The organism is Rhodococcus sp. SJ-2, assembly GCF_053750035.1.
On sequence record NZ_CM132340.1, the window covers coordinates 2,804,100 to 2,861,137 of the forward strand.

General features: G+C 66.0%; 53 protein-coding genes (2 of these 53 cut by a window edge). 25 read left to right on the plus strand and 28 right to left on the minus strand.

The window, feature by feature from the left end; translation table 11 throughout:
- The 10 genes from ACSYG9_RS13135 to ACSYG9_RS13180 all read right to left on the minus strand — a co-directional run.
- Positions 1-280: the start of an aldo/keto reductase gene (locus ACSYG9_RS13135; RefSeq protein ID WP_454842771.1), read on the minus strand. It extends 596 nt beyond the left edge of the window; the window shows 280 of its 876 coding nt (coding positions 1-280); it begins with the start codon at positions 278-280; its stop codon lies off the left edge, out of view.
- Positions 281-380: 100 nt separating this feature from the next.
- Entirely contained in the window at positions 381-3,569 is a 3,189-nt protein-coding gene (locus ACSYG9_RS13140; RefSeq protein ID WP_440122952.1) for a helicase HerA domain-containing protein, read from the minus strand.
- The gene (locus tag ACSYG9_RS13145) at positions 3,566-4,207 is read right to left on the minus strand and encodes a hypothetical protein (protein ID WP_440122953.1); all 642 of its coding nucleotides are present in this window, start codon (positions 4,205-4,207) and stop codon (positions 3,566-3,568) included. The genes ACSYG9_RS13140 and ACSYG9_RS13145 overlap by 4 nt, the downstream gene beginning before the upstream one ends.
- A gap of 14 nt (positions 4,208-4,221) precedes the next feature.
- On the minus strand, positions 4,222-5,241 hold the full coding sequence (locus tag ACSYG9_RS13150; protein ID WP_454842774.1) for an endonuclease domain-containing protein: 1,020 nt from the start codon (positions 5,239-5,241) through the stop codon (positions 4,222-4,224).
- A gap of 91 nt (positions 5,242-5,332) precedes the next feature.
- On the minus strand, positions 5,333-5,893 hold the full coding sequence (locus tag ACSYG9_RS13155) for an AAA family ATPase (protein WP_440122955.1): 561 nt from the start codon (positions 5,891-5,893) through the stop codon (positions 5,333-5,335).
- 19 nt (positions 5,894-5,912) lie between these two features.
- The gene (locus ACSYG9_RS13160) at positions 5,913-6,962 is read right to left on the minus strand and encodes an acyl-CoA dehydrogenase family protein (RefSeq protein WP_454842776.1); all 1,050 of its coding nucleotides are present in this window, start codon (positions 6,960-6,962) and stop codon (positions 5,913-5,915) included.
- Positions 6,959-7,933, minus strand: coding sequence for an acyl-CoA dehydrogenase family protein (locus ACSYG9_RS13165; RefSeq protein ID WP_440122957.1), 975 nt, complete (start codon positions 7,931-7,933; stop codon positions 6,959-6,961). Before ACSYG9_RS13165 ends, ACSYG9_RS13160 begins: the two co-directional genes overlap by 4 nt.
- Positions 7,930-9,090, minus strand: coding sequence for an acyl-CoA dehydrogenase family protein (locus tag ACSYG9_RS13170; RefSeq protein ID WP_440122958.1), 1,161 nt, complete (start codon positions 9,088-9,090; stop codon positions 7,930-7,932). The genes ACSYG9_RS13165 and ACSYG9_RS13170 overlap by 4 nt, the downstream gene beginning before the upstream one ends.
- Positions 9,090-9,959 carry an enoyl-CoA hydratase gene (locus ACSYG9_RS13175; RefSeq protein ID WP_440122959.1) on the minus strand — a complete coding sequence of 290 codons (870 nt, stop codon included), beginning with the start codon at positions 9,957-9,959 and terminating at the stop codon, positions 9,090-9,092. Before ACSYG9_RS13175 ends, ACSYG9_RS13170 begins: the two co-directional genes overlap by 1 nt.
- The gene (locus ACSYG9_RS13180; protein ID WP_440122960.1) at positions 9,956-11,503 is read right to left on the minus strand and encodes a FadD3 family acyl-CoA ligase; all 1,548 of its coding nucleotides are present in this window, start codon (positions 11,501-11,503) and stop codon (positions 9,956-9,958) included. Before ACSYG9_RS13180 ends, ACSYG9_RS13175 begins: the two co-directional genes overlap by 4 nt.
- 44 nt (positions 11,504-11,547) lie before the next feature.
- Between ACSYG9_RS13180 and ACSYG9_RS13185 the strand changes: the two genes are divergently transcribed.
- Genes ACSYG9_RS13185 through ACSYG9_RS13200 form a run of 4 tightly spaced genes read left to right on the plus strand, consistent with a single transcriptional unit; the run spans position 11,548 to position 15,364 of the window.
- Positions 11,548-12,756 carry an acyl-CoA dehydrogenase family protein gene (locus ACSYG9_RS13185; protein ID WP_440122961.1) on the plus strand — a complete coding sequence of 403 codons (1,209 nt, stop codon included), beginning with the start codon at positions 11,548-11,550 and terminating at the stop codon, positions 12,754-12,756.
- A complete protein-coding gene (locus ACSYG9_RS13190; protein WP_440122962.1) occupies positions 12,753-13,553 on the plus strand; it encodes an SDR family oxidoreductase in 801 nt (266 codons plus the stop codon). Before ACSYG9_RS13185 ends, ACSYG9_RS13190 begins: the two co-directional genes overlap by 4 nt.
- Positions 13,554-13,591: 38 nt before the next feature.
- On the plus strand, positions 13,592-14,200 hold the full coding sequence (locus ACSYG9_RS13195) for a TetR family transcriptional regulator (RefSeq protein WP_440122963.1): 609 nt from the start codon (positions 13,592-13,594) through the stop codon (positions 14,198-14,200).
- Positions 14,201-14,209: 9 nt separating this feature from the next.
- Positions 14,210-15,364 (plus strand): acetyl-CoA C-acetyltransferase, encoded by a 1,155-nt coding sequence (locus ACSYG9_RS13200; RefSeq protein ID WP_440122964.1) that lies wholly within the window; start codon positions 14,210-14,212, stop codon positions 15,362-15,364.
- 65 nt (positions 15,365-15,429) lie between these two features.
- Here the strand turns inward: ACSYG9_RS13200 and ACSYG9_RS13205 are convergent, their stop codons facing one another.
- Positions 15,430-15,834: a hypothetical protein gene (locus ACSYG9_RS13205; protein WP_454842779.1), complete on the minus strand. Its 405-nt coding sequence runs from the start codon at positions 15,832-15,834 to the stop codon at positions 15,430-15,432.
- 123 nt (positions 15,835-15,957) lie between these two features.
- On the opposite strand from ACSYG9_RS13205, the gene ACSYG9_RS13210 reads away from it, so the two are divergent.
- From ACSYG9_RS13210 to ACSYG9_RS13225, 4 genes are all read left to right on the plus strand, one after another.
- Entirely contained in the window at positions 15,958-16,227 is a 270-nt protein-coding gene (locus ACSYG9_RS13210; RefSeq protein ID WP_440127647.1) for a DUF2277 domain-containing protein, read from the plus strand.
- A 128-nt stretch (positions 16,228-16,355) separates the two neighbouring features.
- Complete coding sequence (locus ACSYG9_RS13215; protein WP_454842780.1) at positions 16,356-18,674, plus strand: carbon starvation CstA family protein; 2,319 nt, start codon at positions 16,356-16,358, stop codon at positions 18,672-18,674.
- Between the two features lie 41 nt (positions 18,675-18,715).
- On the plus strand, positions 18,716-18,853 hold the full coding sequence (locus tag ACSYG9_RS13220; protein ID WP_454842952.1) for a YbdD/YjiX family protein: 138 nt from the start codon (positions 18,716-18,718) through the stop codon (positions 18,851-18,853).
- A 96-nt stretch (positions 18,854-18,949) separates the two neighbouring features.
- Positions 18,950-19,669 carry a GNAT family N-acetyltransferase gene (locus ACSYG9_RS13225; RefSeq protein ID WP_454842782.1) on the plus strand — a complete coding sequence of 240 codons (720 nt, stop codon included), beginning with the start codon at positions 18,950-18,952 and terminating at the stop codon, positions 19,667-19,669.
- 22 nt (positions 19,670-19,691) lie between these two features.
- On the opposite strand, the gene ACSYG9_RS13230 is transcribed toward ACSYG9_RS13225, so the two are convergent.
- Positions 19,692-21,668: a CocE/NonD family hydrolase gene (locus tag ACSYG9_RS13230; protein ID WP_454842953.1), complete on the minus strand. Its 1,977-nt coding sequence runs from the start codon at positions 21,666-21,668 to the stop codon at positions 19,692-19,694.
- A 134-nt stretch (positions 21,669-21,802) separates the two neighbouring features.
- Between ACSYG9_RS13230 and ACSYG9_RS13235 the strand changes: the two genes are divergently transcribed.
- The gene (locus ACSYG9_RS13235; RefSeq protein WP_440122969.1) at positions 21,803-22,549 is read left to right on the plus strand and encodes a methyltransferase domain-containing protein; all 747 of its coding nucleotides are present in this window, start codon (positions 21,803-21,805) and stop codon (positions 22,547-22,549) included.
- Between the two features lie 93 nt (positions 22,550-22,642).
- Here ACSYG9_RS13235 and ACSYG9_RS13240 read toward each other — a convergent pair whose 3' ends face one another.
- The gene (locus tag ACSYG9_RS13240) at positions 22,643-24,223 is read right to left on the minus strand and encodes an ABC transporter substrate-binding protein (RefSeq protein ID WP_454842783.1); all 1,581 of its coding nucleotides are present in this window, start codon (positions 24,221-24,223) and stop codon (positions 22,643-22,645) included.
- Between the two features lie 41 nt (positions 24,224-24,264).
- Entirely contained in the window at positions 24,265-25,827 is a 1,563-nt protein-coding gene (locus tag ACSYG9_RS13245; protein ID WP_440122971.1) for an ABC transporter substrate-binding protein, read from the minus strand.
- Positions 25,828-25,940: 113 nt separating this feature from the next.
- Here ACSYG9_RS13245 and ACSYG9_RS13250 point away from each other — a divergent pair, with 113 nt between their 5' ends.
- Positions 25,941-26,528 carry a TetR/AcrR family transcriptional regulator C-terminal ligand-binding domain-containing protein gene (locus ACSYG9_RS13250; protein WP_440122972.1) on the plus strand — a complete coding sequence of 196 codons (588 nt, stop codon included), beginning with the start codon at positions 25,941-25,943 and terminating at the stop codon, positions 26,526-26,528.
- Between the two features lie 78 nt (positions 26,529-26,606).
- Here the strand turns inward: ACSYG9_RS13250 and ACSYG9_RS13255 are convergent, their stop codons facing one another.
- The 5 genes from ACSYG9_RS13255 to ACSYG9_RS13275 form a co-directional block, all read right to left on the minus strand.
- A complete protein-coding gene (locus tag ACSYG9_RS13255; RefSeq protein ID WP_440127649.1) occupies positions 26,607-27,674 on the minus strand; it encodes a nitronate monooxygenase in 1,068 nt (355 codons plus the stop codon).
- A 20-nt stretch (positions 27,675-27,694) separates the two neighbouring features.
- Positions 27,695-28,456, minus strand: a complete 762-nt coding sequence (locus ACSYG9_RS13260; protein ID WP_440122973.1) for a CoA-transferase subunit beta — start codon at positions 28,454-28,456, stop codon at positions 27,695-27,697.
- Positions 28,453-29,334, minus strand: a complete 882-nt coding sequence (locus ACSYG9_RS13265; protein ID WP_454842784.1) for a CoA transferase subunit A — start codon at positions 29,332-29,334, stop codon at positions 28,453-28,455. Before ACSYG9_RS13265 ends, ACSYG9_RS13260 begins: the two co-directional genes overlap by 4 nt.
- 77 nt (positions 29,335-29,411) lie before the next feature.
- Positions 29,412-30,173, minus strand: coding sequence for a (7aS)-7a-methyl-1,5-dioxo-2,3,5,6,7,7a-hexahydro-1H-indene-carboxyl-CoA hydrolase (gene echA20, locus ACSYG9_RS13270; protein ID WP_440122975.1), 762 nt, complete (start codon positions 30,171-30,173; stop codon positions 29,412-29,414).
- Positions 30,174-30,263: 90 nt separating this feature from the next.
- On the minus strand, positions 30,264-31,946 hold the full coding sequence (locus tag ACSYG9_RS13275; protein ID WP_440122976.1) for an AMP-binding protein: 1,683 nt from the start codon (positions 31,944-31,946) through the stop codon (positions 30,264-30,266).
- A gap of 154 nt (positions 31,947-32,100) precedes the next feature.
- Here ACSYG9_RS13275 and ACSYG9_RS13280 point away from each other — a divergent pair, with 154 nt between their 5' ends.
- The 5 genes from ACSYG9_RS13280 (at position 32,101) to ACSYG9_RS13300 (ending at position 37,095) form a co-directional block, all read left to right on the plus strand.
- Positions 32,101-32,913 carry a MaoC/PaaZ C-terminal domain-containing protein gene (locus ACSYG9_RS13280; protein ID WP_454842786.1) on the plus strand — a complete coding sequence of 271 codons (813 nt, stop codon included), beginning with the start codon at positions 32,101-32,103 and terminating at the stop codon, positions 32,911-32,913.
- Between the two features lie 39 nt (positions 32,914-32,952).
- Positions 32,953-34,626, plus strand: coding sequence for an AMP-binding protein (locus ACSYG9_RS13285; protein WP_440122978.1), 1,674 nt, complete (start codon positions 32,953-32,955; stop codon positions 34,624-34,626).
- Between the two features lie 182 nt (positions 34,627-34,808).
- Positions 34,809-36,005 carry a Rieske 2Fe-2S domain-containing protein gene (locus ACSYG9_RS13290; protein ID WP_440122979.1) on the plus strand — a complete coding sequence of 399 codons (1,197 nt, stop codon included), beginning with the start codon at positions 34,809-34,811 and terminating at the stop codon, positions 36,003-36,005.
- Positions 35,986-36,243 (plus strand): hypothetical protein, encoded by a 258-nt coding sequence (locus ACSYG9_RS13295; protein WP_454842787.1) that lies wholly within the window; start codon positions 35,986-35,988, stop codon positions 36,241-36,243. Before ACSYG9_RS13290 ends, ACSYG9_RS13295 begins: the two co-directional genes overlap by 20 nt.
- A gap of 48 nt (positions 36,244-36,291) precedes the next feature.
- The gene (locus tag ACSYG9_RS13300; RefSeq protein ID WP_440122981.1) at positions 36,292-37,095 is read left to right on the plus strand and encodes an SDR family NAD(P)-dependent oxidoreductase; all 804 of its coding nucleotides are present in this window, start codon (positions 36,292-36,294) and stop codon (positions 37,093-37,095) included.
- Positions 37,096-37,168: 73 nt separating this feature from the next.
- Here the strand turns inward: ACSYG9_RS13300 and ACSYG9_RS13305 are convergent, their stop codons facing one another.
- The 3 genes from ACSYG9_RS13305 to ACSYG9_RS13315 all read right to left on the minus strand — a co-directional run bounded on the left by ACSYG9_RS13305 (position 37,169) and on the right by ACSYG9_RS13315 (position 40,406).
- Positions 37,169-38,218, minus strand: a complete 1,050-nt coding sequence (locus ACSYG9_RS13305) for a 2Fe-2S iron-sulfur cluster-binding protein (protein ID WP_454842788.1) — start codon at positions 38,216-38,218, stop codon at positions 37,169-37,171.
- A 134-nt stretch (positions 38,219-38,352) separates the two neighbouring features.
- Entirely contained in the window at positions 38,353-39,498 is a 1,146-nt protein-coding gene (locus tag ACSYG9_RS13310; protein WP_440122983.1) for an NADH:flavin oxidoreductase, read from the minus strand.
- A complete protein-coding gene (locus tag ACSYG9_RS13315; protein WP_454842789.1) occupies positions 39,495-40,406 on the minus strand; it encodes an LLM class F420-dependent oxidoreductase in 912 nt (303 codons plus the stop codon). Before ACSYG9_RS13315 ends, ACSYG9_RS13310 begins: the two co-directional genes overlap by 4 nt.
- A gap of 310 nt (positions 40,407-40,716) precedes the next feature.
- Here ACSYG9_RS13315 and ACSYG9_RS13320 point away from each other — a divergent pair, with 310 nt between their 5' ends.
- The 6 genes from ACSYG9_RS13320 (at position 40,717) to ACSYG9_RS13345 (ending at position 47,641) form a co-directional block, all read left to right on the plus strand.
- The gene (locus ACSYG9_RS13320) at positions 40,717-41,616 is read left to right on the plus strand and encodes an IclR family transcriptional regulator domain-containing protein (protein WP_440127650.1); all 900 of its coding nucleotides are present in this window, start codon (positions 40,717-40,719) and stop codon (positions 41,614-41,616) included.
- 90 nt (positions 41,617-41,706) lie between these two features.
- Positions 41,707-42,573, plus strand: a complete 867-nt coding sequence (locus ACSYG9_RS13325) for an alpha/beta fold hydrolase (RefSeq protein ID WP_440122985.1) — start codon at positions 41,707-41,709, stop codon at positions 42,571-42,573.
- Positions 42,574-42,740: 167 nt separating this feature from the next.
- The gene (locus ACSYG9_RS13330; RefSeq protein ID WP_454842790.1) at positions 42,741-43,919 is read left to right on the plus strand and encodes an acyl-CoA dehydrogenase family protein; all 1,179 of its coding nucleotides are present in this window, start codon (positions 42,741-42,743) and stop codon (positions 43,917-43,919) included.
- Positions 43,920-43,957: 38 nt separating this feature from the next.
- A complete protein-coding gene (gene bphC, locus ACSYG9_RS13335) occupies positions 43,958-44,884 on the plus strand; it encodes a biphenyl-2,3-diol 1,2-dioxygenase (RefSeq protein ID WP_454842791.1) in 927 nt (308 codons plus the stop codon).
- Positions 44,885-44,969: 85 nt separating this feature from the next.
- Positions 44,970-46,136: a 3-hydroxy-9,10-secoandrosta-1,3,5(10)-triene-9,17-dione monooxygenase oxygenase subunit gene (gene hsaA / locus ACSYG9_RS13340; RefSeq protein WP_440122988.1), complete on the plus strand. Its 1,167-nt coding sequence runs from the start codon at positions 44,970-44,972 to the stop codon at positions 46,134-46,136.
- A gap of 38 nt (positions 46,137-46,174) precedes the next feature.
- On the plus strand, positions 46,175-47,641 hold the full coding sequence (locus tag ACSYG9_RS13345; protein ID WP_440122989.1) for an FAD-dependent oxidoreductase: 1,467 nt from the start codon (positions 46,175-46,177) through the stop codon (positions 47,639-47,641).
- 47 nt (positions 47,642-47,688) lie between these two features.
- Here ACSYG9_RS13345 and ACSYG9_RS13350 read toward each other — a convergent pair whose 3' ends face one another.
- Complete coding sequence (locus ACSYG9_RS13350) at positions 47,689-48,204, minus strand: flavin reductase (RefSeq protein WP_440122990.1); 516 nt, start codon at positions 48,202-48,204, stop codon at positions 47,689-47,691.
- A 238-nt stretch (positions 48,205-48,442) separates the two neighbouring features.
- On the opposite strand from ACSYG9_RS13350, the gene ACSYG9_RS13355 reads away from it, so the two are divergent.
- Complete coding sequence (locus ACSYG9_RS13355; protein WP_454842792.1) at positions 48,443-49,054, plus strand: TetR family transcriptional regulator; 612 nt, start codon at positions 48,443-48,445, stop codon at positions 49,052-49,054.
- A gap of 9 nt (positions 49,055-49,063) precedes the next feature.
- Here ACSYG9_RS13355 and ACSYG9_RS13360 read toward each other — a convergent pair whose 3' ends face one another.
- Positions 49,064-50,671 carry an FAD-binding protein gene (locus ACSYG9_RS13360; RefSeq protein ID WP_454842793.1) on the minus strand — a complete coding sequence of 536 codons (1,608 nt, stop codon included), beginning with the start codon at positions 50,669-50,671 and terminating at the stop codon, positions 49,064-49,066.
- 190 nt (positions 50,672-50,861) lie between these two features.
- On the opposite strand from ACSYG9_RS13360, the gene ACSYG9_RS13365 reads away from it, so the two are divergent.
- Both ACSYG9_RS13365 and ACSYG9_RS13370 read left to right on the plus strand, forming a co-directional pair.
- Positions 50,862-51,638, plus strand: coding sequence for an SDR family oxidoreductase (locus tag ACSYG9_RS13365; RefSeq protein ID WP_454842794.1), 777 nt, complete (start codon positions 50,862-50,864; stop codon positions 51,636-51,638).
- Positions 51,635-52,549 (plus strand): SDR family oxidoreductase, encoded by a 915-nt coding sequence (locus tag ACSYG9_RS13370; RefSeq protein ID WP_454842795.1) that lies wholly within the window; start codon positions 51,635-51,637, stop codon positions 52,547-52,549. Before ACSYG9_RS13365 ends, ACSYG9_RS13370 begins: the two co-directional genes overlap by 4 nt.
- 50 nt (positions 52,550-52,599) lie before the next feature.
- Here ACSYG9_RS13370 and ACSYG9_RS13375 read toward each other — a convergent pair whose 3' ends face one another.
- The 4 genes from ACSYG9_RS13375 to ACSYG9_RS13390 form a co-directional block, all read right to left on the minus strand.
- Complete coding sequence (locus ACSYG9_RS13375) at positions 52,600-53,793, minus strand: low temperature requirement protein A (RefSeq protein ID WP_454842796.1); 1,194 nt, start codon at positions 53,791-53,793, stop codon at positions 52,600-52,602.
- 67 nt (positions 53,794-53,860) lie between these two features.
- The gene (locus ACSYG9_RS13380) at positions 53,861-54,520 is read right to left on the minus strand and encodes a GNAT family N-acetyltransferase (protein WP_247272659.1); all 660 of its coding nucleotides are present in this window, start codon (positions 54,518-54,520) and stop codon (positions 53,861-53,863) included.
- 78 nt (positions 54,521-54,598) lie between these two features.
- Complete coding sequence (locus ACSYG9_RS13385; protein ID WP_454842797.1) at positions 54,599-55,072, minus strand: nitroreductase family deazaflavin-dependent oxidoreductase; 474 nt, start codon at positions 55,070-55,072, stop codon at positions 54,599-54,601.
- A 2-nt stretch (positions 55,073-55,074) separates the two neighbouring features.
- Entirely contained in the window at positions 55,075-56,238 is a 1,164-nt protein-coding gene (locus ACSYG9_RS13390) for a steroid 3-ketoacyl-CoA thiolase (protein WP_454842798.1), read from the minus strand.
- 201 nt (positions 56,239-56,439) lie between these two features.
- Between ACSYG9_RS13390 and ACSYG9_RS13395 the strand changes: the two genes are divergently transcribed.
- Positions 56,440-57,038, plus strand: partial view of a cytochrome P450 gene (locus tag ACSYG9_RS13395; protein ID WP_440123000.1) — the 5' portion only. Its footprint extends 655 nt past the window's final position; only the first 599 of its 1,254 coding nucleotides appear in the window; the start codon lies at positions 56,440-56,442; the stop codon falls past the right edge of the window.

The following is a 57,038-nucleotide window of genomic DNA, read 5'->3' on the forward strand; positions in this document are numbered from 1 at the left end:
TCGTCTCGAACGCCTTCAGAGCCGGCTCGTATCCCTGGTCGGAGTTCCAGAGTTTGGTGGTGACGAAGATGTCCTCGCGCGGCACTGACGTGCCCGCGAGCGCGCGACCCACTCCCTCCTCGTTGCCGTACGCGGCGGCGGTGTCGATGTGTCGGTAGCCGGCGTCGTCGATTGCGAATCGGACGGCGTGCTCGGTCTCGTCGTTCGTGGCCTGCCATACCCCCAGGCCGAGCTGCGGGATGGTGGTTCCGGAATTCAGCGTGATGTCGGGAGTCGTCATGGGATCGAGCCTAACTATTTCCCGCGCCCGCGCCGAGGGAACGGTACACCCGCTCGACCGAAGGGGACGGGTGTACCAGTTCACTAGCTGGCAGGGTGCGTCAGTGCGCTTCCCGGCTTCGCAGCTCGACGGAGGCGAGTGCGAGCACCTCCTCCTCGGTGGGAGGGCTCTTCGGGTGGTGGGTCAGGCACAGCGGCGCTGCGATCTTGCGGAAACTCGCGCCTTCGACCGCCGCGTAGAACTGCCCGGCGGGCAGTTTGCCGATGTCCGGGACCGTGCCGCCCTTGACGCGCGCCATCTCCTGCGCGGCCTGGATCTGGGCCGGGCTGTTGAGCAACCCGTAGAACTGGGTGGCTGCGTTGCCGGGGATCTTGTTGTTCAGACCCTTCGGGGCCTGCGTCGCGAACACCAGACCGAGCCCGTACTTGCGGGCCTGCGACGCGAGTGCGAGCGTGCTCTGCGTGCAGGCCGTGAATCCTCCAGCGGGCGCGAAGTTCTGGGCCTCGTCCATGACGAACAGTGCCCCGAGTGGGCGGTCGCCGGCCGGGTTTTTCTTGACCCACGCGAACAACGCCATCTGCAGCTGGTTGACGAACCCCTGGCGCTGGTCGTCCGACGGCAATCCCGACAGGTTCACCACCGACACGCGGGCGCGGTAACCGGGGGAAGGCGCGAGCAGGGTCCCTGGGTCGGCGGCGGTGCCGCGACCGCCGAAGAGTGGATCGTTGGCGATCGATGCCTTCAGGTTCTCGGCGAGATCCGCGGCGATCTTCGTCGCGTTGCGCAGTGTGCTGATGTCTTCCGGAAGGTCCTCGAGCAACGCGACGAACGTGTCGAGGGTGCCACCGGGGCTTTCACCGAAGTATTCGAGTGCCTGCTTGAGCACCGCGCGGGCCTTGTCGGCGTTCGCGGACTTTCCGGCGGCGTTCGCGCGCGGGGCCAGTGCGGCCACCGCCGATTCGACGGAGGCATCGAACTCGTCGGCATCGTCCCGGACACTGGCGAAATCGGGCAGCGGCTGGAAGGACAGCGGGCGCCCGTTCTGGCGACGCGGTGTCCACACGACGACCTCGGTGTTCTCGAGGTACTCGTCGGCCTTGGCGCGATCGCCCGGCGACCACGGACGGGAATCGGCAGGCCATTCGCTGCCCAGCCGCGCGAGGTCGTTGTTCGGGTCGAGTACGATCGACGAAACACCTTGCAGTGCACATTCTTCGACTATCCGTCGGATGAGCACGGTCTTTCCGGAACCGGATCCGGCGAAGATCGCGGTGTGCTTGCGCAGTGCTTCGAGATCGACGCGTACCTCCGTGTCCATGGCGATAGTGCGTCCGAGGGGAATGGACGCCGCGTTGTTCTGGGTCGGTTCGACGTTCGAGGGAGGCGAGACTCGCTCCTCGACGAGGGGTTCCGGCTCCGGAGTGACGGTGATCGGCTCCGCGGTGGTCGGACGAACGGTGATCACTTCCGGTTCGTCGCCGAGAGCCGTCGTGAGCAGTGCGGTCCCGTGTGCGGGACGACGGGCCTGCAGCCACGCGTCGAGGTGTTCAGGGTTCTGCTCCAGCAGTTCCCGGAGAGCGGCGAAGACGCGTGCGTCGTCGACGGAGAGGGTGCAGACGCGACCCCCGGCCTGCTCGAACTCGGCGACGATCGCCCGGGTCTTCTCCCCGTTCGGCCACGGCTGATTGCGCAGCACGATCAGATTCCGTCCCGGGATACCTGAAGACAACCCGACTGCGGTGCAGGACTTCTGGAGTCTGTTGACTGCCGCGGTGTGGTGTGTCGAGCCGATGGCGCGGAACGCCCAGTGCATGTGCTGTTCGGATTCTTCGTCGAGGGTGCGCAGCAGGCGGGCGTGCAGTGCGGGTTTCGTGCCGGACGGAGTCTCCCGCCCGTACACGTCGTCGTCCGCACCGCTCTCCCGGATCCACGCGTCCAGACCCGCGCTGAGCAGGGGCGGGATCACGAGATCCTCGACGGTGTGGTCGAACGCACTGTCGATCGATGCGGCCGCCTGCAGCTGCGCGAAGCGGGCGTCGAGCACTGCGAAGTCACCGGCGTGATCGACGGCGGTCGTGGGCTTCTCGCGCTTATCGGGCACCGGGGTCGTCAGGTCGGTCATCTCCGTGACCGCCCCGTTCTCGAGGCAGGTCCGGATGTGGCGGTCTACCAGCTGAAGCAACCGGCGCGGCGTGTATCGAGGTGCTTCGTCGAAGACGGAACCGGTGACCGGCCACGTCGGGTACGGCGCGGTGAAACCGACCGAGCAATAGGCGCGTTCGAGCCGGAGCCGGATCAGATCCTGCGCCACCTGGGGCGACGGCAGTAGCGACAGCGTCGGGCACACCCGGAACCGGTCGCGGACCGTGGCCGTCGCGAACCGGTCGATCACGACCCACGCCGTCGGCAGGCACGACAGCACCGGGACCGTGCGGCTGAAGGTCTCGCGCAGGCCCATCAGGCCGTGTGCGAAGTCCTCGTACGAGTTGTCTGTCGGGCGCGTGACCGACCCGGTGTCGTCGGCCCCGACATGCTGCGGGTTGAGCAGGGTATCGAACTGGTCGATCGCGAGCACAGTCGGACCGGTCAGCGCGAGGAGCCGGGAAAGGTCGCGCGCGATCTCCTGGTGGGTCGGCGTGGCCGACCCGACGCCCCAGTCGGCACGCTCGCCGGCGGTCGATTCGTCCTGCCCGAGGAGATACGACTCGCCGATGTCCCGCAGGTCCAGCGCTCCGGCATAGAGAACGAGGGCGCGGGCGGTGCGCCGGCACTGCTGGGAGAGCTGTGGATCGGCCGCGAACAGGCCGGTGATGAACGCATCGAGGGTCGCGCGGTCGAGTTCGGACTCCCCGATGATGGCCCGCCGCTGCACCCGCGACACCCGGGCGACGTTCGCGAGTTCCCACAGCAGGCGACGCAGCTGGGTCTCGTGGTCGGCCATGGGGCGCCCGAGATCCTCGAGCATCGCGAACAGCGTCGACTTCCAGAAGCTCACGGCGTCGAGCATCTTCACCAGGAAGAAGTATCCGCCGTCCTGCTGGATCTGCTCGCGGACGTACCCGAGCAGGTGCGTCTTACCGACGCCGGCCTGGCCTCGCACCACCACCCCGAGCGGGCTCGCCGACGTGGAGCTCTTCGCGTCGCGGAAGGCGTCCAGGATCATGTCCATCGCGGTGCCGTGCATCCCGGGGACGTGGAGTGGTTGCTGCGCCTCCCACACCTCGTCGGGGGTGGGCGCCCAGGTCAGGCGGACGGACGCGAGCGCCCGGAGTTGTTCGTCGGTGCTCATGCGACCTCGATCGACAGCAGGTGGTTGGGGGTGTCGCCGACGACGACGGCGGCGGCACGGTCGGCGTCGCTGAGCGCCTTCTGGTTCATTTCGGGGTTCAGGTGCACGTCCGGCAGGCGGAGCATATGCAGCAGTTCCCGATCCACTTCGTCGACGGACAGATCGGCGAGGACCGATCGCAGGCGGGCCAGACCCACCCACGCGCCCGGCTCGCGCGCGAGTTCCCAGTACGCGGCGCGGATGCGGTCCTCGACGGTCGGCGACGCGTCGTCCACCGCTGCAACCTCCTCCGTGACGGGGGCGAACACCTCGTACAGCTGCAGGTCGGCTCGGTCGAGGTGCCGGCCGAGGGCGCGCAGGAGGGTGTACACGGCGCGGACCGGCGCCGTGACACGTGGCGGGGTGTCGGCGATGAGAAGCGCTCGGCAGCGCGCCCACCCGGCGTCGGTCAGCTCGTGCGTGAACGGGCGGACCGAGGTATCGGTGGCGACGAGACCGAGCCGGTTGAGTTTCCGGCGGCTTTCCGCGCGCAGATCCGGGCCGAGCGTCTTCAGTGCGGTGTTGGAGACGGGCCGTGCTTCGGCGAGCAGGGTCAGCAGGACCAGCGTCTCGGTGGGGGTGAGGGATTCGGCGCTCACTGCGGTCTGCCTTCTCAAGTCGGGACGGGGGTGCGGGTGGCGAGACATCGGGCGATCAGGTCGGCGACAGCGGTGGCATCGCCGAGGACATGGTCGTTGGTGAACCGTAATACTGCGAAACCGGCCAGCTGAAGGTGCACGTCGCGTCGACGGTCGGCGGCGAACTTCTCGGGCCGCCGATGGTCGTCACCGTCGATCTCGACGACGCAGCGTGCTTCGGGAAACATCAGGTCCACCCGGATCGGAGCGTCGAGTGGGCCGGCCGACCACGTCCGGTTCCACTGTCGGTCTCCGGCCCAGTCGCACGTGCTCAAGACGGACTCGAGCAGTTGCTCGGCGTCGCTCGCGGGGTGTGGCCGACCGAGTGGGGCGGGCAGCCGCAGACGCCGTGTCACCGGAGTCGCCGCGGCGGGTGGCCGGGCCGGACCGACCCGGACGACAGGGAACCGGTCGACTGCCGGGATCGGATCGCCGATCAGCCAGATCCCGAACCGGTCGCGACCCGTGAGCCACTCGAGCGCCGCAGCGAGAACGTGCTGCTCCTCGACGGGCAGCGGGTCCGCGGTCACGGCCAGTACCACGTGTTCCCGTCCGTATGCCGAGGCGAGGACCCGTGCGAGCCCAGCGGCACGCACCTCGGCCGAGTACCGGGCAGGATCGAGGCGACCACCGAGCACGGAGGCTTCGGCGAGGTCGGCCAGGAACGACCCGTACTTCGGAGTGACCAGTCCGGATGTCAGTGCGCGCACGGCCGTGATGTCGAGGCCGCTGTGCCCGTCGAGCACCCGGGCGCCGGGCATCCATTGGAGAAACAGGGTGTGAGCTGCGGTTTCGCACTCGTCGAGGATCCTTCCGGCGACATCCGACCCGGTGGATGCGTTCGTGACGTGGTAGCCGGATACCACCGAAGCTGCGGGTGGCAGCGGATCGAGTGCGTCGGCGACGGTGGCGGCGTCGGCACCGTCGAGGTGCACGACCCGATCGACGGGCAAATCGACGAGCGCCGGGAATGAAGAAGATGCGGACGGGATCATCACTCCGTGGAGCCCACAACGCGCTGACGTCGATACATGCTGAGAAACCATACATACCGGACACGACATCGGCAGGGTGAGGTTGCTGCGGCTACGCGCACCCGAGGCGGGCCATCCACCCGTCGATGTCACGTCGGCTCGTCAGACGCACGATCGGCAATTCGGGACGCCGCTGGAGAACTTCGCGGATGCGCTCCGGGAAAAGCCCGTACGTCGACCACGACCAGCGGATGATGTGCGTGCGGTCGGTGAAGATGGTGTGTAGCGGCGGTTCCACGTTGCCGTTCCACAACACCTCACGCCGGACCCGGCGGCGCAGCGTCCGGCGGATCACCTGCCGCATCACGACGGGGCGAGGTAGATCGAGCCAGATCATCAGATCGGCCCGCTCCGCAAGCAATGGACGGACCACGGTGTACTGCCACTCGGTCACCCAATACGGCTGGGAGGTGAAGTCCTCCACGTCGGCGACGAACGACGGCCGCGGCGTCCAGTTCGGACCATGATGTAGCCCGTCGATCTCGATGTGCTCGATCCCGAGTGCGTCGCCGAGACGGGCGGAGAGTGTGGTCTTCCCGGAACCCGACGTCCCCGCCACAACGATGCGGCAGGGACGGTCGGGTGGCGGTGTCGCCGAGTCGAGAAGAGGCACCGCCGGAGGTTATCGCAGCTCAGACAGAGACTGCGACCAGATATTCGCGCGGCTGCCCGAACAACTGCGCGGTGCCGTGCGCGCGCTTGAAGAACAGCTGCGCGTCGTGCTCCCACGTGATCGCGATACCGCCGTGCAGCTGCACCGCCTCGGATGCGACCTGCTGGAATGCTTCCGAACAGTAGATCTTCGCCGCGTAGGCATCCTGCGGATCCTGCGACAGCACCGCCGCGTACGACATGGACCGCGCAGTTTCGACGAGCGCATACATATCGGCCATACGGTGCTTGAGTGCCTGGAACGAACCGATGACACGACCGAACTGTTTGCGGTTCTTCGTGTACTCGACCGTCAGATCCAGAGTCGCCTGGGCAGCGCCCACCTGTTCGGCCGACACCGCGATCACCGCAGCAGTTCGCAACCTCTCCACCAGGTCGTCGGTCGACGACAACCTGCGGGCTGCGACAGCGGAGAACGACACCTCGGCCAGCGGCCGAGTCGGGTCCATCGTCGGAACCCTGCGACGCGCAACGCCGTCGGTCTGCGGATCCACCTCGAACAGCGCTGTCGTGTCACCGTCGGCGGCGATCACGAGCAGTGTGGTGGCGATGTCGCCGCCGAGGACGTAGTGCGCTGTGCCGGTGAGTACATCGCCGTGGGCGGCGACACCCGGCCGGTGCCACCCCGCTTCCGATGCCCAGCACACCGCGACGACCTCGCCGGCGGCGATGCCGGGCAGCAGCCGGGATGCGGCGTCGGTGTCGCCCGAGAGCAGCACGGTCTGTGCGGCGAGAACCGCCGATCCGAGGAACGGGGAGGGGGTCAGAGTGCGGCCGAGTTCTTCGAGAACGACGTGGGTTTCGGCCCACGACGCACCGACGCCGTCGTACTCCTCGGGAATCGCAAGCGCCGCGACACCGACCTGCTCGACGAGCCGCGACCACAGATCCGCATCGTAGCCGTCGGAGGACGCAATCGCCTTGCGGACGGCAGCGGAATCCGAGTGCTTCGCGAGCAGGCTCCGTACCGACTCCCGCAGTGCCGCGCGATCCTCGGTTTCGAAGGTCACGACGCGACCTCGCCCTCGAGTGCCGCGACGACGCGTTCGCGATGGAAATCGGGTGTGCCCCATGCAGTGACAAGTGCGCGGGTCTTCGTGATCCACAGCGACAGGTCATATTCCTGCGTGTATCCGATGGCGCCGTGCACCTGCAGTGCCGTACGTGCCGCGAGGTAGGCGGCATCGCCACACGCGACCTTGGCCGCCGACACGTCGCGCGACGCGGTGGGCAGGCCATCGCGGACCGCGAGCGCCGCACCGTGCAGGAGCGGACGTGCCATCTCCAGTGCGACGGCAACGTCGGCGAGGTGATGCTTGATGGCCTGGAACGAACCGATGACCCGGCCGAACTGCTTGCGCTGCTGCACATACTCGACAGACATGTCGAGCAGGGTGCGGCCGAGGCCCTGCAGTTGCGCGGCGGTTGCAAGTGCACCGAGGTCGAACGCGGCGTCGAACGGGGTCGAGCCGAGCACGTCGGCGGACGAGACCTCGAACAGGTGACGCGCGAGGTCCACCGACGCGTGCTGTTCACCTGCGGTGGCCGTCGACACCGACTCGCCGTCGACGTGCAGGAGCAGCTCGGCCACATCGGCGTCCACCGCATACGGCGTGTCCGGAGCTGCCGCGACGGTCGCGAGCGACCCGGATGCCAGCGCCGCGAGACGACCCGGAGCGACCGCTGCGAGCAGCGCGGGTACGACAGCGACGGTTTCGACGACCGGGCCCGGAACCGCGTGGCGGCCCAGCTGTTCGACGGCCACGACGAGGTCGACCGCGTCGGCACCGAGACCATCGTGCTCCTCGGCGATGAGCAGGCCGTTCACTCCCGTCTCGGCGAGTCGCTGCCACACGGTCAGGCCGGGTGCGGTGTCACCGCTGTTCCATGCGCGGATGACAGCGGGCATATCGGACTTGGTGAGGAGCGCGTCGATGCTCGACGCGAAATCCTCGTGGGATTCATCGAGTGCGAATCTCATCGGTCGCCCTTCGGGAGGCCGAGCAGTCGCTCGGCGATGACGTTCTTCTGGATTTCGTTGGTGCCTGCGTAGATCGGGCCCGACAGTGAGAACAGGTAGCCGTCGGTCCAGTTGTCGACGACCTCGGCGTGCGCGCCCTGCAGGTCGAGGGCGGTTTCGTGGGTGGCGATGTCCCATTCCGACCAGAACACCTTGTTGATCGACGATTCGGCGCCCAGCTGGCCACCGTTCGTGAGCCTGGTGACCGTGCCCCACGTCGACAGTTCGTAGGCGCGTGCACCGATCCACGCGTCGGCGACCTTGTTCCGAAGCGCGGTGTCGCCGTGGAGCGGTGACTGCGAGTACTGCGCCAGCAGCCGGTCGGTGGTGGCGAGGAACCGTCCGGGCGCACGCAGCGACAGGCCACGCTCGTTGGAGGCGGTGCTCATCGCGACCCGCCAGCCCGCGTTGACCTCACCGATCACACCGGATTCACCGGGCTTCGACGGGTCGTCGGGGACGAAGACGTTCTCGAGGAAGATCTCCGCGAATCCGGGTTCGCCGTCGAGCTGATCGATCGGCCGGACGGTGACGCCCTCAGCGCGCAGATCGAACATGAAGTACGTGATGCCCTTGTGGCGCTGGGCTTCCGGATCGGAGCGGAACAGACCGAAGCCCATGTCGGCGAACGAGGCCCGCGAGCTCCACGTCTTCTGCCCGTTGAGCAGCCACCCGCCGTCGACCTTCGTCGCCGTCGAGCGCAGCGACGCGAGGTCGCTGCCTGACTCGGGCTCCGACCAGGCCTGTGCCCAGATGTCGTCGGCACGCGCCATTCGCGGCATGATGCGCTCGAGTTGTTCGGGCTTCGCGTGCTCGAACAGAGTGGGGGCGAGCAGGAAGATGCCGTTCTGGCTCACCCGGCCGGGTGCACCCGAGCGGTAGTACTCCTCCTCGAACACCACCCACTGCTCGAGCGTCGCGTCGCGGCCACCGAGCGATTCGGGCCACGAGACGACGGACAGGCGCGCGTCGGCGAGGAGTGCTTCCCACTGCCGGTGCTCCTCGAAGCCCTCGGCGGTGTCCATCGACTTCAGCGGGGTCTTCGGGACGTTCTCGGCGAGAAACGCCCGTACCTCGTCGCGGAAAGCGAGAGTGGCGGAGTCGAGTTCGAGATCCATCACTTGCTCTCCTCGGCCGGACGAGCGCTGGCAGCCATCGACTTGGCGTCCATGCCGCCGAGGGAGTCGGTGCCGACCTCCGCGTTGTACGAGTGTGCGAAGTGATGCAGGCCGAAGACCGAGTCCATGCCGTTACGCATACCCATCTGGTCCTCGCACTGGTTCACCGCACGCTTGGTCAGTGCCAGGCCGAATCGCGGCATCTCCGCGATACGTCCGGCCAGGGCGAGGGTCTCGGATTCGAGATCGTCGCGTGTCACGACCCGGCTGACCATGCCGACTTCGTATGCGCGCTGTGCGGTGAAGCGGTCGCCGGTGTACAGGATCTCCTTGGCGAACCGGGTGCCGAGGACCCACGGGTGTGCGAAGTACTCGACACCCGGAATGCCCATGCGCACGACGGGATCGGAGAAGAAGGCGTCGTCGGAGGCGACGATGAGGTCGCACACCCACGCGAGCATGAGCCCACCGGCGATACATGCCCCCTGGACCATCGCGATGGTCGGCTTGGGGATCTCCCGCCAGCGGCGGCACATCCCGAGGTAGACCTCCATCTCGCGGGCATAGCGCTGGTCGCCACCCGGCTTGTCGACGTGATCCCACCACATGACGGCTTTGTTGTCGTAGTGCACGTGGTGGTCGCGACCGGGGGTGCCGAGGTCGTGGCCGGCGGAGAAGTGCTTGCCGTTGCCCGCGAGCACGATCACCTTCACCTCGTCGTCCTCGACGGCCTTCTCGAAGGCGGCGTCGAGGGCGTACGTCATCACCGAGTTCTGCGCGTTCCGGTAGTCCGGACGGTTGAGGGTGACGATCGCGATACCGTCACGCACTTCGTAGGTGACGACGTCGGGCTCGAATGGGACTGTCATGACTTCTCCTCACGCAGAACGTTTTTCAGGACCTTGCCGGACGCATTCCGGGGAAGGTGGTCGACGAAGCGCACCGACCGGGGTCGTTTGAAGTTGGCCAGATTCTCTTTGGCGTAGGCGAGAACGTGATCCTCGGTCAGATCCGCTCCGTCCAGTGTGGCGACGAAGGCGCAACCGACCTCTCCGGCCCGTTCGTCGGGTACGCCGATGACGGCGACCTCGTGGACACCGGGGATCCGCAGCAGCGACGCCTCGATTTCGGCGGGGTACACATTGAATCCGTTGCTGATGTACATGTCCTTGAGGCGGTCGGTGATGTCGAGGTACCCGCGCTCGTCGAGGGTGCCGACGTCGCCGGTATGCAACCAGCCATCGGAGTCGATGGTCTTGGCGGTCGCCTCGGGATCGTCGAGGTAGCCGAGCATCACGTTCGGGCCGCGCAGCAGGATCTCGCCCTTGTCGCCGATCCGCACCTCGAAGTCGGCGGTCGCGCGTCCGGACGAAGTCGACACGGTGACGGGGTCGTCGTCGGTGCGGCACATCGTGGCGACCACGGCCTCGGTCTGGCCGTACGCGGTGATCACCGCGTCGAAGTTCAGTTCGGTCTGCATGCGCTCGACGAGCGAGACCGGCACCGGCGCGGCGCCGGTGACCGCGATGCGCAGGTTGCTCAGGTCGTAGTCGCCGCGGCACGGGTGGTCGAGGATGCTCTGGTAGATCGTCGGTGCGCCCGGGAGCACGCTGATGCGTTCGGCCGAGACCATCGCCATGACCTTCTCGACGTCGAAGACGGCAAGCGGGATGACCGTTGCCCCTGTGAGCAGCGCCGCCACGAACCCGGCTTTGTATCCGAAGGTGTGGAAGAAAGGATTGATGATGAGGTAGTTGTCGTCGACGGTCAGTTCGGCGCATTCGGTCCATGCCTGCGCGACGCCGATGCACTGGCGGTGTGCACTGAGCACGCCCTTGCTCTTTCCGGTGGTGCCGGAGGTGAACAGGATGTCGGAGACATCGTCGGGCTCGACGGCTGCGGCGCGAGCGTCGGCATCGGTACGCGAGGCGTCGGTGGCAGCGGCGAGGAAATCGTCCCAGTCGGTGACTCCGTCGACCGGATTGTCGTTCCCGCTGACCGGGACTCGCACGACTGTGGGGACGGTGAGATCGGGTGCGACCTCGCGGAGTTGTGCGTAGCGATCGGAGCCGAGGAAGTCGCCCACGATGACGAGCGCGGACGCGCCGACGCGTTCGATGATCTCGGCTGCTTCGCCCGCGGTGTAACGGGTGTTGATGGGGACGACGACGCCACCGGCCCAATGCGCACCGAGAGCAGCGATTTCCCAGTGATACGTGTTGGGCGACCAGATCGCGACGCGCGCACCGGGTTCGACGCCGCGAGCGACCAGGGCCGCAGCGAAGTCCCGCACGCGTGCGTGCAATTGTGCGAAGGTCAGTCGGGTCTCGCCGTCGACGATCGCGAGCCGGTCGGGCCAGGTCTCGGCAGTGCGGACGAGGGCGGCCGGCGTGGTTCTCGGATGTGTGTTCACTGAGCTCCCTACCTAGCAATTGCTTGGTAGGTTATCGTACAGACGTGCAAGAGAGCGAGAGCCTGGAAAATACCGAGTACGCGGCCACCGTGCGGACGTGGCTCGACGAGAACCTGACCGGCGAATTCGCCGCCCTCAGGGGCAAGGGCGGGCCCGGCAGCGAGCACGAGTTCTTCGAACAACGACTCGCGTGGGACCGCCACCTCGCCGAGGCCGGATGGACCTGCATCGGCTGGCCCACCGAATACGGCGGACGCGGTGCAACCATGGAGGAGCGGGTCACCTTCCACACCGAATACGCAAAGGCCGACGCGCCCGCCCGGGTGAACCACCTCGGCGAGGAACTGCTCGGCCCCACCCTCATCGCGTTCGGCACCCAGGAGCAGAAGAAGCGATTCCTCCCCGGCATCCGCAACGTCACCGAACTGTGGGCCCAGGGGTACTCCGAGCCGGGTGCCGGATCCGACCTCGCCAACGTCTCGACCACCGCGCGCCTCGAAGACGGCAAGTGGATCATCAACGGCCAGAAAGTATGGACATCCCTTGCGCACGTCGCCCAGTGGGCGTTCGTGATCGCGCGCACCGAACCGGGCTCGACCCGTCACCAGGGCCTGAGTTTCCTGCTCGTGCCGCTCGACCAGCCCGGGGTCACCGTTCGGCCGATCCAGCAGCTCACCGGCACCTCCGAGTTCAACGAGGTCTTCTTCGACGATGCGGTGACGGACGCCGACCTCGTCGTCGGCGAACCGGGTGACGGCTGGAAGGTCGCGATGGGCCTGCTGACCTTCGAACGCGGCGTCTCCACCCTCGGCCAGCAGATCGGCTTCGAACGGGAACTCGACGGTGTCGTCGGCCTCGCGCGGGCCAACGGCTCGATCGACGACCCCAATATCCGCGAGAAGATCGCCCGCGCCCGCGTCGGGCTGCGTGTGATGCGCGCCCACGCCCTCCGCACCCTGGGGGACGCCGATCCCGGACAGGCCTCGGTCGCCAAGCTGCTGTGGGCAAACTGGCACCGCGACCTCGGCGTCCTCGCCATGGAGGTCCAGGGCGCCGCATCGCTCATCGGCCCCGACCACGATCACGCGGGCACCCCGTCGAACATCACCGACCCGGAACATCTCGAGCTCGCCGAATGGCAGCGGTTGTTCCTGTTCACCCGCGCCGACACCATCTACGGCGGATCCAACGAGGTCCAGCGCAACGTCATCGCCGAGCGTGTGCTCGGCCTTCCCCGAGAGGCTCGCCCGTGACCACCTCCCCGCTGTCCACCCCGCCCGTCGAAACCCCCGGGCACGGTCTGCTCGCAGGCAAGAAGGTCGTCGTCACCGCGGCGGCCGGAACAGGAATCGGTTTCTCATCGGCGCGGCGCGCCCTGCTCGAGGGCGCCGACGTCCTGATCTCGGACTTCCACGAGCGTCGCCTCGGTGAGGCCGCCGACAAGCTCGCCGCGGAGTTCCCCGAACAGCACGTGCATTCCATCGTGTGCGACGTGTCGTCCACCGAGCAGGTCGACGCGCTCATCACCGGTGCCGCCGACAAGCTCGGCCGCATCGACACGCTGATCAACAATGCCGGGCTCGGCGGAGAGACCCCGGTCGTCGACATGACCGACGAACAGTGGGATCGCGTCCTCGACGTCACTCTCACGAGCACATTCCGGGCGACGCGCGCGGCATTGCGTTACTTCAAGTCGGCCGGCCACGGCGGTGTCCTGGTCAACAACGCGTCGGTGCTCGGCTGGCGTGCCCAGCACTCGCAGGCACACTATGCCGCGGCGAAGGCCGGCGTCATGGCCCTCACCCGTTGCTCGGCGATCGAGGCTGCCGAATACGGTGTCCGCATCAATGCCGTCGCCCCGTCCATCGCGCGCCACGCCTTCCTCGCGAAGGTGACCAGCGAGGAACTGCTCGACCGGCTGGCGTCCGACGAGGCGTACGGTCGTGCGGCGGAGGTGTGGGAGATTGCTGCGACGATCGCGATGCTGGCGAGCGACTACACCACCTACCTGACCGGCGAGATCGTCTCGATCTCCTCGCAGCGGGCCTAGTAGTTCGACAGGCCGGAAGTTCGAAAGGCTTTTGCTCCATGACCCCACCTCGCGACGACTCAGCGAAGACCGGCCGCCGCGCCGAACTGCTCCACATCGCGGCCGACCTCTTCGCGTCACGCGGTGTCCGCGCCACGACGGTCCGCGACATCGCCGATGCCGCGGGGATCCTCTCCGGCAGCCTCTACCACCACTTCGACTCGAAGGAGTCGATGGTCGACGAGATCCTGCGAGGTTTCCTCGACGACCTGTTCGACCGGTACCGCAAGATCGTGGCCGCAGGCCTCGACCCACGCGCGACGCTCGAAGCCCTCGTCACCACGTCCTACGAATCGATCGACCGATCGCACGCCGCGGTCGCGATCTATCAGGACGAGGCCAAGCACCTCGACGGCGACAGGTTCTCCTACATCGCCGAACTCAACACCGAGTTCCGCACACTGTGGTCGGGGGTGCTCGAACGAGGGATCTCGGAGGGAGTGTTCCGGCCCGACGTCGACGTCGACGTCGTCTTCCGTTTTCTCCGCGACACGGTGTGGGTCGCGGTGCGCTGGTATCGGCCTGGCGGAGCGCTCAGCGTCGAACAAGTTGCGCAGCAGTACCTTTCCATCGTTCTCGACGGACTGTCGAACCCGAACCCCGCATAAGGAGCAACAATGACCGAGGCTTACATCGTCGACGCGGTCCGTACCCCGATCGGCAAGAAGAAGGGCGGCCTGGCGGATGTGCACCCGGCCGACCTCGGCGCACACGTCATCAAGGCAGTCGTCGAGCGCACGGGCATCGACCCGGCAGACGTCGACGACGTGGTCTTCGGTTGTGTCGACGCGATCGGCGGCCAGGCGGGCAATATCGCTCGTACCGCGTGGCTCGCGGCCGGCTACCCGCAGCATGTGCCCGGTGTGACCGTCGACCGCCAGTGCGGATCGAGCCAACAGGCCATCCACTTCGGTGCGCAGGCCATCCTGAGCAACACCGCCGACCTCATCATCGCGGGTGGCGTGCAGAACATGACGCAGATCCCGATCTCGTCGGCCATGACCGCCGGCCAGCAATACGGCTTCGACACCCCGTTCGGGGGATCGAAGGGCTGGGTCGAGCGGTACGGCTCCGACGAGGTCTCCCAGTTCAAGGGCGCCGAGATGATCGCCGAGAAGTGGGACATCAGCCGCGAAGAGCTCGAACAGTGGGCGCTGCAGAGTCACGAGCGCGCCAAGGCCGCGATCGCCGCGGGCCGCTTCGACAACGAGATCGTGCCCCTCGGAGACGCCGCCGTCGACGAGGGACCCCGCGAGACCAGCCTCGAGAAGATGGCGGGCCTGCAGACTCTCGTCGAGGGTGGCCGCCTCACCGCGGCCGTCGCGTCGCAGATCTCCGACGGCGCGTCGGCGCTGCTGCTCGCGTCCGACGAGGCCGTGAAGAAGCACGGCCTGAAGCCGCGCGCACGCATCCACCATCTCAGCGCTCGCGGTGACGATCCGATCTTCATGCTCACCGCCCCCATCCCGGCGACGCAGCACGCACTCGAGAAGACCGGTCTGACCATCGACGATATCGACGTCATCGAGATCAACGAGGCGTTCGCTCCCGTCGTGCTCGCATGGATCAAGGAGATCGGCGCCGACCCGGCCAAGGTCAACGTCAACGGTGGCGCGATCGCGCTCGGTCACCCGCTCGGCGCTACCGGCACCAAGCTCATGGCGACCCTGCTCAACGAACTCGAGCGTGTCGGCGGCAAGTACGGCCTGCTCACCATCTGCGAGGGTGGCGGCACCGCTAATGTCACCATCATCGAGCGCATCTCGGAGTAGTCCCCGCACGGAATGCCCACGGTGACGGACACAGTGCCGTCACCGTGGGCATTCCGTTCCCTGGGTCAGCGCAGCGTCGGATCGGTGACGCGGTTGCTGCTGCCCGCTGTGCGGAACACGGTGTCGACGAAATCGGCGACAGGATCGGCGGGCAGGACGTCGACGAACCCGTCGTAGATGATGCCACCATCCGGGCACCACACCTTGACGTGCCGTTTTCCGGGGGCGACCTGGTGCGCGACCATCCGGCTCGACGGTTCCAGCGGCAAACTCTGAGTGTTACCGTCGGCGTCGGGGTCGACGCGGCAACTCTCCGGATGAACCGGCACGCCGTGGACGTTCACCAGGATCCGGGCTCTGCCGGGCACGACCTCGGCGGTCGCGGCGGCTCCCGCTGTACCCGGGGTGGTCAGGACGATCGCTGCGGTGGACAACACAGCCGCGGCGGCACTTGCGTATCGGAATCGCATCCGGCTCCCTCACATAGGTGACAACAGATCGGTCGACAACGGGTCGACCTTACGCAGCGAACGCACTCATCTGTACTCCTCGACAGGATGTCGCGCATGATGTTCGGGACTACTCTCGAAGGCATGTGCCGGAACATCACCGAGCTGCGCGGGCTCGAACCGGTAGCGACCGCCGAGGAGATCGAGGCGGCCGCCCGGCAGTATGTCCGTAAGGTCAGCGGAATCCACAAACTGTCCGATGCCACCCGGGAGCCGTTCGAGCAAGCCGTCGCTGAGGTCGCCGCGACGACCACGAGATTGCTCGATCTCCTTCCCGAGCGGCGGCAACCACCACCGACGGTGCCGCCGCTGCGGCGCCCCGAAGTGCAGGCGAGGATCGCCTCGCGGGGCTGAATCCATCAATTCGGTTCTTGGGCACCCATCCGCGGGTAGCGTGACGCAGGCCATAACTGTGCACGTTGTCGAGGAGCCGTCGGGCGCATTCGGTTGCCGCTCAGCGTCGGCTCCGGTGAGGAGCCGAGATGGCCGTCGACCCGACGCCGCCCAGCGACGCGAACGTCGAATACTTGCGCACGGACCCGGATCTTCCCCCGGTGGGCGTCGTCGATCGAACACCGATGTCCGCCACGGCGCGCATCGTCTTCGTAGTCCTCGCGCTCGTCGGTGGCTTCGCCTGGTCGATGATCGCGGTGGTGCGCGGCGAGAACATCAATGCGGTGTGGTTCGTGATCGCGGCAGTGTGCACATATCTTGTCGCATACCGGTTCTACGCCAAATTCATCGAACGCAAGATCGTGCAACCGCGCGACGATCGCGCGACCCCCGCCGAGGTCCTGGAGAACGGCAAGGACTACATGCCGACGGACCGGCGGGTCCTATTCGGACACCATTTCGCCGCGATCGCAGGGGCCGGCCCCCTCGTCGGCCCGGTCCTCGCCGCTCAGATGGGCTACCTGCCGGGAACGATCTGGATCATCGTCGGTGTCGTCCTGGCCGGTGGAGTCCAGGATTTCCTGGTGCTGTGGATTTCGTCACGGCGGCGCGGGCGCAGTCTCGGACAGATGGGACGCGACGAACTCGGCCCGATCGGCGGAATTGCTGCCCTGATCGCCGTTTTCGTGATCATGATCATTATTATCGCGGTGCTCGCACTCGTGGTCGTCAATGCACTCGCGGAGAGCCCGTGGGGGTTGTTCTCCATCGCGATGACCATTCCGATCGCGTTGTTCATGGGTGTGTATCTGCGTTATCTGCGCCCCGGCAAGGTCTCCGAAGTGTCTGCGATCGGTGTCGTGCTGCTGGTCCTGGCAATCGTTGCAGGAGGGTGGGTCGCCGAAACCGATTGGGGTGTCGAATGGTTCACCCTGTCGAAGGTGACGATCGCGTGGTTGATGATCGCTTACGGGTTCGCCGCGTCCGTCCTGCCGGTGTGGTTGCTGCTCGCCCCGCGCGACTACCTGTCGACCTTCATGAAGGTCGGTACCATCGCGCTGCTCGCCATCGGCATCCTTATTGCCCGCCCCGAGATCCAGATGCCCGACGTCACGTCGTTCGCGATCGACGGTGACGGGCCCGCGTTCGCCGGGTCGCTGTTCCCGTTCCTGTTCATCACCATCGCGTGTGGCGCGCTGTCGGGGTTCCACGCATTGATCTCCTCCGGCACCACTCCGAAGATGCTGGAGAAAGAGAAGCAGACCCGCCTCATCGGGTACGGCGGGATGCTCACCGAATCGTTCGTGGCGATCATGGCCTTGGTCACCGCGTGCATCATCGATCAGCACCTGTACTTCGCGCTCAACGCGCCGGAAGCGCTTACCGGTGGCACACCCGAAACGGCTGCGGCCTATGTGAACAGTCTCGGGCTGTCGTCGCCGGACGTCACGCCCGAGCAGATCGCCGGTGCGGCAGCCGCGGTCGGGGAGGAATCGATCATCTCCAGAACAGGTGGTGCGCCCACCCTGGCCTTCGGTATGTCGAACGTCCTGTCCGACCTGTTCGGCGGCGACAGTCTCAAATCGTTCTGGTACCACTTCGCGATCATGTTCGAGGCGTTGTTCATTCTCACGACCGTCGACGCAGGCACACGTGTCGCGCGGTTCATGCTGTCGGACTCCCTCGGCAACTTCGGCGGTGCCGCAAAGCGTTTCAAGGACCCGTCGTGGCGTCCCGGTGCATGGTTCTGCTCGTTCGTGGTCTGCGCACTGTGGGGCGCGATCCTGCTCATGGGCGTCACCGATCCGCTCGGCGGCATCAACACCCTGTTCCCGCTGTTCGGTATCGCCAACCAGCTGCTCGCCGCGATCGCACTGACGATCGTCCTCACCATCGTGGTCAAGAAGGGGCTGCTGAAGTGGGCGTGGATCCCCGGCGTCCCGTTGGTGTGGGATCTCATCGTGACGATGACGGCGTCGTGGCAGAAGATCTTCTCCAGCGACCGCGCGGTCGGATACTGGGCGCAGCACAATGCGTTCGTCGATGCGAAGAACGCAGGCGAGACCCGGTTCGGTTCGGCCGCCTCACCTGCCGCGATCGACGCCGTCATCCGCAACACGTTCATCCAGGGCACGCTGTCGATCGTGTTCGCGGTACTCGTTCTCATCGTGGCTATTGCCGGCGTGGTGGTGTGCATCCGGTCGGTGCGGCTCGGCGGCATGCCGACGACCGAGTCGCCGGATGTGCCGTCGAAGATCTTCGCGCCTGCCGGATTCGTACCCACACCGGCCGAGCGTGAACTGCAGAAGCAATGGGATGAACTCATCGCGTCGGGCAAGGTGCGTGCACCCGGCGCCGCCCACACACACGCCGATCACGCGCATCAGCACGAGAGCGGGACGCCGTGATCACCGCGGTGCGTCGGGTGTGGTGGTGGGTCGGTGCGCTGATGGGCGATCACGACTACGCGCGGTACGTCGAATCGCAGCGGCGGCTGAACTCCGGCGACCCGGTCATGACCGAGCGTGAGTATTGGCGTCAGAGGCACGCCGCAAGCGACGCAGACCCCGGGGCACGCTGCTGTTGATGCGGGCGTGGGCGCAACCGGCCGGGCTCTTCTACGATTCGGAGTGTGGATCGCGCCGCAGGCGCGTCGAATCGGACGAAGGGGAGAGTGCGGACAGTGGGTTCCGAAGGCCGTGTCGTCGACACGAATGTCCTCGACAATCCTGTACACACCTCGCTGACCGGTGATCACGCCCATCTCGCCCGCCGGGCGGGCCGTGCGGTCACGTACCGTGCCGACGCCGCCACCTTCTGCGCAGTGCCCCCCGATCCTGAGCAGCAGGACTGGTCCGATCTTGCTCGACTGCTGGGGTCCGGTGCTCTCGCGGACCTCTTCGATTGCCCGCACGCTCCGCCGAACGAGTGGAAGCCCGTCTTCTCCGTCGACGGACTCCAGATGCTCGCACCGGCCCCCGGTGATCACGCGGACGCACCGGACCTCGCCGAGGGAGCCGAACTGCACGAACTCGGTCCCGGCGACCGGCAGGCGATGCTCGATCTCGTGGACCGGACACGGCCGGGACCGTTCTATCCTCGAACCCCCGAACTCGGCACCTACCTCGGTATCCGCCACGGCAGTACTCTCGTCGCGATGGCGGGTGAACGGCTGCACCCACCCGGCTGGACCGAGATCAGTGCAGTGTGTACGGCACCGGATGCGCGCGGTCACGGCTACGCAGGGCACCTCGTCCAGGCATTGTCTGCACGAATCGCGGCACGCGGCGAGAGGGCCTTTCTTCATGTGCTGCACAGCAATACACGCGCGTTGGACCTCTACTCCCGGCTGGGTTTCCAGCCCCGGAAAGACGTGCGATTCCGCGGCTTCGAAGTCCCCTGAGATCTGCTGCCGCGGACGGTGATCAGCCCACGACGGGCAACGTGACGAAACTCGGTACGGCGGAATCGAGTTCGAGATGCTGCGGTGCGAGCCCACTGTTGTGGAGCATCGGGCCGAGCGGCAATGACCGGGGAATGCTGGATGCGTAGACGTCGATCCGGATGCGGTGTCCCGGCTGCAGGATCGCGTCGGTGGGCAGCATGCTGATATCGAGTTGCGTGGGCCGGCCGGGCACGACCGGTTGGTGTGTGTCGAGAGTCAGGTACGGATGGGCGCGCGTGTAGTCGCCCGACGAGGTGAACGTACTCTTCGAATCATCGATCGCGCGCAGTGACGCAACCAGGGATCCGCTGGACAGCACCGTGGAGCGGCCATCGGGTGCAACATCATTGATCGACACCGACCAGAAACCGTCGGGGGTGTCGAGCACCGTGTTCAGATGCAGGTTGATCGGCCCGGAGATGACGGTCGGCTCTGCCATCGGCCGCGAGGTGAACGTCAGGCCCTCTGCCTCGTTGAAGCGTGCGTCCTTCGTGCAGTTCGATCCGAGGAGGACGGCGATCCCCGCAGTGCCCTGCGCAGCTTCCCTCGAACATACCCCGCGCAGGCCGGGTGCGACGGTGAGCCGCGCCGGAGAATCCTGCGGGGTGGGCTGCAGGCTTCCATCGTGGACCGAGTGCGCCGCAGTGCCGCTCGGTGTCGTCGACAGGTACATCCGCTGGTATTCGACACCCGCACGCGGGAATTGGTCGGTGGTGGTCCAGCCACCGCCCTGCTGCAGCAGCGTAACCGGACCGTACTCGGTGATGCCGTTGTCGATGTCCTTGAGCCAGTGGTCGAACCAGGCACGCTGCAATGCGACCATCGTCGGCGGGTGTCCGGGAGTGCCGAAGCCCTCGCCGAGGACGGCGTGGTACCCGTCGCCCATCACGAGTTGTTTGTTGCCGGGCGACACCGGAATCGAGTTGTAGATGTCGGGCTCGCTGTTGGCGAAGATGTCGTGCCAATTGCCGAACACGAAGGTGGGTACGTCGATCGCGTCGAGATCTGCTTGTCGTTCCTGATAGAACGGGCCATCCTGCGCGACTTCGAGTGCCTCGGGTGAGACACCCTCGATGGTCGGTGCGGTGAGTGCTTCGACGAGTTCGGGGATCTTCGTGAACGGATCGGCCATACGATCGCGGAGCCATTGCGCATCGAATCTGCCCTGCAGCAGGGCTTCGACGTCGGGGGCCCACTTGAGGCCGTTGACGAGGCCGAGCCATGCCGGCATGAAGCCGACGCCGATCGCACCGCCGGTGCCGACGATGTCGCGGAGCAGATCGTTGCCGGGTTCGACGGCGAACACGGCGTCGAGTTCGGCCGGTCGGTGTCCGGCAGCCTGGATCTGATTGATCGCCGAATACGACACACCCGTGGTGCCGACGCGACCGTTGGACCACGGCTGCGACGCCGCCCAGTCGATGACCTCGACGGTGTCCTGTTGTTCGCGAGGTCCGAGCACGTCCCACTGTCCATGGGAAAATCCGGTGCCGCGGACGTCGACGATGACCTGCGTATAGCCGTTCTGCACGAGGTCGCGGTTGAGCCCGAAGGCGCGTCCCAGCTGCGCCGCGGGGGCGGCAAGCTCCGTGATGCCGTCGAAGGGAACGCCGAGATCGAGGATCGTCCCGAGATCTTCGACGAGCGGCTGAAGAGTCGGATCCTCCATCGCGACGGACGCGAGCGTCGACAGAAGTTTGGTGTACGGCGTGAGGTTGAGAACCACGGGCGTCTGCTCGTCGATCGGTGTCCCGTCGGCATTCGCAGGGCGGAACACATTGGCGCGGAGTACAGTTCCGTCGCTGAGGGTGATCGGCACATCCCACTCGACTGCGGTGCCGGGGTACGCATCGGGCGCATCCACGGCCTCCTGCCATCCGATTGCATCGGCGCCGCCCGCAGGATCAGCCGCAGCCGTGGGTGCGAGAGCAATCGTCATAGCGGCGGTCGCCGCCATGACGACAGCACTGATGAGACGTCTTTTCACCTTTGGTTCCCCCTGTACCGGCAGTAACAGCTTGCTGGCACGTTAGCCGTCGGTAATCCCCAGGTCAACGATGTGCACACACAGGTGTGCTGTATTTTCGGATCATGGCGGCGGGAAAGAACTGGTTCGATCGCGGCGGTCGGGCCTACGCACAGTTTCGTCCAGAGTACCCGGCGGAGCTCGCGGAGTTCGTCGCTTCTCTTGCTCCGGCGACCGATCTGGCGGTCGATGTCGGATGTGGAAACGGCCAATTGACGGTGCAGCTCGCAACCCGTTTCGATGTCGTGATCGGAGTCGATCCCAGTGCAGATCAGATCGCGAACGCCAGGCTCCATGATCGGGTCCGCTACCTTCAGGCACCCGCCGAGACGCTTCCCGTGCCGGATCGGAGCGCTGCCCTGATCACCGCCGCGCAGGCGGCGCACTGGTTCGACCGCCCGGCGTTCTACAGCGAGGTCCGGCGGATCGCCGTCGACGATGCTGTGCTCGCGCTGGTCAGCTACGGGGTCATAGAACTCGACGCAGACCTCGACGAGCGGTTTCAGCACTTCTATCGGACCGAGATCGGCCCGTATTGGCCCGAGGAACGCACGCACGTCGACAACGGTTATGCCGACATCGACTTTCCTTTCGACGAGCGTCCTGCTCCACCGATGCAGATCCACAAGGAGTGGGACCTGAACGGCATGCTGGGCTATCTCTCGACATGGTCGGCGACCCGAAAGGCCGCGGAGGCGGGCAAATCCGAGGTTCTCGAGTCCTTCGCAGCGGATCTGGCAGACCTGTGGGGTGACCCCGCGACAACGCGGGAGTTCACGTCGCCCGTCAACATGCGCGTGGGAACGATCTGAAGCACCCGTGAGCATGCAGTTTTCGTCGCTATTATTCGTAGATTGCGTATCCGTAGATTGCGACGAGAACTGCACGCCGGACACCGACCGAAGCTATGGAGTGAGCCACAATTCGTCCGGTAGTGCCGATCCGAGTGCATACATCTGCACTCCGTGCAGATCCTGGCTACTGATCACCGACGGTGCCGACCGGATGTACCAGATTCCGGGTTCGAGCTCGGCGAGTCGTTCCTGCACCGTTCGGTATGCGGCCACACGTTCCTCGCCCGTGGTGCCCGTACGTCCGGCGTCGAGCGCGGCGTCCAGCGCGGGGTCCGAAATTCCGGTGTGATTCCCCGACGAGGTGGAATGGAAAGCGTTCCACAAGGTGGTGTCGGGTTCGGGGCTGTCGGCGGCCCAGATGATCATGTCGAAATCACGGGCTGCAGTGCGCGGCATGTATCCCGCGATGTCGAGCACCTCGACCTCGACCTCGACGTTGTCGTAGGCGGCGAGCTGCGCCTGCAGACTCTCGGCCACGGATCTGATCTCCACGAGGGAAGTTGCGGTGAAAGTGAATTCGACAGGTTTCCCCTCCGAGGCCAATTCGTCGAAGAGTTGTTGTGCTCGCTGCGGATCCTCCCGGCGGAGGGGAATGTCCGCGTGGAACGGTGAGGACTCCGGGAACAGCGTGTCGGGAACCTGGCCGTGCCCCTCGAACACCGCGCTGTTGATGTCGTCGAGATTCACCGCCGCGCTCACCGCCTCCCGGGCTCGGGGGTCGTCGAACGGGGCACGTCGAGTGTTCATGACCAGGTACTGCCCGCCGCCGACGGGTACGGCGTCGGTGGCCAACCCTGCCTGCTCGGCCTTCGCCAGCGCTGCCCAGCTGGATTCGGACGCCAGATCGGCGCCACCGCTGACCATCATGTTGACACGCTGGTTCGCGTCACTGACGGCGCGGAGTTCGATGGCGTCGAGGTACGGACGGGGCGCATCCCAGTAGCCGGGGTTGCGTTCGAGTTTCATGCGGTCCTGGCGTGTCCACTCCGTCAGTGTGAATGGGCCCGCGCCGACGGGATCTGCGTTGAAGGCGTCGGTTCCCTCGGCCAGCGCGGACGGGGAGGCTATCCAGTTGAGCCCGCTCGATGTGATCGAGTTCCCGAACTTCGGGTTGGGTGCAACGAGAGTGATCTTCAATGTTGCATTGTCGATGACCTCGGTCCCTGCGATCTGTGACGCCAGTGTCAGCGAACCGGATCCGAGCGACGGATCGAGAATGCGATCCCAGTTGAACTTCACTGCTTCGGCGTCGAGCGGTGTTCCGTCGGTGAAGGCGAGATCCGGCCGCAGGGTGAGGAGGAAGGTGGCGCCGCCGTCGGACGTGACGAAATCTTCGGCCATCCGATGTTCGAGTTCGAGCGTGTGCGGGTCGTCGATCATCAGCGTCCCGTAGAGCGCATTGCCCAGCAGGCCTTGGCCGACCCAGTTGTTGGCGAGGGTCGCCGGGTCGAGCGACACTGGTTCGCGCACCTGGATGATACGGGCGACGCCGCCAGGAACCGGTTCACCGTCGGACCCCGCAGACGCGCTGGAGCCGCCGTCTGCTCCGCACGCCGTCAGGAGCAGCGCTGCCGCGCAGATGGAGACGAGCGCGGTGACCGGGTTTCTATGCCGAACAACCCATTCGAGCATGAATGTACCTATCCTTCAGGTAGCGGTGATGTGGTGCGTCGTTATCCCGTGACCCACATTTCCGCAGGAAGCGGGGAGCCGAGTGAGTACATGCGGATGCCGTGGATATTGTCGGTGGTCATGACGGCCGGCGCCGCGCGTGTGTACCAGACGCCGGGAGCAACCTCGTGGAGTCGTTTCTGCACGATCTCGTAGGCTGCGTCGCGTTCCTCGGGTGTGGTGCCCACGCGGCCCGCATCGAGAGCAGCGTCGAGTTCGGGATCGGAGATACCGGTGACGTTGCCCATCGACCGTGAATGGAAGGCATTCCACAAGGTGGAGTCCGGCTCTTGGACATTCGCCGACGAGATCATCATGTCGTAGTCGCGGGCGATGTTGCGCGGAATGAATGCGGCGAAATCGACGATCTCGACGTCCATGTTCACATTGTCGTACGCGGCAAGTTGCGCCTGACTGACTTCCGCGGTCGCCTTGGTCTCCGGCAACGTTGTTGCAAGGAAAGAGAACTCGACGGGCTTTCCTTCCGCGGCGAGCTCGTCGAACAGGCGCTGGGCCTCCTCGGAGTTGTACTCGGCCAACGCTATGTCCTTGTAGAACGGTGAAGACTCGGGGAACAGGGTCTCCGGGATGTCGCCGGTGCCTTCGAAAGCGGCCGCGTTGATGTCGTCGAGATTCAATGCCATCGAGACGGCGCGACGCGCGCGGGGGTCGTCGAACGGGGCGCGGCGGGTGTTCATCGCGAAGTACTGCCCGCCGCCGACGGGTGCGAGTTCGGTGCCCAGCCCGGCATCCTCAGCTCTGGCCAATGCTGTCCAGCTGGTTTCCGAGGCGAGATCGGCCCCGCCTGATGCGAGCATGTTGACCCGTTGGGTGCCGTCGGCGACGCTCAGGAGGGTGATGTTGTCGAGATAGGGCCGAGGTGCGTCCCAGTAGCCGGGGTTGCGTGTGAGCTCCATGCGATCCTGGCGACGCCAGTCCGTGAGGCTGAACGGCCCCGCTCCGACCGGAGAGTTGTTGAAGGCGTCCTTGCCCATCTCCAGGGCAGTGGGGGAGGCGATCCAGTTCAGCGTGCTGTTGGTGATCGAGTAGGCGAACATCGGGTTCGGATTGGCCATGACGACCTTCAGGGTGGTGTCGTCGACTACCTCCGTCGCGGAGATCTGGGAGGCCTGGGGGAGAGAGCTCGACCCCGTGTCGGGGTCGGCGATACGCGACCAATTGAGGTGTACTGCTTGAGCATCGAGGGGTGTTCCGTCGGTGAAAGTCAGGCCGGGTCGCAGCTCGAGCGTGAACGTATTGCCGCCGTCGGTGGTCGAGAAGCCGGTCGCCATCCGGTATTCGATCTCGAGGGTTTCGGGATTGTCGATCATCAGCGTTCCGTAGAGCGCGTTTCCGAGGAGGCTCTGGCCGACCCAGTTGTTGCTCAATGCAGCCGGGTCGAGCGATACCGGTTCGCGAACCTGGATCATGGTGGCCGAACCACCGGAGACGGGATCACCGACCGGTTCGTCCGAGTCGCCGCCGGAGTTGGGCGCGCCGCATGCCCCCACGAGAAGTAACACCGAACATGCCGCAACGACGGTGGTCAGAGTGCGCCGGATCATCGATCTCCCTCATTGTGGGGTGTGTCACAAGTCCTGAGGAGAGAAGTTAGCAAGATCGAGCGAGATATAGAAGACCATCTCCTGAAATAGGCAGACTGGGTACGATCGCCCACATGGCGGACGCGTCCCGTCGTCCGGGCAGACCGCGCGACACCAGCATCGACGAACGGGCACTCGTCGCCGCGCGCGAACTGCTCGCCGAGCAAGGATTCGAAGCGACGACAATCCAGGCCGTGGCGGTGCGGTCGGGTGTGCACGCGTCGGCGATCTATCGAAGGTGGTCATCCCGGATCGAGCTGATCGAGGACGCCGCCTTCCCCATGGAAAGTCCGTTGAAGGTAAGCCCCACCGGAGACCTCCGAGAGGATCTGCGCCGCTTCATCCGCGCGTACACAGACACGTTCAGCGATCCGGCGACCCGTGCGGCGGCGGGGCCTCTGCTGGCGCATCGCCGGTCCGACGCCGGCCACGGCGCCGCCTACCAGCGGGTGTCGGTGCGGCCACAGTTCTTCGCAATCCTGGAATCGGCACCACCGGGCACCGTCGATCCGACGCTCGACCCCAACGATGTGTTCGACATGCTCCTCGGAGCCGTATGGACGCGCATCGTCGTGCCGATCACGGACTCCCGACCCGACCCGGTCGAGCGGACGGTGGAGATGATCGTGCGAATGCTGCGACCCGTGAACGACGAGAAGTAAGCAGGGTGAATGTAAAGCTCGCAGCCCCAGTGGATGATCACCGGGGCTGCGAGCACTACATCAGGGCTGCGAGGTTCGTCAGACGCGTCCGGATTCCCGCAGGGCTCCGAGCGCATCGATACGAGCAACCGCATCGGTCATGATCCGGTCGATCAACTCTGCACAGCTCGGCAGGTCGTCGACCATGCCCACGACCTGACCCGAGGCGAGCACACCGGCTTCGGTATTGCCTTCGACGAGACCGGCTTTGAGCAGCATGGGGGTATTGGCGGCCATGATGATCTGCTGCCAGGTACGGTCGCTCGCCTTCTTCATGGCGAGTCCGTCCTTGACCAGCGTGGACCACTTCATGCCGGTCATCGACTTGAACTTCGTCGCGTTCCGTGCCGCTGCGACGAGCCCCTTGGCGTAGCTGGACTTCTCGAGGCTGTTCACCAGTTCGGTGTTGAGGACGCGGTGTGGCATTCCGTCGACCTTGAGGGACACGGTGGTGTCCTGCAGACCGCGAGCGAGATACTGCTGCTTGACCGAATCCGGCACGGCGCTGTCGCTGGTGAGTAAGAACCTCGTGCCCATCGCGACACCGGCCGCACCGTACGTCAGTGCTGCGGCGAGACCGCGACCGTCGAAGAAACCGCCCGCAGCGATGACCGGGATGTCGACGGCGTCGAGCACGCTGGGCAGCAGCAACGTGGTGGCGACGGGCCCGGTGTGACCACCGCCCTCACCGCCCTGCACGATCACCGCATCCGCACCCCACGACGCGACCTTCACCGCATGCTTGGCTGCGCCGATCGACGGGACCACGACGATGCCGTGATCCTTGAGCTTTGCGATGAGTTCCTTCTTGGGAGCCAGCGCGAACGACGCAACCTTGACGTTCTCGCGGATCAACAGGTCGATACGTTCTCCCGCGTCCGACGCATCGGCACGCATGTTCACACCGAACGGCTTGTCGGTGAGCGACTTCGTCTTCGCCACTGCCGCTTCGAGTTCGGGGTAGGTCATCGTCGCCGAGGCGAGGATTCCCAGACCGCCCGCATTCGACGTCGCTGCGGTCAGACGCGGACCCGACACCCACCCCATGCCCGTCTGGACGATGGGGTGCTCGATGCCGACGAGTTCGGTCAGCGGAGTACGCAGCAGGGCTTTTCCGCCACCGGAAGTCACAGCGAGACCTCGCGATCGCGCAGGCTCTTCGGGTCGATGACCTCGCGGATCAGTCGCAGTTCTTCGGCGGTCGGCTCGCGGGTGACGCCTGCCTCGGCGAGGCCGGCGACCTCGAACGACGTGTTCGCGGCGACGGTCTCCGCGTCGACGCCCGGATGCAGTGTGACGGCGCGGAACGAGTGGTCCGGCCCACCGAAGTCGAACACACCGAGGTTGGTGACCACGCGGGGGATCTCGAGGAAACGGAACGCGGGGTTCTCGGGGTCGATCTTGTCGTAGCCCACGCCACACACGATGTCGACCTTGTGGGTGAAGACGCGGGTCGAGTGCTTGCCCACCCAGTAGCTGGTGGCGTGGTTGATGGTGTTACCCGGGGCGCCGCGCACACCGAACATCTGTCGCGTCGGTTTTTGCAGGTCGTCGCCGAAGGCGGAGAGGTTCTGGTTGCCGTGCCGGTCGATCTGGTTGGCGCCCATCACCACGTGCCTGCGTCCGGATGCGACGACGTCGAACACCTTGCGGAACGGCATCCACCCCTCGACCGGGGCCTTCGCGCCGAGCGCGGGCACCTCGGCAAGAATCAGTGCCTCGCCGTCGGTGATCACCAGGTCGGGTTCGGTGGTGAGCTTGGCCAGACGCGCACCGATCTGCGGGAGCGTCGCCATCGGGCTGGCGACGATTTCGCCTGCACCGGAAAAGATCTCGGCGCATGCGATTGCGCAGTACTCGGCGCGGGTCACAGTGTCGGTGGTGGTCATGCCTGCTCCTCTGCGAACTTCTTGACGGCGGCCTGGTAGTCCTCTTCGGATCCGGAGAGGAACCGGTCGACGAAGGCCTGCCACGACTCGGGGGTCTTGGCGGCCTCGGCGTAGTGACGCTGGAACTTCTCGTCGCGACCGTACGAGTCGCCTGCGAGCGTGAAGTGGGCACCGTTCGGTGCTTCGACGACACCGTCGACCATCAGACGGCTCAGCAACAGCTGCTGCAGCGGAACTTCCTTGACCAGTTGCTCGGTTTCGACGATCTTCTCCACGGAGACGTATCGTTTCTCGGCGGCCATGCAGTAGAGATCGTCGAAGTACGGGTCGACGCCCTGGTAGCCGGCGTTGCCGTGCTTGTCGCCGATGTTGAGGTGCACGAAAGAAGCGTCGAGGTTCAGCGCGGGCATTGCGATCAGGGTCTCGCGCTTCCCGGATTCGTCGGCGTAGGGGGAGGTGACGGTCTGCAGTTCGTCGCCCCAGAAGCTCTGCACGTCGGAGCCGAGGCCTGCGCGGATCGGTAGGAACGGCAGGCGCGCGGCGGCCGCTTCGAGGCCGCACTTGACCATGCCCTCATCCATTTCGCGGGCGACGAGATCACCGGAGGTGCGGGCCTTGGCGAACCACGGGTCGTACAACGGCGCCGAGTCGAGCGACACGAAGCCGTAGTACGCCTTCTTGACCTTGCCCGCAGAGCACAGCAGCCCCAGGTCGGGACCACCGTAGGTCACGACGGTCAGGTCTTTGAGGTCCGAACGCGCAATTGCGCGGACGAATGCCATGGGCTTGCGGCGTGATCCCCAGCCGCCCAGGCCGATGGTCATTCCGCTGCGCAGTTCGCCGACAGCCTCGTCGAGCGACATCCTCTTGTCACGCATGAGTGTTCAAGCTCCTTCTCGTACTGCTCAGTTCCTGGACCGCCCAGTTCTCTGTACGGCTCAGTTCTCTGTACGGCTCAGTGGTTGCTTCGGGGCTTGCCCGTGGCGACGAACTCGTCGCGGTGCTCGTCGGCGACACCGGCGAGGTTCAGTTCGAAGGTGAAGCCCTGTTCGATGCGGTAGGCGGTCTTCACGTCGACCGGGTCGATCCGGTTGATGGCTTCCTTGGCGCGGCGAATGACGCGCGTGTCCTTGGCGGCGATCATCCCGGCGACTTCGCGTGCGGCGGCGTCGAGTTCGTCGCGCGGCACCACCTTGTAGACAGACCCGAAATGCTCGAGTTGCTGGGCAGTGACGTTCTGCGCGGTGTAATACAGGGTGCGCATCAGGTGCTGGGGGACGAGGCGTGCGAGGTGGGTTGCAGCTCCGAGCGCGCCGCGGTCGACCTCGGGAAGGCCGAATACGGCGTCGTCGGAAGCGACGATCACATCGGCGTTGCCTACAAGCCCGATGCCCCCTCCGACGCAGAAGCCGTTGACCGCGACGACGACGGGGACCTCGCAGTCGTAGACCGCGGCGAATGCGGCGGCGCAGCCATGATTGGCGGCGATGAGAGCATCGAAGCCTTCGGTGGCCTGCATTTCCTTGATGTCGACGCCGGCGTTGAAGCCGCGACCCTCGGCGCGCAGGACGACGACGTGCGTGCTCATGTCCTTGCCTGCGGCCACGATGGCGTCGGCCAGCTCGAACCATGCGGCGGAGGGGAGAGCGTTCACGGGCGGGAAGTCGACGGTGACCGTGGTGATCCCTGCGCCGTCGGAGGTGGAGGTGATGCCCATGGCATTTTCCTAACGTCGGTACCGAACCAAGCGATTGCTTGGTAAGTTAGCACATGCCTGTTCCAGGGCACAGTGACTCGGGGTCGCGCCTCAGTACCCGGGCAGGTCGTCGCCGGGAAAGCGGCGTCGAACGATCTTGCCGGTGGTGTTGCGAGGCAGCAGATTCCGGGTGAGGCGCCAGCGGGTCGGCACTTTGAAGTAGGCAAGATGATCGGCAATGTAGGCCGTCAGTTCTTCCTTGGTCGCGTCCGAACCAGGGTTCAGAACGACAACCGCGCACACTTCCTGACCCCACTCGGGATGGGACAGGCCACTGACCAGGCATTCACGGACCGCAGGATGGTCGCCGAGGACTCGCTCGACCTCCGACGGGTAGATCGATTCGCCGTTCTGTTCGATGAGATCGGCCCGCCGGCCCAGGAGCCGTAGCCGACCACCCTCGACGACGCCGTAGTCACCCGTCCGCAGCCAGCGGTCGGCGGTGATCGTCTGCGCGGTGGCCTCGGCGTCGTCCCAGTACCCGAGCATCACGAACGGGCTGCGCACGCACACCTCGCCGGGTTGACCGTCGGGAAGCCATCCTCCGTGCTGGTCACGGATCTCGAGGCTCACCGTGATCACCGGCTCGCCGACAGTGCCCGGATACTTGTCGAGTGATGCGGCGGTTGCGGCCGTGATCGAGGTACTGCATTCGGTGATCGTGTAACTGTCGACGAGGGCATGACTGCCGAAGGGCAATCGCTCGCGGATTCGTTGCTTGAACTCGGGGGTCGTCGGTTCCGAGGACAACGTGAACCCGATCAGTGAGGTGAGGTCGTACTGGTCGAGATCTTCTGTTTCGAGCATCCGCGCCGCCATCGACGGAACGGCATTCCAGTGGGTGACCTCTTCGCTTTCGATCAGTTCCAGCACGGGTCGGATTCCGAGCCAACCCTGGTTCATGACGACGGTGCTGCCGGTCGCGAGGCGGGGCACAACGGTGTTGTGCAGGCTGGTGATGTGGCACAGCGAGGAAGTGAGCAGGTGGCGGGTATCCGACGGGACGCCGTGCGCATACTGCCCACCGGTCCAGGCGGCGGTAATGGCATCGGAATAACGGTGATAATCGGCCACCGCCAGCAGATTCCGCTGCGAGTGCAACGCCCCCTTCGGTTCGCCACTCGTGCCGGAGGTGTACAGGAGTACAGCGGGGTCGTCCTCGTCCACTCTCGGCGGGGGTGGTTGCGCGCCGGCGAACTCTGCGATCAAGCGCGGCAGATCCTCCTCGATCGTGAGCACGATCGTGTCGGTCACGCCCATGGCGGCCGTGGTTTCGGCTCGCTGCTCATCCACGATCACCACCCGGGGGCGCGAGCACCTGATCCCGAATTCGATCTCGGGCCGCACCCACCACGCGTTGAGTCCCACGGTGATCGCCCCCAGCGCCTGCGTCGCCCAGAAAGCAGTGACCCATTCGGGCCGATTCGCCGACAGGATCGCGACTCGGTCGCCGACCGAAACTCCGTAACGTTCGCGCAGCGCCGCGGCGAGCGCGTAGGCCTCGCGCGCATGCTCGGCAAATGTGATTCGGCGCTCCGACGTCACGAGATACTCTCGGTCCCCCCACACGAGCGACTGCGACAGCAGGTCGGCGACGGCCCGGCCACGGTTCTTCATCACCGGCATCTCGGTGCCCAGTACCTCGTCCATGACGATTTCGAAGGCGCCACCTCGACCGGTGAGACGAGAAATGAGCTGGTCCAGGAACGGCCGCGGATCCGACGGGACGGTCACAAGAGCTCTCCCCTCCTCGACGGCGCTTGTGTGTCGCGAAAGGCTCTCATGCTCCCGACCACGACCTTCGAATGTACCGGTGAGTGAGATCCCGGGCAGGAGCGGTCGGGGACCCACTTAGCCTGCTCACAGTGGAGAAAGGACCGACCACAATATGACCGTCACCGAAGAATCGTCGACCGCTCGTTGGCGCGGCGTAGAACTGGGTACACGCACCGTCCGCTACGACGAGAGCGACGCGATCCTGTATGCACTCGCGGTGGGCGCGCCCGCCACGGATCTCGACCTCGTGTTCGAGGATCGGCTCAGGGTACTCCCGACGTTCGCCCTCACACTCGCACAGTGGGCACCCGACGAACTCGGTGCTCGCGGCGGGTTCGATACCCGCACCGCCGTGCACGGCGCGCAGTACCTCGAGGTTCGCGCGCCGCTTCCACGCTCGGGTGAGCTCACGTTGTCGGCCAAGGTCGGCGAAGTGTGGGACAAGGGCCGCGCGGCGGTATTCGAGGTACTTGTCGAATCGGAGTTCTTCGTCGCAACGTGGTCGCTGTTCGCGCCGGGCGCGGGCGGCTTCGGTGGCGAACGCGGACCGTCGGCAGCGCCGGCGCCCGAAGGTGCACCGGACCGGACGGCCACTCTGACCACCCGTGAGGACCAGGCTGCGCTGTACCGGTTGACCGGCGACCGGCACCACATCCATATCGATCCCGAGGCGGCTGCACACATCGGGCAGCCTCGCCCGATCATGCACGGGCTGTGCACGCTCGCCGCATCGACGATCCCGTTGGCACGCGCGGTCGGCGCGCATCCGGCGGACCTGACGTCGTTGTCCGGACGCTTTGCTGCACCCGCGTTCCCCGGCAACGATCACGAGCTCCGCATCTGGGGCGAGAGCACCGACCTGCAATTCGACGTCCGTGCAGGCGACAACGCCGTGGTATCGGGTGGGCGTGCGACGTTCGCCTGACCGCATTCGCACACGGCCGGAATCTTCTGGAGGAAAAAGTTGGACACGTTCGCCGAAGTAGTGCGTTCCCGCAAGGGTGACGACAAGATCGGTCTCCGGTTCGAGGACCGGCAATGGACCTGGGATCAGGTGATTCAGGAGAGCGCCGAGCGTGCGGCCGCGCTCGCCGCCGCTGTCGGTGAACCCGCGGGTCGTGGTCGGCATGTCGGCGTGTTGCTCGAGAACGTGCCGGACTTCGTGTTCTGGATCGGCGCCGGTGCGCTCGCCGGAGCCGTGGTCGTGGGTCTCAACGCGAGCCGTAGCGGACCGGAGATCGCCGACGACATCCGTCAGGCCGACGTGGACTTCGTCGTCACCGAAGCGCGCCTTGCGCACCTGGTGAACGGTACCGACCACGGCCTGTCCGCAGACCGGATTCTCGACATCGACTCGCCCGACTACCTGCGTTTTCTCGAACCGCATCGTGGTGCCGACCTGCCCGACACCGTCCCCGCACCCGACGACATCGCCCTCCTGTTGTTCAGCTCCGGGTCGACGGGCAGGCCGAAGGCTGTCATCGTCACGCAGGGCAGGCTCGGGCGCCTCCTCGACGCCCTGGTCGAGCGCACCCGGATGCGCCGGGATTCGGTGGCGTATCTGTGTATGCCGCTGTTCCACGGCAATGCGGTGATGCTGAACCTCGGCACTGCGATGCGCGTCGGAGCGACCGTCGGTCTCATCCGGAAGTTCTCTGCCAGCAAGTTCTCCGACGATATCCACCGTTACGGTGCGACCTTCGTCAACTATGTCGGACGCGCGCTGTCGTACGTGCTGAACAAAGCGGAAGACCCGCGTGACCGCAACGGGACACTCGAGGTGGCCTTCGGTACCGAAGCGTCCGAGGTGGACATTGCCCGGTTCACCGAGCGATTCGGGTGCACTGTGATCGAGGGCTACGGCTCTAGCGAGGGCGTCCTCAGGATCAACCGCACCCCCGGCTCCCCGGCCGGGTCGATCGGTACTGCGGCGAATGGAGCCGATGCACGGGTCATCAACGAGGAGACAGGCGAGGAATGTCCCCCCGCGCAGTTCGATGAGGCCGGCCGGCTGCTCAACTCCGAAGCGGTCGGACAGATCGTCGCGATCGGCGGCGCGGCCGCGTTCGAGGGCTATTACAAGAATCCGGGTGCCACTTCCGAGCGGGTGAAGGGCGACGACTTCTGGACCGGTGACCTCGCATATCGCGACGCCGACGGGTTCTTCTATTTCGCCGGTCGCGCATCGGATTGGCTGCGCGTGGACAGCGAGAACTTCTCGGCCGCACCGGTCGAGCGCATCCTGGTCCGGATCCCCGGGATCCTGTCGGCTCCGGTGTTCGCGGTACCGGACCCGGCGACGGGCGACCAGGTGATGTGTGCAGTCGAGCTCGACGCAGGCGCGGCGTTCGATCCTCAGGTTTTCGGGCAGACGCTCGCCGAGCAGCCCGACATGGGCGACAAGTGGTGGCCGCGCTTCGTGCGCGTGACAGATCACCTCCCGCTCACCGGCAGTAACAAGATCGACAAGGCACCGCTGCGGGCCGCCGCATGGAACACCGCCGACCCGGTGTATGTCCGGGTGGGGCGCACTCGCGAATACGTGCTGCTCGACGACGCGGGGCGCACACAGATCGAACGCGACTTCACCGAGCAGGGCAGGGCGGCTCTGCTTCCGGCACCGTTCGTCTCCGCCTAGCCGTGGCAGGGAGAGACGGTCTCACCGAGCGGGACCTGCAGCTCGGCGGTGACCTCGCTCACCTACCGTGACGTTCATACAGCCCCACCAGGACTTGTCTCACAGCCTGTGACGAGTCCGCGCCGCGAACGGAACACTCTGTTCCGCTCACTCGATCACTACTTCCGAAAGGACGGACGACCGTGAGCCTGGATACTTCCGGTAACACCGAAATCCGCGAAATCGTCGTCGGTTCCGCTCCCACCCGCTTCGCCCGCGGGTGGCACTGCCTCGGACTGGCGGAATCCTTCAAGGACGGCAAGCCACATTCCATCGAGGCGTTCGGCACGAAACTCGTTGCTTGGGCCGATTCCAACGGAGAGCTGAAGGTCCTCGACGGATACTGCCGTCACATGGGCGGCGACCTGTCGCAGGGCACCGTCAAGGGCGACAACATCGCCTGCCCCTTCCACGACTGGCGGTGGGGTGGAAACGGTCGTTGCAAGGACATTCCGTATGCCCGTCGTGTTCCTCCGATCGCCAAGACCCGCGCGTGGACCACACTCGAACAGGACGGTCTGTTCTTCGTCTGGCACGACCCCGAGGGCAACCCGCCGCCTGCGGACGTCACGATTCCCCGGATCGAAGGCGCGACCAGCGACGAGTGGACCGACTGGATCTGGTACACCACCGAGGTCGATACCAACTGCCGCGAGATCATCGACAACATCGTCGACATGGCGCATTTCTTCTACGTGCACTACTCGTTCCCGACGTTCTTCAAGAACATCTTCGAAGGCCACGTCGCGACGCAGGTCATGAGGGGTCAGGCCCGGCCGGACATGCGTCCGAATACCGAGGGACAGCCGAAGATGCTCGGCAGCCACTCGGAGGCGTCGTACTTCGGTCCGTCGTTCATGATCGACGATCTGAAGTACGAGTACGAGGGCTACGACATCGAATCGGTGCTCCTCAACTGCCACTACCCGGTCTCCGCCGACAAGTTCGTGCTCATGTACGGGATGATCGTCAAGAAGTCGGATCGTCTCGAAGGTGATGCCGCCCTCAAGACGGCGCAGCAGTTCGGCACCTTCATCGCGCGTGGGTTCGAGCAGGATGTCGAGATCTGGAAGAACAAGACCCGGATCGAGAATCCGCTGCTGTGCGAGGAAGACGGCCCGGTTTACCAGCTGCGACGCTGGTACGAGCAGTTCTACGTCGACGCCGCCGAGGTGAAGCCGGAGATGACCGACCGTTTCGAATTCGAGATGGACACCACCCGCCCGGTCGCAGCCTGGATGAAGGAAGTCGAAGCCAACATGGCAGCGAGGACGGCGGGTGCTGACGGCCGGACCGAACCCGCAGGCGCAGAGAAGACCGATGCAGCCCCTTCGGTGTAACGACTGCATGGCGCAGGTGCTGGTGAAGAAGAACAGCTGGGAACACACCGAGATCCAGTGGGACCAGCGGGCGCGTGAGCAGTGCCGCGAGTCCGGGGCCGGGGCGGATACGTCCCGGCGCCCTGGCGCGCCACGACCGACGTGCCCGTCGATGCTTGCCGCCATTACCCGCGCTGCCGCGGAGGGGCTGATCGATGTGGTCGACGACGCGCCGGTTCCGGCCCCGATTCTCCACTAGTCATTGCCGCCGGATGACCGGTACCACAACACTTCTCGAAGGATTCTGATGACCGAAACCCAATCGATCGACCGCGCTCGGTACGGACAGTGGGCGGTGATCGCCGGTGGCTCCGAGGGTGTCGGCGCGGCTTTCGCCGACGAACTCGCCCGTGCCGGGTTCGACCTGCTGCTCATTGCACGCAAGCCGGAACCACTCGAAGAGACCGCCGCGAAGGTGCGTGCGCACGGCGTGGAGGTGCGCACGCTGTCCCTCGATCTGCTCGCGGCCGACGCCGTCGACACGATCCGGTCGGCGACTGCCGACCTCGAGGTGGGCCTGTTCATCTTCAATGCCGGCGCCAACAGCTACGGCCACGAGTTCGTCACCGGCGACCTCGACGGCTTCCGCGGCGTGATCGAGCTGAACGTGCATCGGCAGATCGAGCTGTCGCAGTTGTTCGGTGCGCGCATGAAGGAGATGGGCCGCGGTGGAATCATGCTGCTCGGCTCCCTGGCCGGCTACATGGGCTCGGAACACCAGAGCATCTACGCGGCGTCGAAGGCATTCAGCCGGGTCTTCGCGGAAAGCCTGTGGCTCGAACTCGAACCGTACAACGTGCACGTGCTCGAGCTCATCCTCGGTGTCACCCGTACGCCCGCCATGGAGCGCGCGGGCCTGAACTTCGATATCCCGGGCATGTTGGTGGCGGAGCCGGAGGACGTGGCCCGCGAGGGTCTCGAGCATCTGGCAGACGGTCCGGTGTGGGTTGCGGGCGGCAACTACGATGCGGCGGTCAAGCGCAGCGGGTTCCCGCGCGACAAGATGGTCCTCGGTGCCGCGAAGGCGATGCGGGCACTGCTGAACCGCTGATACACGACGAACGGAAAGGCCGGCGAGGTGAACACCTCGCCGGCCTTTCCCGTTGGTTCTGCGATTGGTTCGATCAGAACTCGATTTCGATGCGATCGCTGATCGGACGGGCCTGGCACGCGAGTACGTACCCGCTGGCGACGTCCTCGTCGTCGAGGATCGCGGATTCGGGCATGTCGACCTTGCCGGACACGACAGTGCATGCGCACGAACCGCATTCGCCCTCGCGGCACGAGTAGGGCACGTCGAGGCCCTTGGAGAGCATGACGTCGACGAGGGTTGCGGACCGCGGCCAGGACAGTTCGTGATCGTCGCCGTCGAGACTCACCTGCACAGATGAAGTCTCCTCGTCGTCCGCTACGTCGATCGGGGCGATCTCGGCGAAGGGATCCCCGGTGAGGGATGTGAACACCTCGGCGTGGATCCGATCCGACGGCAGCCCGGCAGCTCCGAGACCTTCGCGTACCGCGTCCATGAAGGGCTGCGGACCGCACATGTACGCGTGATGCTCGGCGTACGGCGAGAACAGAGTGCTGAGCTGACCCGCGACCGGTCTGCCCTGCACGGTTTCGAGCCAGTGCAGCACGGTGAAGGCACCCGGGTAGCGGATCGCCAGGTCGCGCAGTTCCTGCGCGAAGATGACGGAGTTCTCGTCGCGGTTGGCATAGAACACGACGATGTCGCGGTTGCCTGCCGCGAGCGCCGACTTGAGAATCGACATCACCGGCGTGATTCCGCTGCCCGCTGCGCACAGCAGCAGCTTGTCGTCGAGACTGCTCGGGGTGAACACACCCGCCGGCGGCAGCACCACGAGCTCGTCACCCGAAGAAACGTTGTCGCACAGCCAGTTCGACCCGTAACCGTCGACGGTGCGCTTGACCGTCACCTTGAGCTGTTCGTCGCTGTGCGGTGAGCTCGCGAGTGAGTAGCACCGTGCCACCGAGCCCGTCCGATCGCTCGGGATGCGGAGAGTCAGGAACTGGCCGGGCTTGTAGGTGAAGCGGTCGCTCTGATCTGCGGGGATGTCGAAGACCAGAGAAACCGCGTCGGCGGTCTCCTGTACGACAGCGGCCACGGTGACCGCCACCGCGCGCGTGCTCACCGGCGTCTGAACGGATGTCATCGTGGCTTCCTTAAAATGCGGGAAAAGGTGTATGGATCACGGTAATGGGAACACCGACAACGACGAACGGCCCTCCCGATGGTTGGGACACCAAGCAGGAGAGCCGAAGTCGAGTGAAGGTGATCCGGGTGCGCTCAGGTGAGGGTGCCCTCGTGCACCGATCGGTCGAACTCCGGTAGTGCAGATCCGTCGCGGAGCTTGGTTGCCAGCGCGGGATCGGCGAGATGGAGGCGGCCGATGGCGATGAGGTCGAATTCCTCGCCGGAGAGCCTACGTTCGAGCTCGGGGATGTTGTCGGCGGTGGGAGCAGTCCCCGAGGTTCGGCTTTCGCGCAGACTCGCCCCGAGACCGACACTGCCCACGGCCATCGACAGTGCGCCGGTCAGCTTCTTGGCCCACCCGGCAAGGGACAGATCGCTACCCTCGAAGACGGTCGCGTCGAAGCGACGGATGCTCGCGTCGAAGACGTCGACGCCTGCTTCGGCCAGCGCCGAGAGGATGATCTGGAGCTCCTCGGGCGTCTGCGCGATCCGTGCGTGGTAGTCCTGCTGCTTGTGCTGGGAGAAGCGGAAGAAGATCGGTGTGTCGTCGCCGACCGCGTCTCGGACGGACGCCACCACGGCGGCGGGGAATCGGGTGCGCCGTTCGAGGTCGCCGCCCCAGTGGTCGTCGCGCCGGTTGGTGGAGTCCCACAGGAACGAGTCGAGCAGATAACCGTGGCCGCCGTGCAGGGCAATGCCGTCGAACCCGACCTCCCGGGCGTTACGGGCGGCCTCAGTGTAGGCGGCGATGACGTCGGCGATGTCCTCCTCGGTCATGGCGCGGCACGGTTCACCAGCCCGCGCGACATATTCATCGGAGTAGGAGGTCAGACCGACCTCGCCCCACACGCCGGACGGTCGCATGGGGGTGAGGGCGGGGTCGACTGCGGAGGTCATCGCACCCCAGAGCGGTCCGACATGCCACAGCTGCGGGATGATCCGGCCGCCTTCTGCGTGTACCGCATCGACGACGCGCTGCCAGCCCTCGAGTGCGTCGTCGCCGTGCATGCGGGGCACGCGCGGGTTGTCCACCGCCGTGGGATGCCCGATGGCGGTGCCCTCGGTGATGATCAGCCCGGTACCGCCCGCTGCCCGTCGCCGGTAGTACTCGGCGACGTCGGCCCCGGGTACTCCGCCGGGCGAGTACGAGCGTGTCATCGGTGACATCACGATGCGGTTGGGCAGTTCGAGGGTCCGGATCGACAGGGGGCGGAACAGGGGAGACAGCGTTCGGGTCATCGGTGCGGTGCTCTTTCGTCGGTATCGGGCAGAGATGGCGTGTCGAACGCAGCGCCGATCTCGGGTGCGAGATCGCGCAGCGCATACAACTGGTCGCAGTAGTGCTCGACGCCGGTCGCGGAGATGGCCGCGCCCACGATCGTCGCTCCTGCTCGCCTACGGCGGTCGAGTGCGCGCAGAGTCTGCTCGCGTGAACCGAGCGGATCGAGGGGCCTGCCGGTAGCGAGTACGACCTCGAACCGGGGCGGGAGGTTCGCTTTCGCCAGCATCGTCTCGGTCTGTTCCATGGTGAGTCCGAACGGTAGCCAGCCGTCGCCGAGGGTTGTCGCACGTCGTAGGGATCGGGCTGTGCGCCCGCCGATCCAGAACGGAACGTGCGGCTGGATCGCATGCGGCCGGACCTGGATATCGGCGAAATCGTAGTAGGTGCCGTGGAACTCGGGGGTCGGCGTCGACATGCAGGAGCGCAGGGCGGCGAGTGCTTCGTCGGCGCGTGCGCCGCGGTCGGCGAAGGGCGCTCCGAGGAGGTCGAATTCTGCCTCGAGGCTTCCGACTCCCAGCCCGAGGATGAGCCTGCCGCCGCTGACGGTGTCGAGAGTTCCGTAGCGCTTCGCGATCTCGAGCGGGTGGTGATAGCCGAGGACGAGGACCCTGGTGTTGAGCCGGATCCGTGAGGTGCGCGCGGCGAGGTAGCCGAAGGTTGCGAGGGGGTCCCAGTAGGTGCCGCCGCGTTCGGCTGCGACGTCGGTCGGTACGGCAACATGTTCGCTGCAGGTGAGGTGATGGAATCCGAGGCTGTCCGCTGTTTCCGCGATACGTGCGAGTTCGGCGATGCCGGCATCGCGTTCCCACTCGGCGAGTGTTGCCGGGTGGCCTATCACCACGGGTGATGTGATCCCTATATGCATCCGATCGATCACCTCGAACCGATTCTGGCGCGGCAGCGCGGGGTGGGCAGGTGCTCGTCCTGTTCGACTTTTCTACCGGTCGAACCGGGGTGGTTCGCGTGATCTCCTGCTCAGTGGGATGTATCGGAGTTGCCTTCGGTGAGGCGGATTCGGTGAGTGGACGACGAAGTGCGCAGAACTCTTACTTGTGTTATCGGCACCTGCTGGGTGATACTAGTCACGTCGGCACAAGAATGAATTTCAGTTTTTCTTGTTTGCCCAGGTAGAAGCAAGGTTCGGAGAGGGAGAGACGATGGTCCAGTCCACAGAGATGCAGGCCGTTACAGTGCAGAGCACGACCGTGCAGGACACGTCGGAGTCCAAGCGTGAACTCCCGGCATCGATGGTCGAGCGCATGACTCTGATCCTCGACGCATTCGACGGCGCCGGTTCGCGCCTGACCCTCGAAGAGGTGGCGTGCCGCACCGGACTGCCCCGCTCGACCGTCCACCGCATCCTCGACCAGATGGTCCGCCTCGAATGGGTCGACCACGCCTCGTTCGGCTACTGCCTCGGGCGCCGCGCGAAATCCCTCGGCGCAAGCGACAACGGACACAGCCGCATCCGTGAGGCCGCGGCGCCGCTTCTCCACGAACTCCACCTGCAGACCGGCATGGTCGCGCACCTCGCCGTCCTCGACCGCGGCGACTGCATCTATCTCGACAAGGTCGGCGGCCAGCTCGCCGTCACGCTCACCTCCCGTGTCGGCGGCCGCGTCCCCGCCTACATCACCGCGTGCGGCAAGGCGATCCTCGCCGGCCTCGAGCCCGAGCAGGTCGACGCGTTCTACGGCACCCATCTCGTGCGTCGCACCGAACGCACGATCCCCGACCTCGGCACCCTCCATCAGGAACTCGGCCGTATCCGGCAGCGTCACGGACTGGCCTTCGAAACCGGCGAAGCCCAGAACGGCATGGCATGCGTGGGGGCAGCAGTGCGGAGCCCGGCAGGCCCGGTCGCGGGAATCTCCCTGTGCGGACCCGCGCGCCCCGGCCATCTCGAGCGTGTGGCGCCGTTGGTGGCCGACGCTGCCCGCGACATCTCCCGCATCCTCCATCCTGAACTCGGTACCCCGCGCCGCGCCCGTCGCACCGCCGCCGAGCCCGCGCCGTCGTGGTCGCCGCAGGCGATGGAACGCTTGGTCGCCACCCAGGCCGGGCAGTGGATGTAGGCCCGCCCCCGGCTCGGATGCAAGCGAAATCGTCTCGTTGACTGGGAGCCCCGGCGCAATGTGAAGGGAATCACTGGAAATGTCGAGGATATGACGACAGAACTGACGCAAGAAGGCACCGCACGCGAACTCACGACCGATCGCGGAGTGCTTCGCTACCACGAAGCCGGAGACGGCCCGCCGCTCCTGCTGCTGCACGGTTCGGGCCCGGGCGTGACGGGATGGCGGAACTACCGCGGTGTCCTCGCCGACTTCGCGGAGCACTACCGTTGCCTCGTCCTCGAATTCCCCGGCTTCGGCGTCAGCGATCCGTGTGAGGGCCACCCGATGGCGATGGCCAAGTTCGCCGTCAAGGACTTCCTCGACGGTCTCGGCCTGTCCGACGTCGCGATCATCGGCAATTCGATGGGTGGCATCGTCGCAACCCAGTTCGCCCTCGCCGAACCCGAGCGAGTGAACAAGCTCGTCACGATCGGCGGCGCCGGACGCTCGGTGTTCGCACCCTCGCCGGGCGAGGGCATCCGGTTGCTCATGGAGTTCACCGACGATCCGACCCGCGAGAAGCTGGTTCGCTGGCTGCGCTCGATGGTCTTCGACCCCGCGATCCTCACCGAGGAACTCATCGAGGAGCGGTGGTCACTGGCCACCGAGCCGAAGACCCTCGAGATCGCCCGTCGCATGTACGGCACCGCGGCATTCACGGCAGGCGCACGCGCCGCTGCCTCCTCGAACGAGACGCCGTACTGGGCTCAGCTCGGCAAGATCAAGGTCCCCACCCTGCTCACCTGGGGTCGCGACGACCGCGTCAGCCCGGTCGACATGGCGATGCTGCCGATGCGCGAACTCGCACACGGTGAACTGCACGTATTCCCGAACTGCGGGCACTGGACCATGATCGAAGCCCGCGAGGCGTGGCTGGCAACTGTCCTCGCCTTCCTGAAGAGGCACGACGCCTGATCCGCCGAACGCCGCGCGGCTCACTGAACTCCCGCTGAGCGGAAAATTCACGCAAGGCGGTCGCGGATCCTCCACGGTAGAGAGCATCGCCAGGTCGAGACGGTAAGCGGCCTGACAACATCCCGCCCGGCAGCCTCCGGGCGTCACATCAGAAAGCTGGAGAGAAAATGGGACAGGTTCTCGACTCCATCTCGCCGTTCGCCGACGAGATCCGTGCCGACGGTGCAGAAGGCGACCAGCTCATGCGCCTGACCGACCGCAGTGCCAAGCGGCTCAGGGACGCAGGCGTCATCCGCATGCTGCAGCCCAAGGAGTTCGGCGGCCTCGAAGCGCACCCGCGCGAGTTCGCCGAGACCGCCATGGCGCTCGGCGCGATGGACGGGGCGACCGGTTGGGTCAGCGGCATCGTCGGTGTGCATCCGTGGGAGATGGCGTTCTTCGATCCCAAGGCTCAGCAGGAGGTCTGGGGCGAGGATCCCGACACCTGGATCGCGTCGCCGTATGCCCCGATGGGTGTGGCCACCCCCGTCGACGGTGGGTACATCCTCAATGGCCGCTGGTCGTTCTCATCGGGTACCGACCACTGCCAGTGGGTGATGATCGGTGCGGCCATCGGCGACAAGGACGGCAACCGCCTCAATCCGCCGCAGGCCCTGCACGTGCTGCTTCCGCGGTCGGATTACGAGATCGACCAGGACAGCTGGAACGTGGTCGGGCTGCGTGGCACGGGCTCGAAGGACCTGATCGTCAAGGATGCGTTCCTCCCCGAGTACCGCACCCTGTCGGCTGCACGTGTCATGGGTGGCGTTGCATGGAAGGATGCTGGGCGGGACGAGACGCTCTACAAGTTCCCGTTCTCGTGCATCTTCCCCCTCGGCATCACGTCGTCGCTCGTGGGCATCGCGCAGGGCGCGCTCGATTGCTACATCGAGACGCAGCGCGAGCGCGTCACCGTGTCCGGAACCGCGATCAAGCAAGACCCCTACGTGCTCTCCGCACTCGGCGACGCGGCCGCCGAGATTGCGGCGTCGCGCGCGGCTCTGCTCGAGACGGTGGACCGTTTCTGGGATATGACCGAGAAGGGGCAGGAAGTCACGTTCGAACAGCGGGCGATCGGCCGCCGCACCCAGACCGCTGCCGCGTGGCGCGCGGTGCGCGCCGTCGACGAGATCTTCTCCCGCGCGGGTGGTGGAGCCCTCCAGCTGAGCAATCCGCTGCAGCGCTTCTGGCGCGACGCACACGCGGGTCTCAGCCACGCCATCCACGTACCCGGATCCATTTTCCACGCGGCAACCCTCACGCAGCTCGGTGGCGAGCCTGAGGGCGCGATGCGCGGAATGATCTAGAACCTCTTGAATCCCCTACTGCGAAGGAATATTCGGACATGACGGATATCCGGGCCCTGGGCTATCTCAGGATCCAGACCACGGACATCGCTCGGTGGCGCGAGCTCGTCGTCGACGGGCTCGGTATGGCGGTCGGCAACGGACCCGAGGAAGACGGTCTCTATCTGCGGATCGACGAACGTCGGTCGCGGCTGATCGTGCTGCCCGGCGACACCGACAAGGCACTCGCCGTGGGCTGGGAGGTGCGCGACCAGTTCGCCCTGCAGCGTGTGCGTGAGGCTGTCGAGAAGGCCGGCATCGAGGTGCAACTGCTCTCGGAAGACGAGGCGCTCTACCGCGACGCCGAGCAGGTCATCGCGTTCGACGATCCGGGGGGAACCCGCGTCGAGGTCTTCTTCGGGCCGGTCCTCGACCACAGCCCGGTCGTGACCCCGCACGGCGGCCGTTTCCACACAGGCGAAGAAGGCCTCGGACACGTTGTCCTGCCGGTCGCGAACTTCGACGCGGAGTACTCCTTCTACACCGAGGTGCTCGGCTTCCTGCCGCGCGGCGCCATCCGCGTCGGCGGACCGGCCGCGAAGCCGCCGTACCGTCGGGTGCGGTTCCTCGGTGTCAACCGTCGTCACCACAGCCTCGCGATGTGCCCGGCACCTCCGAGTGAAGTGCCGGGACTCGTGCACATGATGCTCGAGGTCGACACCCTCGATGCCGTCGGGCAGGCCCTCGACCGCGTTAGGAAGCTCGGCTTCTCGATCTCGTCGACCCTGGGCAGGCACACGAACGACAAGATGGTCTCGTTCTACGTGCGCGCTCCGGGAGGCTGGGACATCGAGTTCGGCACGGAGGGCATGCTCGTCGACGAAACCTTCTACACCGCAGAAGAAATCACCGCCGACAGCTACTGGGGCCACGACTGGTCCGAATCGGAACCGCTCGCGGCGTTCGCGCCGCCCGAGAAGAACTGATCCGGCAAGAGCCGACGCTGTACCCGACGATGCCACGACCGCTGCGCGGCGTGGCATCGTCCACATTCACCGACAGGAGTTCGACATGGGCAGCGACGTACTGACGGCCGTGCGCGCGTTGCTTCCGGACATCGCCGAGCGGGCCGCCACAATCGACGAGACCAGGCGAGTCCCGGACGACGTGGTCGACGCACTCTCGTCGACCGGCGTGTTCCGGATGCTGCAGCCGCGCCGCTACGGCGGCACCGAGACCGACCCGGTCCGGTTCTACGAAGTGGTGCGGGAAGTATCTGCGGCGTGCGGCTCCAGCGGATGGATCACCTCGGTGCTCGGCGTTCATCCGTGGCACCTGGCGTTGTTCGACGACCGCGCCCAGTACGACGTGTGGGGTGACGGCCCCGGGACACTCGTAAGTTCGGCATACGCGCCGGTCGGACAGCTGAGCCCGGTGGACGGAGGCTACGAGCTTTCCGGCACGTGGATGTTCTCCTCCGGCTGCGAATACGCCTCGTGGGCACTGCTCGGCGCTGTCGTCACCGGGCCGGAGGGACGGCCTGTCAGCTTCATGACCGCCCTCGTGCCGCGCATCGACTACGGGATTCGCGACGTGTGGAATGTGGTCGGGATGCGCGGCACTTGCAGTAACGAGATCACCGTCGACCGGGTATTCGTGCCCGAGTACCGGGTCAAGAGCAACTTCGAGACCGCGAACCTGCGTGGTCCGGGTCAGAAGGTCAACACCGGCCCCCTGTACCGGCTTCCGTTCGGCGCATTGTTCGGAACGACGGTGAGTATGCCCATCGTCGGAGTGGTCGACGGCTGTTACGAGCACTATCTCGCCGCGATGCGCGAACGTGTCCGATTGAGCTTGGGCGGCGGACGATTCGTCGACGACCCGTTCGCACAGACCGCGGTGGGTCGTGCCGCCTCCGAGATCGACGCCGCGATCCTGCAGACCACCCGCAATCTATCTGAACTGTGGGAACACGCGGTCGATGGCAGGGAGATCCCGATGATGTTGCGCGCGCGTGCCCGCCGCGATCAGGTGCGGGCGACCGAACGTGCCGTCGAGGCGATCGATCTGTTGTTCAAGACGGCCGGGGGCTCATCGCTGTTCCTGGGAAACCTGGTCGAACGGGCCTGGCGTGACGCACACGCCGGAAGCATGCACGTTGCGAACGAACCGGAACGTGCACTGGCGCACTATGGCCGGGCCGCGTTCGGATTGCCGGTCGAAGACAACCTGCTGTGACATCACCGAACTACAGACGAACGAAAGAGAGTGTCCCCTTGAGTAACCCGGATGTCCGGCCGGTCCCGGCCGACAGCATCGAAACATGGGACCATGTTGCCGACGTGGTCATTGCGGGATTCGGTATCGCCGGTGTTGCCGCGGCGATCGGAGCGGCAGAGAGCGGAGCCGACGTGCTTGTGCTCGAACGCACCGGTGGTGGTGGAGGTGCCGCAGCACTGTCCGGCGGGATCGTCTATCTCGGTGGCGGCACCCGGCTGCAGAAGGCGTGCGGCATCGACGACACACCCGCGAACATGAAGGCGTTCCTCGCCTCGGCTCTCGGCCCGGGGGTCGACGAGCAGAAACTCGACGCGTACTGCGACGGAAGTGTCGCGCATTTCGAATGGCTCGAAGCGTGTGGAGTGCCCTACAAGGAAGGGTTCTGGAATCAACCGGGCTGGGAGATTCCGAACGACGATTCGCTGATGTACAGCGGTGGAGAGAACGCCGCGCCGTTCTCCGCACGCGTCGCTCCGGCGCCCCGCGGTCATCTCGCGCAGGTGCCCATGCCTCGCAACGGTGAGCAGGGCGCAGGCCATGTCCTGATGACCGCACTCATCGCGAAGGCAGGCGAACTCGGCGTCCGCGTCGAAACCGATGTGCGGATGCAGCGCCTCGTCACCGATGCCGACGGCAGGGTCGTGGGACTTGTGACGACCCGGTTCGGCAAGCAGGTCACTGCGCGCGCCCGCAAAGGCGTCGTCCTCGCGACCGGATCGTTCGCCTACAACGACGAGATGATGCAGGCGTACGCCCCTCGCCTCTACAAGCGCCCTGCTGCGACGGTCGAGGAGCACGACGGACGCGGAATTCTCGTCGCACAGGCCCTCGGCGCAGGGCTCGCCCACATGGATGCGTGCGAGGTCGCGTTCTTCTGCGACCCTCAGTTGATGGCGCGCGGAATCCTGGTCAACGGTCGTGGCCAGCGGTACGTGCAGGAGGACACCTATCCGGGTCGGATCGGGCAGCTCACGTTGTTCGAGAACGACAATCAGGCGTTCCTCATCATCGATCAGGAGTCGTACGAGGACGGGATGGCGGCGCCCAGCTCCAGCCCTCAACTCAAACGCCAGCCGACGTGGGTGTGTGAGACGATCGACGAGCTCGAATCCGAAATGGGGCTTCCTGCAGGATCTCTCACGTCGACCGTGGAGATGTACAACCGGCACGCTGCCGAGGGCTCGGATCCGGTGCTGGGCAAGAAGCCCGAGTGGGTCGCGCCGATCGGTTCACCGGTGGCGGCGATCGACCTCCGCGGAAACACGGGAGGCTTCACGCTCGGCGGGCTGCGGACGTCGGTCGATTCCGAGGTCCAACACGTCGACGGCACTCCCATCCCGGGCCTGTACGCGGCGGGACGATGCACGTCGGGGCTCTCCGCATTCGGCTACTGCAGCGGGATTTCGCTCGGGGACGGCAGCTTCTTCGGACGTCGCGCCGGTATCCACGCCGCTGCCTCGTAGAACCTGGTCGCAGCAGGTGCGGGCCGTCGGCGCGGCCCGCACCGTTGTCAGTCGCCGAGCCCGAACGCGCCGCGATAGAACACCATGGGGCGTTCGTCCTCGAAGCATTCGAGTTCCAGTACCCGGCCGATGACGACGTCGTGGTCGCCAGCGGTGTGCACGTCGTGGACCTCGCAGTGTGCGCGCATGAGAACGCCCGGGAGCGAGGGGGTGCCCCAGCGCGACAACTCCCAGTCGAGGCCGTCGAACTTCGTGCCACGCGAGGACCCGAAACGCCCGCACAGGTCGGACTGCTCTTCTCCGAGCACGTTGATGGCGAAGCGTCCCGTCGGGCGGATCCGCGGCCAGGCGCGACCACGATGGTCTGCGCAGAACAGGATCAGCGGCGGTTCGAGCGACACCGACGCGAACGACTGGCAGGCGAAGCCGATCGGCCCGTCCTCGTCGAGGCCGGTGACGACGGTGACTCCGGTCGCGAAGCGGCCCATCGCATTGCGCATGTCGAGCGGACCGGGGAGCTCGGGTTCTGCTCCGAGGACCTGCGTCAGGGTCTGGGTGTACATGCGCCTCAACTCCGATTCATCTCGGGTCGCCTCGTTCCGGCGACGTTCGCGTGCCATGAATGTATGGACGACCCGTAATCCACCCACGATGCATTCTCGCTGAGCGGACTTCCGTGCCGTTGTCGTCGCGTCGAGGGCTCATCTGCGGGCTCGTCTCGGTGGGCGGGAGTGCGGGCGCGGGTGAGCTGGGGACCGCTCGATGGGACAATCGTCGATGTCACGGAAAGGAGGGTTGTCGATGCCCAGAATCGGGGTGGCGCGAGACGGTGCCGAGCCCACATCGGCCGAGCAGCGCGACCGGCACGAACGGATTCTCGACGCGGCGGCTCACCTCGCGACCGAGTTCGACCTGCCTCGGGTGCAGATGACCGAGGTCGCCAAACGTGCGGGTGTCGCGATCGGCACGTTGTATCGCTACTTTCCGTCGAAAACACACCTGTTCGTGGGGGTGATGCTCGATCGGTTGGAGCGATTCAGCGGCTACACACCGGTCAGCGACCCCGATGTGCCGGTGCAGGACGCGATCTGTGATGTGTTGATCGGGATGACCCGTGAGATGGTCGCGTATCCGACGCTTGCATTGGCGATGCTGCAGTCCAACAGCACAGCCGTGGCGGCTGCGGTACCCGACACGGTGAAGATCGAAGCGACCTTCCAGGGGATTCTGTTGACGACCGCTGGTATCGCCGATCCGACCGAGGGCGACAAGGACCTGCTGCGGTTGCTGTCGATGCTCTGGTTCGGGGTGATCACCGCGTTCCTCAACGGCAGATCGACCATCGCTGAGACCGAGGCGGACATCCGGCGTAGCTGCGATCTGCTGCTCGTCGAACTGAGCCCTCGGACGTAGTGGGTGGTGTCAGTGAGTGGCGGCCCGATGGCCCGCGTGCGCGCCCGCGCGGCGCCCCGAGTAAACACAGTCGGCCAGGGACAGACCGCTCACATACGAGTTCGAGCAGATGCCGACGGCTGCCCGGCCCGCGGCGTAGAGGCCGGTGATCGTCGTGCCGGATTCGTTCCGGACGGCGCCGGTGTCCTCGTCCACCAGTAGGCCGCCGAGGGTGAGCATCGGCATCGGATAGGTCAGGCGGGCACTGAAGGAGATGTCCAACAGTGCGAAGGGGCCGGTGCGCAGCGGCCGGCGCAGGTCGTCTGGTTTGCCCATCGGGTCGGGGATGTTGCGTTCGATGGCGCGATTGTGTGCGTCGACGGTTGCGCGCAGCGCCGCCGGTTCGATCCCGGCGCGGGTTGCGGCGTCCTCGACCGTTGCGCCGGTCGCGCTGCCCACGCGCAGCAACCGCTCGGTCTGCATGCGCTGGAACCACACCGACTGTGTGCCGATCTGGCGACGGGCCTCTTCGGCCAGTCCGGCGTCGACCAGCAGCCAGGCGCGATGACCGGGCGCTGCCGCGATGGCCTGACCCAGTGCCGCGCCGTAGCGGGACTCGTCGATCATGCGCTGCCCGTTGGCATCTACGGCGATCGAACCGAAGTAGGCGCTGGGAGGTGCAATGAACCGCCACGTCGAGAGCACATCCATGCGGTCGGTAGCCGCGCCCAGGGCCTGGGCCATGGCGATCCCGCTGCCGTCGTCACCGGCGGTGCCGAGCGGTAGGCCCTCGGCCCACGGATAGTCCGGGGCGTACTGCTGCACCATCTCGCCGTTGGCGATGAAGCCACCGGTAGTGAGGATGACACCCGAGCGTGCCTGAATCCGTACTGGAACGCTGTAGCGTCGTTCGATGCGGGCCAGCAGTGCTTGCATGGCCTTACGCAGACCTGGGTGGTACACGCCCGGTTTCGCGGAGAGTCGGGCCAGTGCGGCGAACCGTCGCTGTACGGCTATGGGTGCACCGCTGATCGTGGTGGCCTCCACGCCGGTCACCCGACCGTACTCGGTGACGAGTCGCGTCACCCTGGTACCGGTTCGGACGTGGACGCCGTGCGCGGCGGCCGACTCGGCGAGCGGTCCGAACAACTTCTTGCCCGACACTCCGCGACCGTGTGCGCGGTGGCCGCGCTGACGGGGCGTCGCCGCTTCGCGGAACATTCCTGAGTTCTCGCTGCCCGAGTAGTACAGGTAGTAATCATCGGTGGGATAAGACGTCTTGAAGGGGCACAGCGAGGGCTGGAACGGAACTCCGTGCCGGGTCAGCCAATCGATCATGTCCGCGGACTCCTCGCAGAACCGACGCAGCGTCGGCTCGCTCACTGTGTCGCCGACCTCGGCTCGCAGATACGCCAGCATGTTCTCGACGTTGTCGTCGACACCGGCAGCGCGCTGCACCCAGGTGCCCCCACCTGCGTAGATGATGCCGCCGGACAATGCTGTGGCGCCGCCACCGAGGTATCGGTCGAGCGCGACCACCTCGGCTCCGGATTCCCGTGCGGCCAGGGCCGCCGTGACACCTGCGCCGCCGTATCCGACGACCACCACATCGGCCGAAGAGTCCCAGGTCTGCGCCATCGTGACCGCCTTTCCGGACGAAACGTCAAGGCCGCGAACTATAACGTGTTCTAAAACATCTGGCGATGTGCCGGGCGGCCGGCGTGTGTGCGGGCGGTTTTCTTCGGCCCGCGTTCCCAAACCAAGCGATTGCTTGGTAAGTTCGGGTAGGGCTCACGACCGGAGCCGCGGGAATCGATGCGGAGGCAGGATGGATCTCGGACTCGAGGGCGCAGTCGTACTCGTCACCGGCGGTGTGCGAGGGGTCGGCGCGGGAATCACCAGGGTGTTCCTCCGCGCGGGCGCAACAGTCGTGACGTGCGCGCGTAACGAACCGGACAGCCCGATCGAGGTGGACGGCCGCACCGCGGAGTTCCTCGCATGTGACGTCCGGGACGCTGATCAGGTCCACGCCATGGTGGCGTCCATCGTCGAGCGGCACGGGCGCCTCGACGCGCTCGTCAACAATGCCGGCGGTTCCCCGTTCGCACTCGCAGCCGATGCGAGCCCGAAGTTCCACGCGAAGATCGTCGAACTCAATCTGCTCGCGCCGCTGCTCGTCGCACAGGCCGCGAATGCGGTGATGCAGACACAGGACTCCGGCGGATCGATCGTCAACATCTCGAGTGTGAGCGGGTCGCGGCCCTCGCCCGGCACTGCCGCGTATGGTGCGGCGAAGGCCGGGATCGACAGCCTCGGAACATCTCTCGCGGTCGAGTGGGCACCGAAGGTGCGCGTCAATTCCGTGGTGGTCGGCATGGTGAACACCGAGCAGTCGCATCTGTTCTACGGCGACGACGCAGGTATCGCCGCAGTCGGCGCGACCGTGCCCCTCGGGCGACTGGCTGCCCCCGACGACATCGGGAACTGCGCGGCATTTCTCGCCTCACCGCTGTCGGCATACGTCAGCGGATCGACATTGACCGTCCACGGCGGCGGCGAACGCCCTGCCTACATGGCAGCGGCACGAACGAAGGAGACAAAGTGAGTGGACTGCTGGACGGACGCGTCGTCATCGTGACGGGTGCCGGGCGTGGCCTCGGACGAGCCCACGCGTTGGCTTTCGCAGCAGAGGGCGCCAAGGTCGTCGTCAATGACATCGGTGCGGGCGCCGACGGCTCGGCGACAGGGGAGACCCCCGCCGAGCAGGTCGTCGAGGAGATCCGGGCGACCGGCGGTGAAGCCGTCGTCAACGGCGACGACGTCGCGGACTGGGCCGGGGCCGAGAACCTCATCAAGACCGCGCTCGACAACTTCGGACGCCTCGACGTATTGGTCAACAACGCGGGATTCCTGCGCGACCGCATGCTGGCGAACATGAGCGAGCAGGAGTGGGACGCGGTGACCCGCGTGCACCTCAAGGGCCACTTCGCTCCGATGCGGCACGCGATGACGTACTGGCGCGCGGAGTCGAAGGCCGGTAACCCGGTCGATGCCCGCATCATCAACACGAGCTCCGGTGCAGGCCTGATGGGCAGCATCGGTCAGGGCAACTACGCCGCGGCCAAGGCGGGTATCGCGACCCTGACCATCCAGGCCGCCGCCGAGTTCGGCCGGTACGGCGTCACGGTCAATGCGATCGCGCCTTCCGCGCGGACCCGCATGACCGTCGGTGCCGGTGGTGCGATGGCCGAGATGATGGCTGCTCCGGAGGAAGGATTCGACGCGATGGCACCCGAGAACGTCTCGCCTCTGGTCGTGTGGCTGGGCAGCAGCGAGTCGAAGGACGTCACCGGCCGGGTGTTCGAGGCCGAAGGCGGAAAGGTGTCGCTGGCAGACGGTTGGCGTCACGGCGAGGCCGTCGACAAGGGCGACCGCTGGGATCCGAAGGAGCTCGGACCGGTCGTCGAGAAGCTGATCGCTTCGTCAGAGCCTCCGACCCCGGTCTACGGCGCCTGAAAAACTCCCGCTCCCGGCCCGTGCCGGAGAACACCGGGCCGGGAGTGGGTTCACCCTTCGGAAGCGGGGGTGCCCGTGTGCGCGTCGGCGGGTAGCGCACCTGAAGACGTGACCACCAGCACCGCGACGAGCACCACCATGAGCACCGCCGCCACTAACAGGGACGCCGGTGCCAGCGCACTCGCGCCGATGAGCAACGACAGTCCGACCACAGCGACGTCGGCACCCCGCGACAGGCATCCCCGCATCGTCAGAAACCAAGCGCTGAGCAGGAAGATCGCCACCGGCACCGTCAGCGTCGCGGCCGCTGCCGTCGCTTCGAGCCCGGTCGCGTGGGTGTCGTGGTCGATTGCGACCTCGATACCCGCCGAGAACGCGCCCGCCGCAGCGAACACCACGTAGTGCCCGTATCCGAACACGAGCGCCGACGACATGCCGGTCAGCATTCGACTGTGTTCGGTGTGGAAGTACACCCACCACATGCCGCCGGCGAGCGCCAGTCCGCACACGGCGATCAAGACGAGCGAACCGACATTTTCGGTGTGGTCGATGGCGTCGACGATCGCGTTCGCCGACGCAAGGATCGATTCGCCGAGGACGATGAGGGTGAAGAGGCTGTAGCGCTCGGCGATGTGCTCGGGATGCCACGGGGTGATCCGTGCATGCTCCGCTATGACCGGAACCGAAAGTTCTGCCACGACGAGCACGAGGAACGAGACGGCGCCCCACCCCTCCGGCAGGCCCAGCCGGAGCACCCACAGGATCTGCACGAGCGTTATGCCGATCGCGTACCGCATCGCGGTCTGCCGGAGCGCGGGATCGGAACGGGCGGCGCGCAGCCACTGAGGCACCAGTGCCAGCCGCATCATCACATAACCGAGGGTGACGAGAGCGAAGTCGCCGTCGGTCATCGCAGGTACGGTGCCTGCCGCGAGCACGAGCACGCCGCCCATCTGAAGCAGCGTGAGGACCCGGTAGAGCCAGTCGTCGGTGTCGAATGCGCTCGCGAACCACGTGAAATTCACCCACGCCCACCAGATCGCGAAGAACACCATCAGGTAGGCGCCGACCCCCGAGACGATGTGCTGGGAGGCCTCACTCTGATGCAGTTGTGCCGACGCGAACGACACCGCGACGACGAACACGAGGTCGAAGAACAATTCGAGAGGCGTTGCGACGCGATGTTCCTCGTCGCGGCGTCGCGGCACCATCCGCCGCAAACCCAGAAATGATCCCTCGGGCATTCGAGCCCCTTCCGCCGTGCGCGCTGTCCTCGTCACCGCACAACGCGCACGGGCTGCGCAGCCTCGCTTACGCCGGGGTGCGGATGATCAACGTCGAACCGGGGAAGTAGGCAGCGAGTTCGGTGCGGGCCGCCTTGAGTGTGGCGGTGCCGTAGCCCTGCTTCCGGGCCTCGGGGCGAACCCAGATCCGCACTTCCACCTCGTTGCCGGTAAGTTCACCGAATGCGAAACCGATCTTCTTCGGCTCGTCACCGGAGAGATCTTCCGCGACGAGCCACATGCCCGACTCGTCGTCCATGAGCGCAGCACCCTTCTGACGCTCGGTCTCCACCGCTGCGTCGCTGCCGTCGCCGAGCTGTTCGGCGCAGCGTGCCTTGAGCAGCTCGATGTCGGCCCGGTCGTCGCTGATCTGGCGCAGCCGGAAGTGCTCACCGGTCGCGTAAGGGCGCGAATCCGTAGTCCACTTCACGACCGCGTCGAGATCGTCCAGCTCGGTGCGGATCTTCTTGCGTTCCGCCTTCGTGAGGCGTCCCAGTGGAAGGGCGAGGACGGCCTCTGCGCAGAAATCGGTGGTGCCGAGCAGTGACCCGATGGCGGCAATGGCGCTGTCCCGGTCATCGCTCTCGACGATGGCGTCGAGCACCTCATGGCGCTGCTCGAGCGCACGCAGCAGGGCTGCCGCGATCTCGCGGCGGTCGAGTACCTGGTCGTGATTCGTGGTTGCCATCGGGTGACATCCCCTCTCGAGAGCATGAACAATGCGTCTACCAGTATTGCCGGTCGAGGCGCGGTGCGTCAGCCGACCTCACTCGCAGACGACGACGGGAATGACACGATCGGTCCACGACTGGTAGTTGTCGAAATCCGGATACATCGCCGTGAGTTTCGGCCAGTACTGTGCGCGCTCCGCATCCGTGGCGACACGAGCCTTCATCTGACGGATGTCCGACCGGATCTGGACGGTCACCTCGGGATTCGCCTGGATGTTGCGGAACCACAGCGGATGCTTCGGCAGCCCGCCCTGGGACGCGACGAGCAACACCTTGCCGTCGGCCTCGAGGAACAACAGGGGAGCGGTCCGTGGCTGCCCCGTCTTCCGGCCGGTGGTGGTGAGCAGGCACACCGGGATTCCCCACGGAAATGCGCTGCCCACCCGCCACTTTCCACCGAGGCGGCCACCGGTGGCCCGGTACAGGGCCACGTTCACACGCGACATCCACTTGATGATCGAGGTCGTCGCCTTCGAATCGAGCCCCTTGGGGGCCGCCTCGGTGCCCATGATCAGATGCGTTCGATGATGGTGCCCGTGGCCAGCGCGCCACCCGCACACATGGTGATCAACGCCGTCGATGCGTCGCGCCGCTCGAGTTCGTGCAGCGCCGTCGTGATCAGCCGCGACCCCGTCGACCCGACCGGGTGCCCCAGCGCGATCGCGCCGCCGTTGACATTGACCTTGTCCATGTCGGGCCCGTGGACCTGGGCCCACGACAGCAGCACCGATGCGAAAGCCTCGTTGACCTCGAACAGATCGAGGTCGCCGATGCTCATGCCGGACTTCTCGAGCACTTTCGCAGTTGCCTGGACAGGGCCGTCGAGGTGGAATTCGGGCTCGGCGCCGACCAGCGCCTGCGAGACGATCCGTGCGCGTGGCTTCAGACCCAGTGCTTTCGCTTTGTCCTCATCCATCAGAAGCACCGCGGCCGCACCGTCGGAGATCTGCGACGAGGTGCCTGCGGTATGGATGCCGCCGTCGAGGACGGGCTTCAACTTGGCCAACGACTCGGCGGAAGTGTCGCGCAGCCCCTGATCGCGGGCGACGGTCTGCTTCTCGCCGGTGTGCATGCCTTCCTTGTCGACGACGGGGGCGACGACCTGCAGGACCTCGCGTTCGAAGCGGCCTTCGTCCCATGCCTGCTTCGCGAGCTGCTGGGAGCGCACACCGAGGGCGTCGACGTCATCGCGGGTGATGCCGCGGCGCCGAGCAATTCGTTCGGCGGCCTCGAACTGGTTCGGCATGTCGATGTTCCACGACTCGGGCCGGCGGGGTCCGGCCTGGTCGCCGACGTTGGCGCCGAGCGGAACCTGCGTCATCGCTTCGATACCGCACGCGATCCCGGCCTCGATGGCACCGGTTGCGATGAGACCTGCGATGAGGTGGTTCGCCTGCTGCGCCGAGCCGCACTGGCAGTCGATCGTGGTGGCACCGACCTGCCACGGCAGTCCGGCATTCAGCCAGGCCGTGCGGGTGATGTTGTTGGACTGGGCACCGGCCTGGGTGACGCAGCCGCCGATGACCTGTTCGACGAGTGCCGGGTCGATCCCGGACCGTTCGATAAGCCCGCTCTGCGCTGCACCGAGGATTTCGGCGGCGTGCAGGCCGGAGAGCCAGCCACCTCGCTTGCCGATCGGGGTGCGTGCGGCCTCGACGATGACGGGTGTGCCCACAGCGGGCTCCTTTCTGTGTGCCCCTCGGGGCAGCGTTCCTACCTCGGAAAATAGAACAGGTTATCGAGTGGTGCAAGAGGTGGTCTCGCTGTTTGGAAGCACGGTTTCCTTGGCGAGCCGCGTGTGCTGTGCTTCAATGATTCTAGAACGTGTTCCACATTACAGCGCGGGTATCCGTGCAAGGGCAGGAGAGGTTCAGTGGTGGCACAGCCCAGCATCCCCGAAGGCATCGACTTCACAGATCCCGATCTTTTTGCGGAGCGTATGCCGTTCGAAGAATTCGCCGAACTGCGCAGGACGGCACCGGTCTGGTGGAACAAGAAGTCGCCGGATGTCAGCGGCTTCCACGACGAAGGCTTCTGGGTCGTGTCCCGCCACGAAGAGGTCCGCGAAGTCTCCCGCCGGAGCGATGTGTTCTCCAATTGGGAGAACACCGCCATCCCGCGGTTCAACGACGACATGCCGCGAGAGGCCATCGAGCTTCAGCGTCACGTCCTGCTCAACAAGGACGCGCCCGAGCACACCAAGCTGCGTAAGCTGGTCGCGCGTGGATTCACACCCCGCGCGATCAACGGTCTGCGCGACGAATTGAACTCGCGGGCAAAGAAAATCGTTGCCGAGGCATGCCAGGAGGGCGGCGGCGACTTCGTCACCCAGATCGCTGCCGAGCTGCCACTGCAGGCCATCGCCGACCTCATCGGTGTGCCCCAGGATGATCGCGCGAAGATCTTCGAGTGGTCCAATCAGATGACCGGGTACGACGATCCGGACAACACCGCCGATCCGGCAGCGGCCTCGAT

Excerpts from the sequence above, each read along its gene's own strand:
- ACSYG9_RS13140 (WP_440122952.1), bottom strand. The coding sequence starts at position 3,569 with ATGAGCACCGACGAACAACTCCGGGCGCTCGCGTCCGTCCGCCTGACC.
- ACSYG9_RS13150 (WP_454842774.1), bottom strand. The coding sequence starts at position 5,241 with ATGATCCCGTCCGCATCTTCTTCATTCCCGGCGCTCGTCGATTTGCCC.
- ACSYG9_RS13165 (WP_440122957.1), bottom strand. The coding sequence starts at position 7,933 with ATGAGATTCGCACTCGATGAATCCCACGAGGATTTCGCGTCGAGCATC.
- ACSYG9_RS13170 (WP_440122958.1), bottom strand. The coding sequence starts at position 9,090 with ATGGATCTCGAACTCGACTCCGCCACTCTCGCTTTCCGCGACGAGGTA.
- ACSYG9_RS13175 (WP_440122959.1), bottom strand. The coding sequence starts at position 9,959 with ATGACAGTCCCATTCGAGCCCGACGTCGTCACCTACGAAGTGCGTGAC.
- ACSYG9_RS13195 (WP_440122963.1), top strand. The coding sequence starts at position 13,592 with ATGACCCCACCTCGCGACGACTCAGCGAAGACCGGCCGCCGCGCCGAA.
- ACSYG9_RS13200 (WP_440122964.1), top strand. The coding sequence starts at position 14,210 with ATGACCGAGGCTTACATCGTCGACGCGGTCCGTACCCCGATCGGCAAG.
- ACSYG9_RS13205 (WP_454842779.1), bottom strand. The coding sequence starts at position 15,834 with ATGCGATTCCGATACGCAAGTGCCGCCGCGGCTGTGTTGTCCACCGCA.
- ACSYG9_RS13210 (WP_440127647.1), top strand. The coding sequence starts at position 15,958 with ATGTGCCGGAACATCACCGAGCTGCGCGGGCTCGAACCGGTAGCGACC.
- ACSYG9_RS13215 (WP_454842780.1), top strand. The coding sequence starts at position 16,356 with ATGGCCGTCGACCCGACGCCGCCCAGCGACGCGAACGTCGAATACTTG.
- ACSYG9_RS13220 (WP_454842952.1), top strand. The coding sequence starts at position 18,716 with ATGGGCGATCACGACTACGCGCGGTACGTCGAATCGCAGCGGCGGCTG.
- ACSYG9_RS13230 (WP_454842953.1), bottom strand. The coding sequence starts at position 21,668 with ATGGCGGCGACCGCCGCTATGACGATTGCTCTCGCACCCACGGCTGCG.
- ACSYG9_RS13235 (WP_440122969.1), top strand. The coding sequence starts at position 21,803 with ATGGCGGCGGGAAAGAACTGGTTCGATCGCGGCGGTCGGGCCTACGCA.
- ACSYG9_RS13240 (WP_454842783.1), bottom strand. The coding sequence starts at position 24,223 with ATGCTCGAATGGGTTGTTCGGCATAGAAACCCGGTCACCGCGCTCGTC.
- ACSYG9_RS13245 (WP_440122971.1), bottom strand. The coding sequence starts at position 25,827 with ATGATCCGGCGCACTCTGACCACCGTCGTTGCGGCATGTTCGGTGTTA.
- ACSYG9_RS13250 (WP_440122972.1), top strand. The coding sequence starts at position 25,941 with ATGGCGGACGCGTCCCGTCGTCCGGGCAGACCGCGCGACACCAGCATC.
- ACSYG9_RS13260 (WP_440122973.1), bottom strand. The coding sequence starts at position 28,456 with ATGACCACCACCGACACTGTGACCCGCGCCGAGTACTGCGCAATCGCA.
- ACSYG9_RS13265 (WP_454842784.1), bottom strand. The coding sequence starts at position 29,334 with ATGCGTGACAAGAGGATGTCGCTCGACGAGGCTGTCGGCGAACTGCGC.
- echA20 (WP_440122975.1), bottom strand. The coding sequence starts at position 30,173 with ATGGGCATCACCTCCACCTCCGACGGCGCAGGGATCACCACGGTCACC.
- ACSYG9_RS13280 (WP_454842786.1), top strand. The coding sequence starts at position 32,101 with ATGACCGTCACCGAAGAATCGTCGACCGCTCGTTGGCGCGGCGTAGAA.
- ACSYG9_RS13295 (WP_454842787.1), top strand. The coding sequence starts at position 35,986 with ATGCAGCCCCTTCGGTGTAACGACTGCATGGCGCAGGTGCTGGTGAAG.
- ACSYG9_RS13300 (WP_440122981.1), top strand. The coding sequence starts at position 36,292 with ATGACCGAAACCCAATCGATCGACCGCGCTCGGTACGGACAGTGGGCG.
- ACSYG9_RS13305 (WP_454842788.1), bottom strand. The coding sequence starts at position 38,218 with ATGACATCCGTTCAGACGCCGGTGAGCACGCGCGCGGTGGCGGTCACC.
- ACSYG9_RS13310 (WP_440122983.1), bottom strand. The coding sequence starts at position 39,498 with ATGACCCGAACGCTGTCTCCCCTGTTCCGCCCCCTGTCGATCCGGACC.
- ACSYG9_RS13315 (WP_454842789.1), bottom strand. The coding sequence starts at position 40,406 with ATGCATATAGGGATCACATCACCCGTGGTGATAGGCCACCCGGCAACA.
- ACSYG9_RS13320 (WP_440127650.1), top strand. The coding sequence starts at position 40,717 with ATGCAGGCCGTTACAGTGCAGAGCACGACCGTGCAGGACACGTCGGAG.
- ACSYG9_RS13325 (WP_440122985.1), top strand. The coding sequence starts at position 41,707 with ATGACGACAGAACTGACGCAAGAAGGCACCGCACGCGAACTCACGACC.
- ACSYG9_RS13330 (WP_454842790.1), top strand. The coding sequence starts at position 42,741 with ATGGGACAGGTTCTCGACTCCATCTCGCCGTTCGCCGACGAGATCCGT.
- bphC (WP_454842791.1), top strand. The coding sequence starts at position 43,958 with ATGACGGATATCCGGGCCCTGGGCTATCTCAGGATCCAGACCACGGAC.
- hsaA (WP_440122988.1), top strand. The coding sequence starts at position 44,970 with ATGGGCAGCGACGTACTGACGGCCGTGCGCGCGTTGCTTCCGGACATC.
- ACSYG9_RS13350 (WP_440122990.1), bottom strand. The coding sequence starts at position 48,204 with ATGTACACCCAGACCCTGACGCAGGTCCTCGGAGCAGAACCCGAGCTC.
- ACSYG9_RS13355 (WP_454842792.1), top strand. The coding sequence starts at position 48,443 with ATGCCCAGAATCGGGGTGGCGCGAGACGGTGCCGAGCCCACATCGGCC.
- ACSYG9_RS13360 (WP_454842793.1), bottom strand. The coding sequence starts at position 50,671 with ATGGCGCAGACCTGGGACTCTTCGGCCGATGTGGTGGTCGTCGGATAC.
- ACSYG9_RS13365 (WP_454842794.1), top strand. The coding sequence starts at position 50,862 with ATGGATCTCGGACTCGAGGGCGCAGTCGTACTCGTCACCGGCGGTGTG.
- ACSYG9_RS13375 (WP_454842796.1), bottom strand. The coding sequence starts at position 53,793 with ATGCCCGAGGGATCATTTCTGGGTTTGCGGCGGATGGTGCCGCGACGC.
- ACSYG9_RS13380 (WP_247272659.1), bottom strand. The coding sequence starts at position 54,520 with ATGGCAACCACGAATCACGACCAGGTACTCGACCGCCGCGAGATCGCG.
- ACSYG9_RS13385 (WP_454842797.1), bottom strand. The coding sequence starts at position 55,072 with ATGGGCACCGAGGCGGCCCCCAAGGGGCTCGATTCGAAGGCGACGACC.